This window comes from Mycobacterium asiaticum, from assembly GCF_001668675.1.
GTDB classification, from domain to species: domain Bacteria; phylum Actinomycetota; class Actinomycetes; order Mycobacteriales; family Mycobacteriaceae; genus Mycobacterium; species Mycobacterium asiaticum_D.
On sequence record NZ_LZKQ01000159.1, the window covers coordinates 1 to 55,944 of the forward strand.

Genomic DNA, 55,944 nt, shown 5'->3' on the forward strand with positions numbered 1-55,944 from the left:
GCCGAAGCCGTCGGCGACCCCGACAGTCTGGCCGCCTCCATCACCGGCCGGCTGCGCGGCTGGCGGACCGCGACCAGACGTCAGGGCGACGCGGTCGAGGTGTCCGCGGAAAAGGGCTACCTGCGCGAGTTCGGCAACCTGGTGTTCCACTTCTCGCTGCTGGGCCTGCTGGTCGCGGTCCGCCAGCCGCGCAGCCGGCCGGTGATGGAGGCGGCCAGACTGTCGGGGTCGCCGACGGCTTCGGCCTCGGCGTGCTTGGGCAGCCGGGCCAGATTGCGCGGCGCGGCCACCGGTGTGGCCCGCAGACTGCGTGCGTGCTCGAGGATCCGCGGCGTCAGGCAGCCGACCAGGGACACGAACAGCAGGACGTAGATGGCGGTGAACCAGAAGCTGGAGAACACGTCGAACGCCTGCAGCTCGTCGAGCCACGGTCCGATAATCGGGTGGGTGTGCAGGTATTCGTCGACCTTGCCGGCGTTGAGGCTGCGCTGCGGCAACAGGGCGCCGGGAATCGCGCCGAGCGCGAGCAGGAAGAGCAGAACCAGTGCGGTCCCCATCGAAGTCAGGGACCGCCAAGTGTTGCGCCCTTTCTGGGCGAGCAGACGCAGAATCGCACGGAAACGGTGCGTTTCGTGCGATTCCGCGTCTGCTCGCGGGAGCTCTGGCGCCACCTTGGAAGCCATTAGATGGGCAGCCTGACGTCGGAGACAAATGCATCGCGCAACCAGGACACGAAGTCGTTCCACACCCCGGTGACCAGGGCCGAGCCGACGGCGATCAGCAGCGCGCCGCCGAAGAACTGGATCGCCCGCGTGTGCCGGCGCAACCAGCCCAGCCCGGCCACCGCGTGCGCCGACCCGAACGCCAGCAACACGAACGGAATCCCCAATCCCAGGCAGTAAGCGATCACCAGGGCGATCCCACGCGCCACGTTGGCGCCGTCGGTGGCCGAGGCGACGGTGATCACCCCGGTCAGGGTGGGTCCCAGGCACGGGGTCCAGCCCAGCGCGAACACCGCGCCCAGCAGCGGCGCACCGGCCACGGTGGTCAGCTGGCGTGGCGTGAACCGGGCCTGGCGCTGCAGGGCCGGGATCAGCCCGATGAACACCAAACCCATCACGATGGTCAGCACGCCGCCGATGCGCTGCAGCAACAGCTGGTTGGTGATCAGCGTGGTGGTCATGCCGAGCACCACGACGGTGCCCAGCACGAACACCGTGGTGAAGCCGGCGACGAACAGCAGCGCGGAGCCGGCAACCCGCCAGCGCGCCGCGGGCGGGGCCTTCACGGTGCCCCGACCGTCTTCCTCGTCAACACCGACCACGGCCGCCAGGTAAGACAGGTAGCCCGGCACCAGCGGCACCACGCATGGCGACGCGAACGACACCAGCCCGGCGAGCAGACACACGCCCAGGGCCACCAGCAGCGGCCCGGCGGCGGCGATGTTGGCGAAGCCGGTCATTGCGGTCCCGGCGTCCGCGCCGGAGCCTCCGCGGCGATCCGTTGCACGACCGGCTGCAGGTCCTCGGCCAGCAGCTCGCGCAGGAACACCGCGGCCACCCGGTGTTGCCGGTCCAGCACCAGTGTCGACGGGATGACGGTGGTCGGATACTTGCCACCGAACGCGATCAGGCTGCGCATCGGCGGGTCGTAGATCGACGGAAAGGTCACGTGCCGGTCGGTGACGAAGTCCTGCGCGGCTTCGCGGCTGTTGTCGCGGACGTCGATGCCCAGGAACGAGACGCCGGACTTCCGAGTCGCGTCGTAGACCCGTTGCAGCTGGGTGATCTCGGCGCGGCACGGGCCACACCACTGGCCCCACACGTTGACGACGACAACCTGACCGGGGAAGTCGTCCAAAGACAGGGTGTGGGCGGGGTCGGTGAGGCTGGGCCCGGACAGCGCGCCGGGCCGGCCGCGGCTTTCGGGCGGGTCGTAGAAGATGTCGGTCTTACCGCCCGGAGAGACGAACTCGAAGGTGCCGCCCTGCGCGACGGCGTCGCGTCCGGAGCACCCGGTGAGCACCCCTACCAGGACCGCGACGGCGATGATGAGCCGCATTACCTAGACGCCGCCGGCTCGGAGTACTCCACGTCGACCAAACGATCACCGTCGTAGACAAGCGACGTCACCGACGCCAAGCCGCATTCCCGCTTGCGCGGGTCGTGCCACAGCTTGTTGCCGGTGAGGTGCATGCGCAGCGTCCACACCGGCAGCTGATGGCTGACGCACACCGCCTCGTGGCCGGCGGCGCGCACCCGCGCCTTGTCCGCCGCGGTGGCCATCCGGGTAGCGATCTCGATGTACGGCTCTCCCCAGGACGGTGTGAACGGGTTGCGCAGCTGCCACCAGACCCGCGGATCGCGCCATGCCCCGTCACCCGGGCCGACCCGGCGGCCTTCGAAGAAGTTGGCCGACTCGATCAGGTCGGGGTCGGTGTCCACCGGCAGGTTGTGCCGGGCGGCGATCGGCGCGGCGGTCTCCTGCGCCCGTTGCAGCGGGGAGGCGATCACCGCGACGATGTCCCGCTCGGCCAGGAAGTCGGCGACCGCGGCGGCCTGCGCCGCACCGGCCTCGGACAGCCGGAATCCGGGCAGCCGCCCGTACAGGACCCCGGAGGGGTTATGCACCTCACCGTGGCGCACCACGTGCACCCGGGTTGTTTCGGCCATCAGGGTCTTTCCTCCTGTGCCGCGGCTTGGGCCGCGGCGGGTAAAGCGTTCGCGATCCGGTCGAAGGCGTCGTCGTCCAGCGCCGCGGAGACGAACCAGGCCTCGAAGGCGCTGCACGGCGGGTAGACACCCGCATCGAGCAGGGCGTGGAAGAACGGCGGGAAGCGCCAGGTCTGGGTGGCGCGTGCGGCCGCGAAATCAGTCACCGGCGTCTCGGAGAAGAACACGCTCAGCATGTTGCCGGCCCGTTGAATCTGATGTGCCACACCGGCATTGGTAAGCGCATCGGTCAGCAGCGCGGCCAGCCGGTCGGCGTTGGCGTCCAGCGCGGCGTACACCGCGTCATCGGCGGCCCGCAGCGTCGCCAACCCGGCCGCCATCGCCACCGGGTTTCCCGACAGGGTGCCGGCCTGATACACCGGCCCCAGCGGCGCCAGCTTCTCCATCACCGCGGCCCGGCCGCCGAACGCCGCGGCCGGCAGCCCGCCGCTCATCACCTTGCCGAAGGTGAACAGGTCGGCGTCGACGGGATCGATTCCGTACCAACCACTTCGACTGACCCGGAAGCCCGTCATCACCTCATCGGAGATCAGCAGCGCGCCGTGCTTGGCGGTGATCGTGCGCAGCGCCGCGTTGTAGCCGGGCGCCGGCGGGACCACGCCCATGTTGCCCGGGCTGGCCTCGGTGATCACCGCGGCGATCAGCTCGCCGTGTGCCGCGAAGGCTGCCCGAACCGCGTCGATATCGTTGTAGGGCAACACAATCGTGTCCGCCGCCGCTGCGCCGGTGACTCCGGGGGAAGACGGCAGACCCAGGGTCGCCACGCCCGAGCCCGCGTCGGCCAGCAATGCGTCGGCGTGCCCGTGGTAGCAGCCGGAGAACTTGATGATCTTTGGCCGGCCGGTGAATCCGCGCGCCAACCTGATCGCACTCATGGTGGCCTCGGTGCCGGAGTTCACCAGCCGGAGCCGCTCGACGGGTGCGACCCGTCCGATGATCTCGGTGGCCAGCTCGGTCTCGGCGGGTGTCGGGGCGCCGAACGACAGGCCGTGGGCGGCTGCGGCGGCGACGGCGTCAACCACCGCGGGATGCGCGTGGCCCAGGATCATCGGGCCCCAGGAGCAGACCAGGTCGACGTAGGTGTTGCCGTCGGCGTCGGTGAGCCGGCAGCCGTGTGCCTCGGTGATGAAGCGCGGGGTGCCGCCCACCGCGTTGAAGGCCCGGACCGGGGAGTTCACGCCGCCCGGAATCACCGCGCAGGCATCGGCGAACAGCTGCGCGGACGCGCGCGTCTGCGCCTTCACCTGGTCAGTCCCCATGACGACTAGTGTCCCAGCCGCCGCGGCTCGTTCAACTACAGGGTGTAAGAGATCACTCGGGTTGTCCTTGCCCGGGGCCGGCGAGTTGGATGGCGATCATGCGATTTCCCCAACGCCTCGCCCGGATCAACCGCTACGTGACCAACCCCATCCAGCGCATGTGGGCCGGCTGGCTACCGCCCTTCGCGATTGTCGAGCACGTCGGACGCCGGTCGGGCAAGGCCTACCGGACCCCGGTGAATGCGTTCTACACCAGTGCCGACGGCACGCCTGGCCTGGCGATTCCCCTGGCCTATGGCCCCGACCGGGACTGGCTGAAGAACATCCGGGCGGCCGGCGGCGCCCAGGTGCGGCGCAACGCCAAGACATTCGGGGTCAGCAACCCGCGGGTGGTCAGCAGGGATGAGGCGGCCCAGCAGGTGGACGGGGCCTGGAAGTCCGTGTTCGGCGCGCTGCCCTTCGAGGAAGTGCTGTTGCTCGACCGGACTTCCTGAGCTCGATGCGGATCACCGCGATCCTCGAACGGCCGGTCGGCCTCGAGGGCGCACCCGCCAACGCGGTTGTGAGTTTCGCCGGCCATACGGTGTCGCTGGTCGCGCTGGTGACCGACGTCGTGCGGGCGGGCAAGCCGGTGGTGGGGGTGGCCTTCGACTCGATCGGCCGGTTCGCCCAGAGCGGCATCCTGCGCGATCGCCTGATCCCGCGGGTTCTGGCGGCGCCGCCTGACACGTTGCTGGACAAGGCTGGGCGCCTTGACCCGGGCGCCGTCGCGGCCCGTGCCCTCACCGACGAGAAGCCCGGCGGACACGGTGACCGCGCCGCGGCGGTCGCGGCGCTGGAGTTGGCCTGCTGGGATCTGCTCGCCAAGCTCGATGACGAGCCCGCGTTCGCCACGATCGCGCGCCGCTTCGGGCGGGAGCCCGCCGACGCGGTACCGGTCTACGCCGCCGGCGGCTACTACTACCCCGACCGCGGCGTCAACGGCCTGCGCGACGAGATCCGCAGTTACCTGGAACAGGGCTACGACGCCGTCAAGATCAAGATCGGCGGCGCGGACGTGCGGGACGACACGGCGCGCATTGAGGCGGTCATCGACATCGTGGGCGCCGGCGACCGGGTGGCGGTCGACGCGAACGGCAGGTTCGACCGCGCGGCCGCGTTGCGGTGGGCGACGGCGTTGGCGCCGTACGGGCTGCGCTGGTACGAAGAGCCCGGCGATCCACTGGATTTCGAGCTCAATAGCGCGGTGACGGCCTGCTACGAAGGCGCGGTGGCCACCGGCGAGAACTTGTTCTCGGTGCCGGATGTGACCAATCTCGTTCGCTACGGCGGTATGCGGCCTGGCCGCGATGTTTTCCAGATGGACGCCGGGCTGAGCTACGGGCTGGGCGAGTACGCGCGCATGCTTGGGGTGCTGGAGGCGCACGGCTTCGACCGGCGGCGCGCCTTTCCGCACGGCGGACACCTGATCAACCTGCACATCGCGGCTGGCCTGGGATTGGGCGGGTGTGAATCGTATCCGGGAGTATTCCAGCCTTTTGGCGGTTATTCGGCGGGCTGCACGCTGGCCGATGGTCGGATCGCGCCGACGGACGCGCCGGGATTCGGGCTGGAGCAGAAGTCCGGCCTGGCCCAGGTGATTGCCGAGATGACCACATGAGCCGGGGAGCGCACGGATGAAGATCGCCATAATCGGTTGCGGTGCAATGGGTTCCATCTACGCCGCCAGACTGGCCATGGCGGGTGACGATGTGTTGGTCGTCGACCGCACCGAAGCCGGCGTCGACCACATCACCCGCAACGGGCTGCGGGTCAGCGGTCCCGGTTACGACCAGACCGTGCCACTGCGCGCCGCGACCACCGCGCCCGCCGAAACGATGGACCTGATCGTGCTCGCCGTGAAGGCCGCCGACGTGACGACCGCTGCACAGCAAGCACTTCCGATGCTGGGCCCGGACACACCGGTACTGACGATCCAGAACGGGCTCGGCTCGGCGGACACGGTCGCCGGCATCGTCGGAGAACAGCGGGTGGCGGTCGGCATCGCCAGCGGGTTCGGTGCCGCGCGGCTCGGGCCCGGCCACGTGCACCACAACGCCATGCGCGCGATGCGCTTCGGCGCTTATTCCTCGTTGCCGCACAACATGGTTCAGTCAATTGCCGACACCTGGACTCGAGCCGGGTTCGACGCGGCCGCGGTCACCGACATCGCCGCGATGCAGTGGGAGAAGCTGATCTGCAACGTCGCCTACAGCGGGCCGTGCGCGCTGACCCACCTCACCGTCGGAGAGGTGATGGACGATCCGGAGATGGGCCCGGTCAGCCGGGCGGCGGCCACGGAGGCATGGCACGTCGCACGCGCGTTGGGAATTGGGATCGCGGTCACCGATCCCGTCGCGCACGTCCGGGATTTCGGGGCCGCGATGCCCAACGCCAAACCCTCGGCGCTGCTGGACCACGAGGCGCACCGGATCAGCGAGATCGACGTCATCAACGGCGCGATCCCCCGCCAGGGCGCACGGGTCGGCATCGAGGCACCGGTGAACGCCACCGTGACCGCCTTGGTCAAAACGATCGAACGGCAGTGGAGCTGAACTAGAGAATAGGCCTGCCGCCGGTCACCGCGACCCGCGCGCCGGATACATAACTCGCATCGTCCGAGGCGAGCAGCACGTACACCGGGGCCAGTTCCGCGGGTTGTCCCGCGCGGCCCAGCGGCACGTTGTCCCCGAACGACTTCACCTTCTCGGCCGGCATGGTCGCCGGAATCAGCGGCGTCCACACCGGGCCGGGTGCCACGCTGTTCACCCGAATCCCCTTGGGGCCTAACATCTGAGCGAGACTCGCCGAGAAGTTGGCAATGGCCGCCTTCGTCGCGGCGTAGGGCGCCAGCTTCGGGTTCGGCGCGTCGGAGTTGACCGACGAACTTCCGATGATCGATGCGCCCCGACCCAGGTGGGGCAGGGCCGCCTTGGTCAGGTAGAAGTACGCCCCGACGTTCAACTTGAACGTGTGGTCCCACTCCTCGTCGGAGATCTCGTCGAGCTCCTCGTGCATCATCTGGTAGGCGGCGTTGTTGACCAGCACGTCGATGCGGCCGAATTCCGCGACGGCGCGATCCACGACGGCGCGACAGTGCTGCGGATCCGACAGGTCGCCGGGCACCAGTACGCACTTGCGCCCGGCGTCTTCGACGTAGCGCGCAACGTCGCGGGCATCCTCGTCCTCGTTCAGGTACGAGATCAGCACGTCGGCGCCTTCCCGGGCGAATGCGATGGCCACCGCACGGCCGATCCCGCTATCGCCTCCGGTGATGATCGCGCTCTTGCCGGTCAGTCTTCCCGAGCCCCGGTAACTGTCTTCCCCGCAGTCGGGAACCGGGTCCATTCGGCTCTGTACGCCGGGAACATCCTGCTGCTGCTCGGAAAATCCCATGCCCGTTCCTTTCCGGATGTGTTGAGTCGCTGAGGCATAGCTGGATAGCCCCTGACTCTTCCGGTAAACCACGTTTGACGTTGCGACTCCCGGGTATGTCAGCACTCGCTCGTTCTTCAGCAGTCAGGAACGCTTTCGTCGCTGGGCTCCACCACTGGAATGAACCCAGCACCTCACTCATGCCCTGGGGGTGAACGTCGTTGCTGCGGATCGCTTCGGTGCCGGGTTCCCACGTCTACGTGCGTCACCTTGCCGACCCCACCGCCGACTGCGTTATGCGACTCGATGACCCGGTACCGGCCGACGGCCGTACGGTGCCGGGGGGCTGGTGGCCGCCGCTGATGCTGGAGCCAGGGTGGGTGAGCGATCATCACCAGGATTTCGACGTGTTCCACGTCCACTTCGGTTTCGACGCCACGGGCCCCGAGGTGTTGACCGAAGTGGTCCAGGAACTCAAGATGCACGACAAGCCGTTCGTGTACACGGTGCACGACCTGCGCAATCCGCATCACGGGGAGCCAGCGGCGCATATCGAGCAGCAGAACGTGCTGCTCGCCGCCGCGGACGAGCTGATCACGCTGACGCCCGGTGCGGCACGGGAGATCTGGCGCCGGTGGCAGCGGCAGGCACGGGTGTTGCCGCACCCCCACGTCCTGGACAGGGACCGCATCGAGCGTCCCCGTCCGCACGACCGTCGCTTCGTGGTCGGCGTGCACGCAAAGAGTCTGCGCGCCAACATGGATCCATTGCCCGTGGTGACCGCGCTGACCGAGATCACGTCGTCACTGCCGGGTGCGATCCTGCAGATCAATCTGCACGATGAAATCTTCGACCCGGCCAACTATTGGTTCTCCCCCGAGGCCGGCAAAGCCTTGTTGGACTTCGACCGCCACGCCCACGTCGACGTCCGAGTGCATCCGTATTTCTCCGACGACGAACTTTGGGATTATCTGGCTTCGCTGACGGTATCGGTGTTGCCGTACCGGTTCGGTACCCACTCCGGCTGGCTGGAGGCCTGTTTCGACCTGGGCACCGCGGTGGTGGTGCCGAGTTGCGGGTTCTATGGCGAGCAGCGACCCTGTCACGTGTTCGACCTCGGTGAGGATCACTTCGACGAGTTGTCCCTGGGTCGGGCGATTCGCGCGGCCCACGACCGTTGGGCCGCAGGACAATCCGGTCACCGGGCCCGGTGGCAGGACCGGCACGCCGAGCGTCGGCGACTGGCCGCTGCGCACCGCGAGATCTACCAGAGCGTTTTGGTATGACGAATTCGCTGCGGGTGGCCGTGATTGCCTCGAATCGGTTCCCCATTCGGGAACCCTTCGCCGGTGGACTGGAGGCCCACGTCAGTCACCTGTCCCGCGCGCTGGCGTCCCGCGGGCATCGGGTATCGCTGTTCGCCGCACCCGGTTCCGATCTGGCCCCGGGTTGCGAAGGTCTGGCGGTGCGCTTCCTCGAACTGTCCGAGTCGGCGCGGCATGACATTTCGATGCCCGACGCGGTCTTCATGTCGGACCACCACGCCTACCTGTCGTTGATGCTCTGGCTGGCGGGACCTGGCGCCCGGCAGTTCGACGTAATCCACAATCACAGCCTGCATTACCTGCCGGTGGCGATGGCTCCGGCCCTGTCCATCCCGATGCTGACCACCGTGCACACGCCGCCGACCCCTTGGCTGGAATCCGCGATCGACGCAGCCGCGGGCGAAGGCACCCGATTCAGCGCGGTGTCCCGGCACACCGCGGATGCCTGGCGGAAGGTGATCGACGACATGGCCGTGATCCCCAACGGAGTCGACACGCGCATGTGGCCGCTCGGGCCGGGTGGACGGGCTCTGGTCTGGTTTGGCCGAATCACCGCGGAAAAAGCGCCGCATCTGGCGATTGCCGCGGCCCGGCAGGCGGACCGTCCGCTGGTTCTGGCCGGCCCCATCTCCGATGAAAGTTATTTCGCCGAGCGGATTGCGCCGCAACTGCACGGCAACATCACTTACGTCGGTCACCTCGAACATCAACGGCTGGCCCGCCTCGTAGGCGAGTCCTGCACAGCACTGGCGACACCGGCGTGGGACGAACCGTACGGTCTGGTCGTCGCGGAAGCGATGTCATGTGGCACCCCGGTGGTGGCCTTCGCGCGCGGCGGGATCCCGGAGCTCATCGACGACGACTCGGGCCGATTGGTGCCTCCCGACGACATTGCCGCCATGGCGGCGGCGATCGACTCGACGGTCCGGCTGCCGCGAAACCGGGTGCGCGAGCGAGCCATCCGGCACTGCTCGGCTAGGGCCATGGTCACCGCGTATGCCGACCTGTACCAAAACATGATCAACGACGTTGCACTGCGGAACTGAATGATCGGCTATTACATCCACCACCACGGCTTCGGCCATCTGGCCCGGGCCACCAGCGTCTGCGCCCAGCTGCGCAGGCCGGTCACGGCGCTTACCTCGCTGACCATCGAAGGCGCGCACCCGTTTTCAGCGATCGTCCAGTTACCCCGCGACGACCAGGCCGAAGAGGTGCGCGAACCCACCGCGCACGGTGCGCTGCATTGGGCGCCGCACCACGATTCGGGATACACCGCCCGGATGAGCGCGATCGCCGATTGGGTCGCCGACGCGCAACCCGAAGTCGTGGTGGTCGACGTCTCGGTGGAGGTCGCGATGTTCGTCCGGTTGCTCGGCACACCGGTAGTCGTTGTAGCCCTGCCCGGCAAACGCACCGACGCACCGCATTTGCTGGTGCACCGGATCGCTGACCACATCCTCGCCGCATGGCCGAAGGCGTTGTGCGTGCCCGCCTGGCTCAGGCAGTACGACGACAAGACGAGCTATGTCGGCGGTATCAGCCGATTCGAGGGTCGCCGGGCCGACCCGAAAACCATGGATGACGGGCGCGTGCTGGTGCTGGGCGGCACGGGTGGCGACTTCGGATCCGGTTGCGGCTCATCGGTTCCCGGCTGGACCTGGACGGCGTTGGGCGGCGGCAACGGTTCGTGGAAAGACGACCCGTGGCCGGAGATCCGCGCCGCCGACGTCGTCGTCACGCACGCGGGACAGAGCTGCGTTGCCGATGTCGCCGCGGCGCAACGCCCCGCCATCGTGATCCCCCAAGCCCGCCCGTTCGACGAGCAGCAAGCCACCGCTGTGATGCTACGGCGGCATCAGCTCGCCGTAGTGGCGCAAGACTGGCCGGACGAGCGCGCCTGGCCGGCGCTGCTGACACACGCCCGGGCCCGGAATCCGCAGCGGTGGCAACGCTGGCAGGTAGCCGGTGCCGCGCAGCGCGCCGCCGCAGCGATCGAATCGACGGCACTGCGGTGCAGGGCGCTCGCCCGGTGAAGACGGCCGCCGTCACCATCGCGCACGGCCGGGCCGCCCACTTGCGCCGCCAGCTCGAGGGGCTCGCCGCCGGAAGTGTGCAGCCGGACACCCATATCGTCGTCGCGCTGGGAGACAACACGATTGCCGGCGTCGTCGCTGACGCGGCCGCACCGGTAGAGGTGCTCGAATACCCGGCTGCCCACCCGCTGCCGCTGGCAGCGGGACGCAATGCCGGTGCCGCTGCGGCGTTGCGGAGGGGAGCCGACCTTGTGATCTTCCTTGACGTCGACTGCATCCCCGGCAGCAACCTCATCGAGCGGTACCGTAGCGCCGCCGACGAACACGGCGAGGCGCTACTGTGCGGACCGGTCACCTATCTGCCGCCGCCGGGGCCGATGGGTTACGTCGTCAAAGACCTGCACAACCAGCGTGATCCGCATCCGGCGCGGCCAGCCCCGACGCCCGGTACCGCCGTGGCCACGACGGACTACGCGCTGTTCTGGTCGCTGTCTTTCGCCGTGCACGCTCAGACATGGCGACGGATCGGCGGATTCTGTGAGCAGTATCGCGGATACGGCGGCGAGGACACCGACTTTGCGCAATGCGCTGCGGCGCAGGGCGTCCCGATGTGCTGGGTGGGCGGAGCGGACGCCTTCCACCAATACCACCCGGTGACCGATCCGCCCGTCGACCACCTGGACGACATCGTGCGCAACGCCGCAATCTTCCATCGGCGCTGGGGCTGGTGGCCCATGGGTGGCTGGCTGAGCGCATTCGAGTCCGAAGGACTGATCAGCCGCGATGCCGACGGGCGCCCCCGCCGGGTGGAAGTCACCTAGTCCAGGTCACTTGGTCCGGGTCAGATCCGTGGTCGCGGGTCCCTCGAGCAGCGTGCCGTCCGGCGCGAATCGGGATGCGTGCAACGGGCATTCCCATGCCTTGTCCGCGTCGTTCCAATTCACGATGCCGCCCAGGTGGGTGCACACCGGAGAGACCTTGTGCTCGACCCCGTCGACCACGCAGCGGGCCTGCAGATTCCACGGCGGGCCACTGACCACACCGCCCTCGTCCTTCTTCGGTTCCGGCCGCCCGATCCGGGTTGCCGGCGTGACCCAGCCCTTCGCCAGGTTGAAGCCCACCTCGAGGTTGGCCGACAGCGCGGTGGTGATGCCGGACAGCTCGTGCGGACTCCAACTGGCGAACGCGTCGGCCCAATCCATCCGGCCGCCGAGGATGCGACTGGACAGCGCCAATGCCGCGGCGGGGCCGTTGGTCATTCCCCACTTGTTGAAACCCGTTGCCACGAAGATCTTTTCGTTGTTCGGCAGAATCGGTCCCACGTACGGCAGCTGGTCGATCGGCGTGTAGTCCTGCGCCGACCAGTAATGGGTCTGCACCGCACCCGGATAGTGCTTGCGCGTCCACTTGTCCAGTTCGTCCAGCGCTATCGTGGGACTCTTCTTGCGGCCCACCGTGTGCCCCGCGCCGCCCACTATCAGCAGCTCGCCGTCAGCGGTGGGCGCGTAGCGGACCGAGCGGGTCGGCGAGTCGGTGGAGATCATCATCGGCCGGGTGATCTCGCCCGGCACTTTGTAGGCCATGCAATAGGACCGGCTGGGCTTCAGCCGGGCGAAATAGCCGCCGCGGTCCAGGATTGGGATGCCGGTCGCGAGCACCAATTGCCGGGTGAACACGTCGGCGTCCGCCTCGGTGCCCTCGTCGGTCTGCTCGCCCCCGCCGGTGTTGACGTGCAGCCGCAGACCGTCGCCCTCGCTCGAAACTTTGCGCACCCGAGCACCTTCGACGAGTCGCCCGCCGCGGTCGAGCAGCTCCACGACCAGGCTGTCGAGGAATGGGAGCGGGTCGAACTGCGCCTGGTTGGGCAGGCGCACCCCGCCGTGGTAGGGAAACGGCACGTCGGCGCGGTCATCCCAGGTGACCGGGAGCCCGACGGCACTGCAGGCCAGCCACTCCGCGCGTGCCGAGGGCACGCCGCGGGCCGATTGCGCGTAGGTGTAGGCGTCTTCGCGTTGCACGTCGATGCCGTGCTCATCGCAGTGGCGCAGTACCCAGTCCATGCCCTCGCGATTCCCCTGCACGTAGGCCTGCGCGGTGCCACGGCCGTGGCGGGTGATGATCTTGCTCAAGTGGGTGCTCTGCAACAGGCTGAGCTTGGCGGTGGTGTTACCGCTGGCGCCCGCGGCTACGGTACGGGCCTCCAAAACCAACACATCCTTGCCCGCCCTGGCCAGCAGCACCGCGGTGATCAAACCGGTGATGCCGGCTCCCACGACGACGACATCGGCCGAGCCCCCAAGATTCTGGGAGGTTCGGTCGGCCCACGAGACCGAGCCGCGATTATCAAGCCATAGAGACACCATGGCGGTTCTGGTACCCCGGCCCGCCCTGGCGGAAACAGCCGACGGCCCGATTTACTTCGCATAACGACAAGGTATTTCGCAGCGCGTCGGCTGCGCGGCGAATCGAGTATCCGTTATGTGAAGCACTGGTTTTCACAATGTTTCATGTGCAATCTCGGGGGTATCAATTCGATCGCGACGCCGGAGTTTTCTGCTCCACGTCGACGGATCAGAGAACTCTGGTTCGAATCCGGTTCCGGTCGTTCACGATCGAAAAAGGAGTACTCAATAATGCGTACCGCAATTGCCACCCTTTGCGCCGCCTCGGCACTCACCTTCGGTGGAGCAGGCATCGCCAATGCCACCGTCGACCACGCGCCGGTCCCGTCATCGACGACAACCACCGTGGCCGAGCCCGAGAACACCAACAAGGAAAGCGACAACTCGGGCCTGTGGGGCCTGGCCGGCTTGCTCGGCCTCGCCGGACTCGCCGGACTGAAGCGTCGCCGGGACAACAACGTCGTTGACCCCGCCGCGGGCCGTCGGCCGACTGTCTAATCCTTGACACGGACACGCCTCCGTCAGCGCCCGCGCTGATGGAGGCGTTGTTCTTTGCTGAATCTTTCGGCGCCGCTGCGCTTCTGCGCCTTCTGCGTGCTGCGCTGTTTTCGGTCGATCTGTCGCGGGTACTTCGGGCGCATCCAGGTTAGGGAGGCCATCACATGGACGCATTGACATTTCTGCGCGCAGATCACAAGAGCGTGTTGGGCATGCTGGAAGTGCTGGACGGAGCACCGGAAGGCACCGGCGCGCAACTCAGCGGCCTGGAAACGATGGTGAACAACCTCATCATCGCCGAATCGCAACACGAGGCGATCGAAGAGCAGTTCTTCTGGCCCGCGGTACGGCGTGCCCTTGACGACGGCGATGAACTGGCCGATCACGCCATCGCGCAGGAGGAAGCCGGAAAGAAGCTGCTGCAGCGGCTCGAGGATGGTCGCCCGGGCGAGCCGGGCTACCACGAGGCGCTCAAGCAATTCGTGATAGCCGGTCGCGAGCACATCATGTTCGAACAAGACGTTGTGTGGCCCCGGTTCGCCGCGGCGGTCGATCACGACGAGCTCGAGGTCATCGGCAGGCGGCTGGAAACCGCGAAAAAGGTTGCGCCGACGCGCCCGCACCCGAACACACCGTCGGACTCCATCACTCAGAAGACGATGGGGATGGGTGCTGCGGTGGTTGACCTGGTGCGCGATGTGGCGACCGGGCGGGAGGCTGACAACCCGCCGGACCCGCAGATTCACTGACGCCGACGCGCACGTCAGCACAAACAAAGGCCTGGCGGCCCCTGCACTGGGAACCGCCAGGCCTTCGTCCTGCCGAACGGTCTAGGTGGTCGGCATCCGCTGCTCGTGCGTGAACGGCTTCTCGTCCGGAACCGCAGGCGAGCCTTCGGGATTGGTGTCGGCGCCCTTGTTCTTCCGGATGGCGCTACCCAGCCACTCCTCCGTCGGCTTCTCCACGTACTCCCATTCGATGCCCTCCGGCCACGGACCCTGACCCTGGTTCCACGGGCCGCGCACCGAGTCGCCACCGTTGGACATGTTGAAGGCCACGTTCTGGAACCGCGAGTCACCCGAAAGGGTCCCCGGCGGGAAGTTCACCGGCAGCTCGTTAAGGGCGGCGGTGAACTGCTGGTAGTGCGCGACCTCGCGAGTCATCAGGAATGTCAACGTATCCTGCACACCCGGGTCATCGGTGAACTGCTTGAGGTATTCGTAGACGATCTTCGCCCGCGACTCGGCGGCCAGGTTGTTGCGAAGGTCGACCGTCGGGTCACCGTTGGCGTCGATGAACGCACCCGTCCAGTTGTTGCCGGCGGAGTCTTTCGCGTCCGGCCCGCCGCCGCTGAGCACCAAGAACATCGGGTTCACCGACACCTGGTGGATGGCCTGCTCCCGACCATCCTTGCTGGCCACCGCGGGCATCCAATCGCACCGCTCGTTGGCCAGTTTCAGATCGTCGTTCAATCCATCCAGCAGCATGGTGATCATCGATCCGACCATTTCCAGATGGCTCAATTCCTCCGTGGCGATATCCATGAAGAGGTCGTACATCTTGGGATTCTTCTCCCGCAGAACGAAAGCCTGAATGAAATACTGCAGGGCGGCGGTCAGCTCTCCATTGGCTCCACCGAACTGCTCCATCAACAATGACGCGAACCGCGGATCCGGCTGGCTGACGCGCACCTCGAACTGCAAATCTTTATTGTGCACAAACATTTATTTCTCCCAGGGCTGTTAACACCGTGTCTTCCTCGACCCGATTCGCCCGATTACCCGTACTGCGGCGGTCCAAACGGGATCCGCCGCAAATCCACCGCCCCGCGGTCAGTTCGGCCGCGGATCGCCCTCCGCCCGAGACACCCTATTTATTTCGTTGCCTGCCAGTCTATTTCGTCTCGTGAACGGTGCGGCGAAATACACCGCGACCACCACCGCCCAGGACAGCAGGCTCAGCCACAGCTGACTGCGAGCGGTGTCGTCGAACGCCATCTGCACCAGCACCGCAACGATTCCCGCGGCCGTCAGGACCGAAAGCGCCGGAAACAGCCACATCCTGACGCGCAGCTGCCCCGCGGGTGTGCGTCGTCGCAGCACGATCTGGGAGAGCGCGATCAGCAGGTAGACGAACAGGATCACGGCGCCGGATGAGTTGAGCAGGAACAGGAAAACCGTGTCGGGCGACAGCCAGGCCATCAATACACACAGGAAGCCCACCACCGAGGAGAACAATATGGCGACGGCGGGCACCCCGCGGCGGCTCAGTTTGACCAGCCGGCCGGGCGCCTCCCCACGGCCAGCAAGCACGAACAGCATCCGCGACGAGGTGTACAGGCCGGAGTTCAGGCACGACAACACCGCGGTCAGCACTACCGCGTTCATGATCTGGTCTGCGCCAGGTAGTCCCATGTGCTTGAGTGCGGCCACATATGGCGATGTTCCGGGTTCCATCGCGTTCCACGGCGTGATCACCACCAGCAGCAGGACCGAACCGACAAAGAAGACCACGATGCGCGCCACCACCGACCTGGTCGCCCGCGCGATGGCCCGCTCGGGGTCCCGGCTCTCCGCGGCCGCGATGGTGACGACTTCCGCGCCCACCATGGAGAAGATCACCACGACCACCGCGGCGAACACCGCCCCGACACCCGCGGGAAAGAACCCGCCCCGCGCGGTCAGGTTCGAGAAATCCAGGTGCCGGCCCGGCCACCAACCGAGCACAAAGGCCGTCCCGAGTGCCAGAAAGGCCATGATCGCCGCGACTTTGATTCCGGCGAACCAGAATTCGAATTCGCCGAAGGACGACACCGAGAACAGGTTGGTGGCGGTCATCAACACCATCAGGCCCAGCGAGAGCAGCCACAGCGGCGCTGGAAACCAGTAGTTCAGCACCTTGCCGCCGGCAACCGCCTCAAAGCCGACGACGATCACCCAGAAGTACCAGTACAGCCAGCCCACCGAGAAGCCCGCCCAGCCGCCCAATGCGGTCGCCGCGTAGTCGGCGAACGAGCCCGTCGAGGGGTTCGCGGTTGCCATCTCGCCCAGCATCCGCATCACCAGCACGATCAGCAGGCCGCAGATCGCGTAGGTCAGGAACGAGGCCGGCCCGGTCTTGGCGATCACCACGCCCGACCCGACGAACAACCCGGCGCCGATCACGCCGCCCAGGGCGATCATGCTGAGCTGCCGTTGCGAGAGGTCCTGGCGCAGCTGCGAAGTGCTAGCCATGGCTAACCACAACACATCCGCGCCGTGCGCACCACCGGGTCCACGTTCGCGGGGGAGAAATCACGCCGCCATTACAGGTACCTTGCGATACGGCGTGGCTCGTCCCGAAAAGGCCTGTCGGCGCGGCAAAATTGCCCCCGTGGCCGATTTGACCCGCCGATCGGTGCTACGCATGGGTGTAGGCGCCAGCGCCGGAGCGGCCGGTGTGTGGGCGTTGAGTGGCCTGCTCGATCCGCTCAAGCCGATGGCCGCCCCCCTGGCGCCGGCGCCGTTCGATCCCCCGACCGCGGGCAAGACGCTGCCGACCAAACTCACCGGGTCTTTCATCTCGGCGGCCCGCGGCGGGATCAAGACGAACTGGGTGATCGCCATGCCGCCCGGGCAGACCAAGATGCTGCGGCCGGTGATCGCGTTGCACGGCAAGGATGGCGACGCCAACATGATGCTGGACTGCGGCGTCGAGGACGCGCTGGCGCAGTTGGTCAGTGAGGGCAAGCCCCCCTTCGCCGTCGTGGGCGTCGACGGCGGTCCGAACAGTTACTGGCACCGGCGCTCCAACGGCGAGGACTCCGGCACCATGGTGCTCGAAGAGCTGTTGCCGATGCTGACCTCGATGGGCATGGACACCTCGCGGGTCGGCTTCCTGGGCTGGTCGATGGGCGGCTACGGCGCACTACTGCTGGGCGCCCGGCTGGGCCCGGCCCGCACCGCCGGGATCTGCGCGATCAGCCCGGCGCTGTACATGTCCTATATCGGCACAGCGCCCGGCGCCTTCGACAGCGTCGACGATTGGACCCGCAACACGGTGTTCGGGCTGCCGGTACTGAATTCGATCCCGCTGCGGGTGGACTGTGGGATCGGCGACCGCTTCTTCTTCGCCACCAGCCAATTCGTCAGCCAGCTCAAAAAGCGGCCGGCGGGCAGCTTCTCCCCCGGCGGACACGACGTGGACTATTGGCGAGCGCAACTCCCCGGCGAGCTGGCCTGGATGGCGACTTAAGTGAGATGACAGTGCGATCCGCCGACACCTCCGGCTCTCCGCAAACGGCGGAGGGGAGGTCTGTGAGGGGACGGTTCCGCCCGGACATCGAAGGGTTGCGGGCCGTCGCGGTGATTGCGGTCGTCGCGTATCACGCGGGCATCCCCGGTACCGCCGGCGGCTACATCGGCGTCGACGTGTTCTTCGTGATCTCCGGTTTCCTGATCACCGGGTTGCTCTGGCGCGAGGTGGCGGCGACGAACACCGTTGCGCTGGGTTGGTTCTATGCCGCCCGTGCCCGTCGGCTGTTACCGGCTGCGGCCACCGTCGGCGTGGTCACCGCGGTCGCCGCGGCCGCGGTGCTGCCGCCGTTGCAGGCCCGAAGGGTGTTCGTCGACGGCATCGCCAGCGCCCTGTATGTCGGCAACTACCGGTTCGCCGCCCAGGGCACCGACTACATGGTGTCCGACCTGCCGCCGTCACCGTTCCAGCACTACTGGTCGCTCGGGGTGGAGGAGCAGTTCTATCTGCTCTGGCCGGCGTTGATCATCGGCACAGCATGGTTGGCGAGGCGGATCGGCCGGAGCGCCGCCGGCTCGGCGCCCTACGCGGTGCTGCTGACCCTGGTCGGGGCGGCATCGCTGGCGGCGGCGGTGGTGTGGACGCGGGTGTCACCGCCGTGGGCGTTCTTCTCGCTGCCCACCCGGGCCTGGGAACTGGCGGCCGGTGGCTTGGTGGCCCTCACGATCAACCAGTGGCGTCGGTTGCCGCTGCTGCCCGCCACGGTCGCCGGTTGGGGTGGCCTCGTGCTGATCCTGCTGACCTGCACCCAGCTGGGTCCGCACACGCCCTACCCCGGCACGTCGGCGCTGCTGCCGGTGCTGGGTACGGCACTGGTGATCGGCGGCGGGTGTGTCACCGGCGGCATGGGCGTGGGCCGGGTGCTGTGCCCACCGGCGATGCGGTCGATCGGCCGGGTGTCCTACTCGTGGTACCTCTGGCACTGGCCGGTGTTGTTGCTGCTGCCGCCGCTGCTGGGTGATCCCGGCGGGTTGCCCGGCCGGCTGGCGGCGACGACGGTGTCCGCGGGACTCGCGGTGATCACCATGCATGCCGTGGAGAATCCCGGCCGGTTCGCCGCAGCGCTGCGCAGGTCGGCCAAGACCAGCCTGGCCGTGGCCGGCGCCGCCACCGGCGTCGCCGCGTGCGCCTGCGCGGTGCTGCTGACGGCGATACCGGCCCCGGTCGGCCACGGCGCCGCAGCTCCGCAGGCCAACATCGTTCCGCTGCCGCCCGTGCCCGGCCCGCAGGTCGGTCCGCGCGAAGCCGCCGTCGCGCAGGCCTTCACGCAGGTCCGTGAAGCGCTGGCCACGTCCGCCGCCCGGCGCGAGGTTCCGGCCAACCTGAACCCCTCGCTGGCGGCCGCCGCGGGCGACAAGGCCCCGGTGTTCGTCAACGGCTGCATGCGCTCGTGGCGCGATGTGGGGCAAAGCGAATGCGCCACCGCGGACGTCGCTTCGCCCACCACCGTGACGCTGATCGGCGACTCCCATGCGGCGATGTGGGACCCCGCCCTGCAACAGGTGGCCGCGCAGCGGCACTGGCGGCTGGAGACGCTGGCCAAGGTGACCTGTCCGCTGCTGAACCTGCCGATCGTCAGCCCGTATCTGGGCCGCAAATACAACGAGTGCGAACAGTGGCGGGCCGAGATCGTGAACCGGCTGCAGGCCGAGCGTCCCCAGCTCGTGGTGCTGAGCATGAGCCGGCGCTACCACGCCGACTTCAGCTTCGCCTCGTACGACCCGGCGTGGATCGATGCCGTCGCGCGGGTGGTCGCGCAGCTGCGCGGCATGGGTTCTCGCGTCCTGCTGCTGGGACCGGTGGCCGATCCGCAATCGTCGGCGCCCACCTGTCTGTCCGCGCACCTCGACGACGCCGGGGCCTGCGCGCCCGCCCGGGCAGTGGCGGTGAATCGCGACGGTATCGCCGCCGAGCAGCGGGTGACCGCCGCGGCCGGCGGCTCCTACGCGGACCTCACCGACCTGTTCTGCACCGCCGACCGGTGCCCAATGATCGTCGGCAACACGCTGGTGTTCCGCGACGACAACCACGTGACGACCGAGTATGCGCAACTGCTGGCCCCCGTGATCGGGGCGCTGGCCGATCAGGCCCTGTCAGACGGATGAATCGGGAGAATCCGGTGGGAAAATCTTCGCGAATGAACCTCGCGGGGAATGCGAACGTGGTACGAATAAAAGGGTTTTGGAGGTTCTGAAATGAGTCCGATGCTGTTGGTTCTGCTTAGCGCAGCCGCACCAGTCGCCGGGCTTGGCTTACTGCAATTGCAAGCGCGCCTTGAACGTTGGGACTACGAGAGGCACGCCGAGGACTGAGACGACGGGCACTGCGGCACCAAACCCGTTGCCTGCCAGTTGCTTTGACCCTCGCTGCGCCTGCAAGTCTCTTTATTTGAGCAATTGCCACCGGATCAGCGGCACGATTTTCTCCGCCATATACGCATGCCCGGCGTCGTTGGGGTGCACCCCGTCCGGACCGATCAGCTCGGGGCGGTCGACGAACCAGCGGTCGCCGATCGGGTCGACGAAATCCGCCCGCGCCGCCCAGGACGCGCCCGCAAGCACGTCGCGGATCACCAGCACCGGCACCGGCACATCGGCGGTCGGCCACGGCGGTCCGATCACCAGGAACCTGGCGTGCGGCGCGCGCTGCCGCGCAAGAACGAGCGTGGCGTGGACCCGCTGGGCGAGCAGCACCGGATCGACGTCCATGTCGTTGCGCGAGCCGAAGAACACGACCAGATCGTCGTCCGACTTGACGGCCCGGTCGGTCAGATCCTGAAAGATGTTGCCGTGGTCGCCAACCGCGCCGTATCCGGCCCGGCCTTCGGCCGCGACATCGCTGGTGATGCGCAACCCGGGCGCGGCGAGCGTCCGCCAGGTGCGGGCCGTCCACGACTTCGCGCCCAAACCGCCCAGATCGGTACCGGTGGTGTAGGAGTCGCCAACCACGGCGATGTGCTTGAGGCGTAGATCCAGCGTCAGGGCACGCACGGGTCGTGCCTGCACCGGCTCGGTGATGCACGGCGCAACCAGGGCCACCAGTGCGCACAGGCTGATGGCGAACCGGACCAATCTAGTCATCGCAACCTTCACTGCGGAGGGCCGAATAGCTAACTCAAATCGTACGAGGAACCGACGGTGACGGCGCGCATCTTCGCCGTCGCCACGCCCCGAACGTGAGCGGTCACACATCCCGTGGCGGCGCGACGGCCGACGCAGCCGAGGGGGCACCCCGGCGCCGCGACGTCGAGCCGGATGTGCACTGGTCGCCGCGGTTTATCGGCTCCCGGCGACGACGACCGGGCGGCACGGTACCGCAAGTACGAAAACCACGCTGGCGGCGCATCGCGGCGGGAGCCACACGGGCGAATCGCAATCCCGGTTCGGACCGGCACTCAGGGGAGCCGTGGCAAACATCGCTGAGTGGGTATCACTAGGTGATGGCCAGCAGCACCGACCGTGAGTCGTTCATTGTGGAATGCCTCGTGGGGGCATTCGACGACCTGATGGAGGCGGACCCGGACGCGTTTCGCACCAAGTTCCGCAAGATGGCGGGCGACCCGTTCGCGTTCTACCGGGGCAGTGCATGCCTGTTCTACGCGGACATGGCCGAACGCGACGACCGCTGGGCCGACGAACGCACCGGCCGGGTGTGGATCCAGGGCGACCTGCACGCGGAGAACTTCGGCACCTACATGGACGGGTCCGGAGTGCTGATCTTCGACGTCAACGACTTCGATGAGGCCTACATCGGCCATTTCACTTGGGATCTGCAGCGTTTCGCCGCCAGTGTCGCGTTGATGTGCTGGCAGAAGGCGCTATCCGACGCCGAGATATCGCGGCTGATCGAGACGTTCGTGCGTTCTTACGTCAAGCAGGTGCACTGGTTCGTCGACGAGCAGGACGACGCATCCTTCTCACTGAACCTGCAGACCGCCCGGGGCGCGGTGCTGGCCGCACTGCAGTCGGCGCGGCTGTCGACGCGCGCGGCGATGCTGGACCGGATGACGCGAGTCGACCAGTGGGACCGGCAATTCCGCGACGCGCCCGGAGTCCGCAGGCTCGACGACGCCGAACGGGACAAGGTCGTCGGCGCTTTCGAGACATACCTGGACACCATCCCCGAAACCAAACGCCGGCGCGAGGTGACCTACGACGTAAAGGACGTGGTGGGTAAGACGGGATTCGGTATCGGCAGCGCGGGCCTGCCCAACTACACGATCCTGATCGAGGGGTTCAATCAAGCCCTCGACAACGACATTGTGCTGTCGATGAAGCAGGGCAACATCGCCGCGCCGAGCCGGGTGATCACCGATCAGAAGGTGCGGGACTACTTCCAGCACCACGGGCACCGCACCGCGATCTCGCAGCGGGCGCTGCAAGCCCACGCCGATCAGCTACTGGGTTACACCGAGATCGACGGGACCGGTTTCGTGGTCAACGAGTTATCGCCATATGAATCCGATTTGGAATGGGACGAGCTGAGCGAACCCGACGAGCTCACCGAGGTTGTCGAACAGCTCGGCCAGGCGGTCGCGAAAGTGCACTGCGTCGGCGACGCGGACAGCGACCAGTCACTGGTCGACTTTCAGACCGAGGACGCGATCGTCGAGGTGATCGGTGACCGCCTCGACGAGTTCGTCTCCGACATGGTGTCCTTCGGGCTGGACTACGCCGCGGTGGTGCGCGACGACCACCGCCATTTCGTCGAGGCGTTCCGCGAGGGCCGCATCCCCGGGGTAAGCGCCACCTCAAGCCGAACGGGCCGGTCAGACCGCGCGGGACGAGACCCCAGATAGCGCACCGTCGATCGGATGCACCTTCGCGGTTGGCGAGTCAGTCGCCAGTGTCCCCGCGGGGGCGGGCCGCGCGCCGATCATCCGCCGCATCCACCGCCGCGCCGGCTCCTCGACATAGTGATACATCAGGCTGGACAGCAGCATGGCGATCAGAATCAAGCCGATCACGTTCCACTTCCACGGGTTGTCCTGCGGCGTGAGCTCGAATTGCAGGACCGCCCAGCCCCACACGGTGTGCACCAGCTCGTGCACCATGTACAGGCAAAAGGAGATCTCCCCGCCGTACACCATCACCCGGGTGGACAGCACCCAGGGCAGACTGCCCAGACCGACGGCCAAGGTGATCACCAGCGGGACGAACAGCACGTCGACCACCCCGCCGCTGTCCACCACACCGCTGATCGGATGCGCATCGAACCAGTACAGGATCCCCACTATCGCGACCACCAGCAGCAGCGAGAGGTACCCGGCCACTCGCCGGGCGCGATCGCTCAACCGCAGCCGGCGCACCGCGGCACAGGCCAAGGCGCCCGCGATGAACTGGGTGACGATTCGGGGCAGCCAGCTCCACGGTGTGTAGAACTGGCCGCTGGCCAGCAGCAGTAACACCGGGGGCAGACACGCCGCGAACGCCAGCAGCATCAGGGTGCGCGCCCGCGTCGTCTGCTCCATGCGCAGGATCACCAGCACCACGAACCCGAACAGCAGGTAGGCCAGCCATTCCGCGCTGATCGACCAGGCCGGACCGTCCCAGCTGGTCCCGTCGAAGAACGGCTGAAACCACAGCTGGATCAACAAGACCTGCCGCACGTAACTCACCGCGGTCAGGTCCCGGATCTCGGGCAGCGGAATATGCCCCACATGCAGGCTCAGGATCACGATCAGCGCGGCCAGGTGCATGGTGACCAGGTACACCGGCCAGACCCGGGCCAGCCGCAGCCACAGGAAGTGCAGCGTGGCCCGCGTCGACCACGAGCCACCCATCCGGTCCAGGTAATTCCAGGTCAGCACGAACCCGCTGAGGATAAAGAACAGGTCGACGCCCTGGGCGCCGCAGTTGAGTACCGGCGCGAGGTTCTCCCGGAACTCGGGCGACACATCGGTCAGCATCGGCCGGAAATGGAAAAGCACCACCCACAGTGAGGCGACAATCCGCAGGCCCGTCAGAGCCTTGATCTCGCCCCTGATCTTGCCCCTGATCTCATCGGTGGGCGCTGTGCTGGGCACGAGGTTTCTTCCGCCTGAGTCTGCTGGGTGTTTCTTCGACTAACGCGGCTGTCCGGGGCGACATCGCCATGTCACCCGTCACCACGGGTAACCGGCAGCCAGAGCAGCCTAACAGCGCGGGCGTGGGAGCAGGTGCGGGTGAGCCCGGCCGGGCTCGTCGAACTTGGGGCCTGCGCACGCGCTGACGGCTGTTCTCCTGCCCAAAGACCACGCTCGGCGCCGGTTGGGGGCGGCACCGTCCACGCCGAACGCTTCTTAGCAATAAGTTAGGCGTGACTGTCGGTCCCCTTAAGTTCGGCGGGCACTTTATAGGTCAGGGCTCGGCCGGTGTGCGAGGGGAATGGGGCAGCTCGATGACCATGGCGATGACGACAAGAGTTTCGGGGCCGGGTGCCGGCGTCCTGCACTGCGCCGGTGCCCAGGTGCGGGCGCACTACCGCTCGCTGGCCACCGTGGTGACCATCCGTGGCGAGATCGACGCCGTCAACGTCGACCAAATCGGCGAGCACGTGCGACGCTTCGTCCTCGGTGACAACCCGGTGGTGCTCGACCTCAGCGCCGTGACGCACTTCTCGTCGGCCGGAATCGGCTTGCTGTGCGCACTGGACGAAGAGTGCCGCGCCGCGGGCGTCGAGTGGATGCTCGTCGGCAACCCGGTCATCAGCGCCTTGCTGGGTGAGCCGGACGAAGCCGAGTTTCCGCTCACCACCTCGCTGCACGAGGCCCTGCGCAACCTGGCCGACGCCATCGCCTGGCGCCGCCAGTTGGTGCTACCGCTTGTCAAGAAGTCGGCTTAGCGCTCCTGGACCGGCGCAGCCTGGCCACCGCCACCACCACGAAAATCCCGGCCACCGTCGCCAGCAACAACGTCAACACCAGCTGCTGTGGGTCGTAGATCACCGAACTGGTGGGTGGCTGACCATCGGCTACCGGCGCCACCTCGATCGCCGACCGGGTGGCCGTCCAGCTGAGCGCTGCCGCCACCGCCGCCACGAGCGCAACGACCAGCTCCAGGCCGGCCCGAATACGGGTGTTCACAGGAACGACCTGTGGTCGTCGTCGCCGGCCTCGTCGGCGACCTCCGGCTCGTAGGGACCCATCCGTTCCTCGACCAACGGGGTCAGCGCATCACGCAGGTGGCGATGACGACGGGCCCACGCCTGCGCGGTACGCCCCCCGGTGAGCTTGAGACCGATGCCGTACCTCCCGCGCGGCACACCGACCAGCTCGCCCAGCGCCCGCGCCGACTGCCACCTGGCCAACGGCTTGCCGGACTTCACCGAATTCTCGGCCTCGGGAAACACTTTCACGATCTCGGAGACCAGGATCGTCTCGGTGCCCTGTCGCAACGCATCCTCGGTCAACTCCACCGAGGTGTGAATACGCGCCGCCTTGACCTGCAGCGCCACGAACGCCGAGACCAGGACCAGAAAGATCGTCGGCACCAGCAGCGAGATTGCCACGTGGTTGGTCCACTGGATGTAGATCAGCGACGCCGCCGACGCCGGACCCGCCAGCACCCAGTACCAGCTGGCACCCGCCTCCCGGAACAACGGCTTGCTTTCGGATTCCCCCGCTGCTGTCATGTCAGCCTCCCTCGCCCAGCCAACTCGCCGCGGCGACGGCCCAGTAGGTGAGCACGATGTCAGCTCCCGCTCGCCGGATGCTGGTCAACGACTCCAGCGCCGCCGCGCGTTCGTCGATCCAATTGTTGGCCGCCGCCGCACAGATCATCGCGTACTCCCCCGACACCTGATACGCCGCCACCGGCACCGGCGAGACGGCGGCCGCCGCGGCGACCACGTCCAGGTAGCCCATCGCGGGTTTGACCATCACGATGTCGGCGCCCTCGTCGAGGTCGAGGGCCACCTCGCGCAGCGCCTCGCGGGCGTTGCCAGGTTCCTGCTGGTAGGTGCGCCGGTCACCGGACAGGCTGGAGGCCACCGCTTCCCGGAACGGGCCGTAGAACGCCGAGGCGAACTTGGCGGCGTAGGCCAGGATCGCCACGTCGGTGTGTCCCGCCGCATCCAGGCCGTCGCGGATCGCGGCCACCTGGCCATCCATCATGCCGCTCGGGCCCACCACGTGTGCTCCCGATTCCGCTTGCGCCACGGCAAGTTTCACGTATTGAGTCAACGTGGCGTCGTTGTCGACGCGGCCACGCTCGTCGAGTACGCCGCAGTGGCCGTGGTCGGTGAACTCGTCCAGGCAGGTGTCGGCCATCAATACCGTGGCGTCACCGAGGTCCTTGGCCAGATCCCGCAGCGCCACGTTGAGGATGCCGTCGGGATCGGTACCGGCCGATCCGAGCGCGTCCTTGTCCTGCTCGCGCGGCACCCCGAACAACATCAGACCGCCCACTCCGGCGGCGACCGCCTCGGCGGCGGCGCTGCGCAGCGAGTCGCGGGTGTGCTGCACCACGCCGGGCATGGAGGCGATGGGCCGCGGTTCGTCGATGCCGTCGGCCTCAGCGCTGATGAACATCGGCAGCACCAAATGCCTTGGCTCCAAGGACGTTTGCGCAACGAGCCGGCGCAACGCGGGCGTTGCCCGCAGCCGCCGCGGTCGCTGTCGCATGGCTACACCCTCACCCGTGCGTTGACTCTGCGTTGCGGTCGGAAGTTACCCGTACTTTCGCGCCCTGGGCGCAGAGTCAGCGCACGCCACGTCATCGCCTACGGCTCTTCTTGCGCGGCGGCGGCAGCGCACCCTCGGCGCGCAGCCGGGCGGCGTGTTCGGCCAGCGCGTCCACCAGGGGGCCGACGGCCGCGGTCTCCGGCTGGACATCGACCCGCAGGCCGAATTCGGCGGCGGTCTCGGCCGTCTTGGGGCCGATGCAGGCGATGATGGTGCGCGCGTGCGGCTTTCCGGCGATGCCGACCAGGTTGCGCACCGTCGAGCTGGAGGTGAAGCACACCGCGTCAAACCCACCGGTCTTGATCATCTCGCGGGTGGTGGCCGGCGGCGGGGCAGCCCGGACCGTCCGGTAGGCGGTCACGTCCTCGATCTCCCAGCCGCGCTCGCGCAGACCCTCGGCCAGTGTCTCGGTGGCGATGTCGGCGCGCGGCAGCAGCACCCGGTTGACCGGGTCGAAAATGCTGTCGTAGGGCGGGAATTCGTCCAGTAGCCCCATCGAGGACTGCTCACCGGAGGGCACCAGTTCGGGGCTGATCCCGAACGCGCGCACCCGGTCCGCCGTCGACTCGCCGACGCAGGCGATCTTCACGCCGGAGAACGCGCGGGCGTCCAGACCGAACTCGCCGAACTTCTCCCACACCGCACGCACCGCGTTGGTGGAGGTGAACACCACCCACTGGAAGCGGCCGTCCACCAGACCCTTGACGGCACGCTCCATCTGGGCGGGACTGCGTGGGGGCTCGACGGCGATGGTCGGCACCTCGATGGGCAGCGCGCCGTACGACGTCAGCCGCTCGCTCATCTCACCGGCCTGGTCCTTGGTGCGCGGCACGAGGACGGTCCAGCCGTACAGCGCGCGGCTCTCCCACCAGTTCAGCTTGGCGCGGCTGGTCACCGTCTTGCCGATGGTCACCACCAACGGCCCGGTCAGCGGACCGGCCGGGTCGGCGCCGCCGCCCAGGACGGCCGGGTCGGTCAGGCCCTGCAGCGTGGTCTCCACCGACCGCTGCTGGCAGGTGGTGCCCTGCGCGGTCACCACGCACGGCGTGTTGTCGGCCAGCTCGTGGTCGATCAGCGTGCGGGCGGCGTCGGCCAGGTGCGACGCGGTGGCCTGCAGGATCAACGGCCCGGGCGCGGCGGCCAGGGCGTCCCAATCCACGTGCGGGTCACGCACATCAGCCACGGTGTGCGACGAACCCAGCGGCAACCCGGCGTAGGTGGGCACCGCGCTGGTGGACGCCAGGCCGGGGACGATCTCGATGTGCAGGTGCGAGCGGGCCACGGCGTTCACCTCGGTGATGACCGCGTCGACCGACAGCGGGTCACCGGCCACCAGCCGCACCACGTCGACACCCAGCCGGGCTTCGTGCGTCAGCGTCTTGGCGACCTCGACGGGATCGCCCAGGGCCGGACGGATGTCGGGACCGCTGGCCACCACCGCCGGCGCGGTCTCGCCGCCTCCAGTGGCGCCGTGCGTCGAGTCCGGGCCTGCGGGCGCCGGCTCGGCGGGCGCCGGGCCGGACACCGGCGGTAGGTCCTTGCCGATCAGCGCCAGCACCGGCTCCGGCACGTCCGGGTCGGTGAACACCAAGGCGGCGTTCGCCAGCACGGTGGCGGCGCGGGTGGTCAGCAGACCAGGGTCGCCCGGACCCGAGCCCACGAAAGTGATGCGGCCCGGTGTCGGCTTGCGCCCTCGCGTCATCGTTGTCGCTCCAAGTCTGTAGTCAATGTCATCGCGCGGGGTCTTCCCGCGCTCCCCTCATCAATTCACGGGCGCCCAGCTCGAACAGCTCGCCGGCAACCGAGAGCCCCAGCTCCCGTGCCTGATCGGCGGCGCCGATGCCGGACGCTCGGATCACGTCGGACCCGTCGAGTGCCGCCACACAACCGCGCAGCGACAGCTCCTCGAAGACCCGCCCCTCCTCATCGATCGACTCGACCACTTCCGCGATCGCGCCCACCGGTGCGGAACAACCCGCCTCCAATTCGGCGAGCAGGGTTCGCTCCGCGGTGACCGCCGCTCGGGTGTCGGCATCGTCCAACTCCGCCAACACCGCGGCCAACCGACTGTTGTCGGCTCGGCACTCGACGGCGAGAGCGCCCTGGGCAGGCGCTGGCAACATTTGCACCGGCTCCAGCGTCTCGGTGACGTCGCCGAGCCGGCCCAGTCGGGCCAGACCGGCCCGGGCCACCACGATGGCGTCAAGATCACCACTACTTACCCTGTTCAACCTGGTATCTAGGTTGCCTCGTAGGGGGCGGATTTCCAAACCGAGACCCAATGCTCTAAGCTGTGCGGCCCGCCGCGGCGAAGATGTGCCTACCAGCGAACCCGGCGGCAACTCGCCCAGCACCAGTCCATCACGGGCCACCACCGCGTCGCGGGCGTCCTCGCGTGGCGGTATGGCCGCAATGACGAACCGCGGATCCGCGGCGGTCGGCAAATCCTTGTGCGAGTGGACGGCGGCGTCGACACGGCCGTCCTCGATCGCCTCCCGCAGTGCGGTGGTGAAGACTCCCACGCCCAGCGTCTCGATCGGCGCGGCCGAGCGGTCACCCACGGTGCTGATGGTCACCAATTCGGCGGGATGGCCGTTGGCGATCAATGCGTCTCTGACGGTTGCGGCCTGGGTGGTGGCCAGCAGGCTGCCCCGAGTGCCAATCCGGATCACGTGCGCCAATCAGCTACTCGGCGGATCTCTGCGGACCGCCCGGGGCCCCGTCGAAATCGGTTGCGATTACCGGTAATTCGCCGGCTGCGACGGCGGCGACGGAGTCGATGGCGGTCTGGTCCAGTTCGAAGAGCTCACGCAGCGCCTCGGCGTAGCTGTCGCCACCGGGAGCGCTGGCGAGCTGCTTGATCCGCACCGTGGGCGCGTGCAGCAGCTTGTCGACCACCCGCCGGACGGTGCGCGCCACTTCCTCGCGCTCGGCGGTGTCCAGGCCGGGCAGCCGGTTGTCCAGCCGGAGTAACTCCGCCTCCACCACGTCGGCGGCCCGCTGACGCAGCGCGGTGACGGTCGGGGTGACCTCGGCCATCCGCTGGCCGGCCAGGTAGGCGGCGAGTTCGGCGGCCACGATGTGCCGGGCGGCGTCGATGTCGGCGGCCGCGGCGTGCGCCGACGGCTCGTGCTGGACCCGGTCGACATCAACGATCAGGACGCCGGGCAGCCCGGCGATCGCCGGGTCGACGTCTCGCGGCATGCCGAGATCGCAGATGACCAGCGGCTTGGCGGCTTCGTCGCGGCGCGCGTTGACCAGCGCGTGGTGGACGTCGGCGAGGGTCACCACATGGCTCACGGCGCCGGTGCAGCTGACCATCACATCGGCTTCGGCCAGCGCGGCGGGCAGGCGGTCCAATGTCAGCGCCTCGGCCGCCGTGCCCGCGGCGCTGATCTTGTCCGCGAGCCGTTGCGCCCGGGCCAGCGAGCGGTTCAGTACGTGTACGCGGCCGATCCCGGCGCGAGTCAGGTGCGCCGCCGACAGGGCACCCATCGCGCCGGCGCCGACCACCGCGGCGGTCTTGCCTTCGAGGGTGCCCAGCTTGCGTCCGGCGATGTCCAGGGCCACCGACACCACCGAGGCGCCGGCCGCGTCGATCGCGGTCTCGGAGTGCACCCGCTTGCCCACCGACAGTGCGCGTTGGGCCAGCTCGTGCAGGACCCGGCCGACCGCGTTGTTGCCCTCTGCAGAGGCGTAGGCCCGGCGTACCTGGCCGAGCACCTGCTGCTCGCCCACCACGGCCGAATCCAGGCCGCTGGCCACGGCGAACAAGTGCTCGACGGCGGCCTCGCTGTAGCGGACGTAGGCGTGCTTGGTCAGGTCGCTCATCGACAAGCCGGAGTATTCGGCCAGCACCTGGCCGATCACCGACAGCCCGGCGTGGAATGCCTCCACGACGGCATAGACCTCGACGCGGTTGCACGTCGAGAGCACCATGGCTTCGGTCACCAGGGATGACTGCAGCACCCGGTCGACGATCTTGATTTGATCGGACTCGTCGATGCTCAGTTGTTCCAGGACGGAGACCGGCGCGCTGCGGTGCGAAACCCCGAAGAGCAAGATGCTCACGGCAGCATCACCTGGCCCGCTCCCTTGCAGCTTTGGAAAGTGAACTGCTGTCTACGGTAGACGGTTGTCAGATGACCTACCAAATGGCGGGTTTGGCCAGCCACCGGCTGGTCACTGTCAGCGGGCTGCGAGGTCGGCCCGCAACCGCGGTTCGTCGATCTCCCAGTAGCTGTGCTCGCGCCCGTCCAGTAGGACCACCGGGAGCCGGTCGCCGTATTCGGCCCGCAGCGCGGAGTTTCCGGTCGCCGCGGCTTCATCGACATCGGTGGTGGCCAGCGCGAAGTCCAGCTCGCCGGCCAACTCGACCAGGCGGTCGTACACCCGCTGGCAGATCAGGCAACCGGCGCGGGTCAACAGTTCGACCTGTGCCCGATTCTCGGGTCGAGTCATGGCCCCCAGTCTGGCATTCCGGTGTGGACTGCAATGCCGGATAGGGTTGATGTCGGCCCGGGACCGGGAACCGGGCCACGCGGCGACTTGGGAGGTTCGGCTGATGGCTTCCATGGCTTCCTCTGAACCGGTGGGCCCCACCGGTCGGGCCGACTTGGAGGCGCTGGCCGCCAATGCCAGTGCCGAGCGCGCGCTCGACGGCCTGTATGACGCGCCACCCGACGAGCGCCCACAGCCGCCCGTCGACCTGACCGCCGCCGCATTCTTCGACGTCGACAACACGCTGGTGCAGGGCTCCTCGGCGGTTCATTTCGGGCGTGGACTGGCTGCGCGCAACTACTTCACCTACCGCGACGTGCTGGGGTTCGTCTACGCGCAGGCCAAGTTCCAGATCCTGGGCACCGAGAACAGCGCCGACGTCGCCGCCGGTCGCCGCAAAGCGCTGGCCTTCATCGAGGGACGCTCGGTCGACGAGCTGGTGCGCCTGGGTGAGGAGATCTACGACGAGATCATCGCCGACAAGATCTGGACGGGCACCCGCGAACTCACCCAGATGCACCTCGACGCCGGCCAGCAGGTGTGGTTGATCACGGCCACTCCTTACGAGCTGGCGGCGACCATCGCCCGGCGGCTGGGTCTGACCGGTGCCCTGGGTTCGGTGGCCGAATCGGTCGACGGCGTCTTCACCGGCCGGCTGGTGGGCGAGATCCTGCACGGCACCGGCAAGGCGCACGCGGTGCGTTCTCTGGCGATCCGCGAGGGCCTGAACCTCAAGCGCTGTACGGCGTATTCCGACAGCTACAACGACGTCCCGATGCTGTCGCTGGTCGGCACCGCGGTGGCGATCAACCCCGATGCGCGGTTGCGCAGTCTGGCCCGCGAGCGAGGCTGGGAAATCCGCGATTTCCGGACCGCTCGCAAGGCCGCTCGGATCGGCGTGCCGTCGGCGCTGGCCCTGGGCGCGGCCGGCGGGCTGCTGGCGGCGCTGGCGTCCCGACGGCAATCACGCTGATAAGCTGCGCCGCTGAGCATCTATTCGAGCGGAAAGCGGCGCCATGACAGTTCCCCAGGGAGCCGAAGGAATCATCGGTAAGCACTACCGGCAGGAAGATTACTTCCTGGTCGGTCGCGAAAAGATTCGCGAATTCGCCGCGTCGATCCAGAACGATCACCCGATCCACCACGACGAAGAGGCCGCCGCGGAAGCGGGTTATCCGTCGCTGGTGGCGCCGTTGACGTTCCTGGCCATCGCGGGGCGGCGAGTGCAGCTGGAGATCTTCACCAAATTCAGCATCCCGATCAACATCGCGCGGGTCATGCACCGGGATCAGAAATTCCTGTTCCACCGCCCGATCCTGGTCGGCGACAAGTTACACTTCGACACGTACTTGGATTCGGTGATCCAGTCCCACGGGACGGTCCTAGCCGAAATCCGAAGTGAAGTGACCGACGCCGAAGGCAAGCCTGTCATCACCAGCGTCGTCACGATGCTGGGGGAAGCCGCGCGTCACGAATCCGACGCCGAGGCGACCGTCGCGGCAATTGCATCCATCTAAACAGAGCAGGTAGCGTCGATTTAATGACATCAGAAGGCACCCAACTCCAGCCTCCGGTAGAGGACGTGCAGTCGCACTACGACCGGTCAAATGAGTTCTTCAAGCTGTGGCTCGACCCGTCGATGACCTACAGCTGCGCTTACTTCGATGAGAACCCCAACATCGATGAGCCGCAGTCCAAGACCCTCGAAGAGGCGCAGTTCGCCAAGCGCAAGCTGGCGCTGGACAAGCTGAACCTCGAGCCGGGCATGACGCTGCTGGACATCGGCTCCGGCTGGGGCTCGACGATGCGGCACGCCGTCGAGCACTACGACGTCAACGTCATCGGCCTGACGCTCAGCGAGAACCAGCTGGCGCACTGCGAGCAGAAGTTCGCCGAGATGGACAGCCCCCGCCGCAAAGAGGTGCGGCTACAGGGCTGGGAGCTGTTCGACGAGCCCATCGACCGCATCGTCTCGCTCGGCGCATTCGAGCACTTCGCCGACGGGGCCGGCGACGCCGGCTACGAGCGCTACGCCACCTTCTTCAAGAAGTACTACAGCTTGCTGCCCGACGACGGCCGCTTCCTGCTGCACTCCATCGTGGTGCCCACCGCCGAAGAGGGTAGGGCGATGGGCCTCAAGACGACGATGACGCTGCTGCGCTTCATCAGCTTCATCCTGCGGGAGATCTACCCCGGCGGGAAGTTGCCCCAGGTTGAGCAGGTCGACCGGTACTCGACCGAGGCGGGCTTCAAGATCGAGCGCCACCACTTCATCGGCAAGAACTACGTGCCCACCTTGAACGCCTGGGCCGACGCCCTGGAAGCCAACAAGGAAAAGGCCATCGAGCTCAAGGGCGAGCAGGAGTACGAGACCTTTATGAAGTATCTACGCGGCTGCTCGGACCTGTTCCGCGACGGCTACACCAACGTCTGTCAGTTCACCCTGGTCAAGTAACTCGCGTTTGCCTGCGCGAGCAGACGCTAAAGCCCCCGATTTCCTGCGGAATCGGGGGCTTTAGCGTCTGCTCGCGGGGGCAGCGGTCTTGCGGTCCTAGCCGAAAAAAATATTGCGGCGGCCGGCCAGCAGCCGGTACAGCGTCTGCTGAATGGTCTCGCGCACCTGATCGGTCAGCTCGAAGGTGACCATCGGGTCCTCTGCGTCACTGGGCGAATAGTCGGCCGTCGGGATCGGCTCACCGAACGCGATCCGCCACTTCGACGGCAACGGCACCAGCCCGGCGGGGCCGGCCAGCGGGAACAGCGGGGTCACCGGGAAGTACGGCAGCCCGAACAGCCGCGCCAGCAGCTTCACGTCGGCCAGCATCGGATAGATCTCTTCGGAACCGATGATCGAACACGGCACGATCGGCGCCTTGGTGCGCAGCGCCGCCGAAACGAACCCGCCGCGGCCAAACCGCTGCAGCCGGTAGCGATCTTCGAACTTCTTGCCCAGACCCTTGTAGCCCTCCGGGAAGACCGCGGTGAGCTCCCCTGAGGCCAGCAAACGGTGCGCGTCGGCCGTGCAGGCCATCGTGTGACCGGCCTTGCGGGCCGTCGAACCCACCACCGGCAGGTCGAACACCATGTCGGCGGCCAGCAGCCGCAAGTCACGTTGGGCCGGGTGCTCGTCGTGCACTGCCACCGACAGCATCAGGCCGTCGAACGGCAGCACTCCGGCGTGGTTGGCCACCACCAAGGCGGCCCCGTCGGAAGGAATGTTCTCGACGCCGCTGACCTCGACGCGGAACCAGGAATTGAAGAAGAACCTCAGCAAAGGCCGAACGACCGCGTCGTTGAAATGCGGATCGAAGCCGAATTCGTCGACGGAGTAATCGCCCGTCAACCGCTGCCGGAGAAATCCGGCCACCGCGGCGACGCGCTGAGCGAGGTCGTTGAGCGGCGCCTCAGCCGTCGACGACGCGCCCGCTGCTCGGCGGTGTTCATCGATCTCGCGGACGACGGCGGCGATCTCTTCGGCCGTTGCGCGACCACTCGGATCGGAAAGCAGCGACGGGTGCTGACGAGATGCATCCGAGCGCTGACCGGCACGGCGCCGGGCCGCTACACGTCCCCGATTAGTGTGCAGGGGAATGACATTCGCTCTGGACTCACCTGCCACGTTTCTATCCAAATCTATCTCAGCCCGACCACGGAATTGGATTTCGGCTACCCCAGCGCTGCGCCACCGCTATGGCACGACCCTCCCAGGAGCGTACCCGATCTGGATCGATAATGGGAGTCAGCCCGCGACCGCGAACATAATCGTCAAAAGCCTCTGCAGTAGACCACTTTGGTTGAAAACCAAGTTCGGAAACCATTCTGGTGGTGTCCATCACGCGGCCATAACTCAAGTATGCAAATTGGTCTCGATTGATCTCATTGTAACGATTAGCCCGTCTCAGCGAATCCAGTGCCCATACCCCAAAACTGGGCACCGGCAACGGAATTCGGCCGGCGCGACGAATTGCCTGAGATAGCATGATGATTCCGTTTGCGCCGACGTTAAATGTTCCGGCCTTTCCGGCCATCGCGGCGCGCTCCAGCGCACCCAGCGCGTCTTGTTCGTGCAGCAGTTGCAGGCGGGCGTCACGGCCCAACATCGTTGGCACCAATGGCCCCGCCAGATACCGGGACAGCGAGGTATCCATCGCTGGGCCGATCATGTTCGCCAGCCGTAAGATCGTCACCGCGATATCGGGCCGGCGCCGGCCCAGACCGCGCACATAACCCTCGATGTCGAGGCTGTCTTTGGCAAACCCCTCCCGGAACGGCCGACGGCTGCTGCTGTCCTCGGTGAACATCACCGGATCGTGCGCACTCGACCCGTAGACCTCCGAGGTCGACTTCAGCACCACGCGGCGCACCGAGGGCGCCTTCTGACAGGCGGCGAACAACTGCATCGCACCCATCACGTTGAGTTCCTTGAGCGCCGCGGTACCGCCGGATCGCGGTGCGTAGGACGCCGCCGCAGCGTGCACCACGGTGTCGACCTCGCCGTTGCGAATCACCTTGGCGATAAAGGGATTCCGGATGTCAGCGCGGACGAACTCGGCCCGTCCCATGCGCCGCAGCATGTCCTTGCTGGGCGCGATGGCGTCCACCGCGATGACGCGGTTGATCAGTGAGTTCTGTACCAGGCGGGCGACCAGGTAGCCGCCGAGGAACCGACAGGCACCGGTAACCAGCACTACCTTCGGGTAGTGCACGGTGTCGCCGCCGCTGGCCCCCCCGTTCGACGAATCCACTTTTACAGCCTAGCTACGAGCAGAAACAGCGGCGTTACGGACGAGTGACGGAGGGCGCCGGCAGAACTTACTTGCCAAGTTTTCTGCGCTGCACCCGGGTGCGACGTAGCAGCTTGCGGTGCTTCTTCTTAGACATACGCTTGCGCCGCTTCTTGATTACTGAACCCATGAACTCCGCATTCTTCACCCGTGTCCGGCTTATGACTTAACCCGGACACTTTACCCAACTGCGGGCCGGCAACACCAAACGACCGCCGAGCAGACGCAAAAGCACCCGATAACCACCCTTTTCAGGAGCCTTTGCGTCTGCTCGCGCAGGAACGCAACGAGTCGCGCTGCGGGGTCGGGGCTAGCCCGCGTCGAAGTACGAGGTCTCCAGCATGTCGTGGACCGCCTTGGCGTGCACGCGGAAGGACCGCCCCACCCGGACCGCGGGCAGCTCGCCGTTGTGCACCAGCCGGTACACGGTCATCTTGGACACCCGCATCAGCGCCGCGACTTCGGCGACGGTGAGGAACTGCGTCCGGCCCTGCCCGGCCTCGGCCGAACCGCCGGCGGGCGCCGCCTTACCTGCAGAATCCCGTGCTGATGGCCCGTTCGTAGACGTCATCGCTACCCAATCGTGTCAGGCCCGCGCAATGCCAGCGGCTTCCCCTCCGCTGGCACCCACACGTGCATACAAAGAGGAGAATAGCGGGACTAGTGGGGTTACTGGTACTGGTGAGAGACAATCAGTTCAAAATTCTTGAATTATTCCGATGTAATTCTTAGCTGCTCAGAGCGCTTTTTGGCGGCCTGGACGGCCGCGTCGACGGCGATCCGGAATCCGCCCCGTTCCAGTTCCCGCAGCGCAGCCACGGTAGTGCCGCCCGGCGAGCACACCGAGGCCCGCAACTGGGCGGGCGAGGTGTCCACCTGCAGCCCGCTCGGGCCGCCGTCAGCCGCTCGCTGGTCGGAGTCCATCCGCTCGAGCAGCATCGCCGCCGCACCGGCCATCGTCTGGGCGGCCAGGTCGGTGGCCACTTGACGGGTCAACCCCACCGCGACTCCGGCGTCCACCAGCGCTTCCACCAGCAGGAAGAAATACGCCGGGCCGGAGCCCGAGACCGCGGTCACCGCGTCCAGTTGCTTCTCCTCTACGGTGAGAACGCCGCCGACCGCGTCGAACAGCGCTGACACCTCCGCCAGTTGTTCGTCCGTGACGAACCGGCCCCTGGCCAGCGCCGTCACTCCCGCACCGACGAGTGCCGCCGCGTTTGGCATCGCCCGGACGACCGGCGTCCCGGCCGGCAGTTTGGATTCGAACGAGGAGATGGTGACGCCGGCCGCGACGGTGACGAACACCTGCTCGCCGCTGTCGTGCTCGGCCGAGGTGGCGACCCCGGCGAGCTCGTCGATGACCGCCTCCACGTCGGCCGGTTTGACGGCGACCACGACGAACGTGGCGGTCTCGGCAGCATCCTTCGCCGAGTTCACCACCAGCACCCCGTAGTTACTGGACAGATATTTCGTCCGGTCCGGCATCCGTTCGGCGACCACCAAGTCCTTGACCTGCCGCCCCGCCCGCAGTAGCCCGGACAACAGTGCCTCGCCGATGCTGCCGCCGCCGATGATCGCGATTCTTGCCATGCCCGAAGCATGGCAGACCCGGCGGGTGAGTTACCCGGCAGGCACCATGGCCAGTTGGCGAGCCTGCACGACCAACCGCCCGAGTTCGTCGACCACGATGTGATCCTCGTCGAACCAGTCGTGCCCGATCTCGACACAGGTGGCGATGATCCGCAGCCAGCCGTCCACGGGCAGTGACCGCAGCAGCGCGGTCAGCTGGACCGTCGGCGCCCAGCCGGTGCGGTCCACCGCGAAGGTCACCGGCGCCGACAGATCCCCGCACATCAATGCGAACAGCGCGTCGGGAGCCAGGTCGCGTGGGCGCGCCCACATCTGGATCACCGGGGGCCGCCCATCCGCCGGAGATTCCATCGTCGACAGCACGGGGCGGATGTCGCAACCGGCGCCCAGATGCACCAGGCCCGACAACGGGTGGCCAGGCCCGATCGGGGCCAGGTCGTCGGGCGGCCGCGGGGCCATCAGATCCACCACGGGGTTGGCCGACAACAGCGGCGCCGTCTCACCGGGCAGGTGGTGTTCCGGCTCGCCCAGCGTCACGACGGCGTGCACGGCGGTGCGCTCCCCCTGCATCAGCTCCACGTCGACCACGCTGATCCGGCGGCCGCGTTTGCGCAGCGTGGTCACCAGTCGCATCGCTCCCGGGTCGGGAGCGGACAGGAAGTTCGCCGACACTGCGACCGGTTGCAGCGCGTCACCGCCGTGCGCGGTGCGGGCGGCGTTGGCGCACAGCGCCACCATCACCCCGCCGTGCACCTTGGGACCGATGGTCCAGTGCTCGTTCAACTCGCCGTCGAAGACGTGGCACGCGTCGTCGGCGTCAATCGGCCGCAGCGCCATCGCGCTGCTGAACAGGGATTCGGTCATCAGCGCAGCAGATGGGTCCGGGCGAACTGGAGGGACTCGGTCAGCATCGCCTCACGTTCGGCGGCCGAGCGCGCCGACGAGGTGGACACTTCCAGCACGACGTGTCCGGTGAAGTCGCCCGCGGCCAGCATCTGGCAGACCTCGGCGGTCGGTTGGGTGCCGCGACCGGGCACCAAATGTTCATCAGCCGGCGAACCACTGCCGTCGCACAAGTGCAGGTGGACCAGCCCCGAACCCATCCGCCGGGCCATCTCCAGGGAGTCGGTGCCGGCGGTGGAGGTGTGCGAGAGATCCAGGGTGTAGTGGGCGTGATCGCCGTCGAGCGGGTCGTAGGACGGGGCAAAAGCCGAGATCGCCGGCCCGGGACCACCACCGCGCCGGCGCATCCGCTCCCGAGTCTGGTCCGAGCCGAAGAATCGGTCGGCCCGGAACGGGAACATGTTCTCCACGGCCACCATGACGCTGCTCGACGCTTCCAGCGCCATCACTTGGTCGCGGAATCCCTCGGCGTAACGCCGCTGCCACCGGAACGGCGGGTGCACGACGACGGTCTGGGCGCCCAGCTGCTCGGCGGCCCGCACGCTGCGGTCCAGCTTGACGATCGGGTTGGCGCCCCACACGCGCTGCGAGATCAGCAGGCAGGGAGCGTGCACCGACAGCACCGGCACCCGGTAGCGCCGCGACAGCTTGCCGACGGCGGCGATGTCCTGGCTCACCGACTCGCCCCACACCATCAGCTCGACCCCGTCGTAGCCCAGGCGGGCCGCATACTCGAACGCGGCCTCGGCCCGCAAGGGATACACCGAGGCCGTCGACAAGCCGACTTTGATTGCTGGGCGCACTGTCTGTCTGTTGCGCCTAACCCGTTTGCAGCAGGGCCATGGGCCCGAGGGTGATCAGCGCACCCACCGCGACCGCGATCAAAGTGCTGGCGATGTCCTCTGTCTTGCGGACCACGCGCACCCCCACCACCAATCCCAGGATGACCAGCACCGACAGCACCAACGCCACGATGGAGTTCCAGCGCCAGAGCTGGTCGAAGGCGATGAACAACCCGGCACCGAAAGCCACCGCGAGGATCGACTGCAGCACCGTCAGTAAGCCGGCGCCGATCGCCGCCATCCGGTCGGACGAGCGCCGTGGCCGGACTGCGCGGTCGGAATCCTCGGGTTCGCCCTCGTCGAACAGGTCGGGCACGCTGCGCCGCCGCGCCACCTCGTCGGCCAGGGACTGCCCGCCGAAGAGGGTGTGCTCCTCGTCGTCGTCGGATCCCTGTAGATAGGAACGCACATACGCGGAGTCCTCGACCGCCGTTTCGGCTTCGCGGACCTCGCTGTCCATGACATCCACGGACGCGTCGGTGTAATGGCCCACCGGGTCGGGACTCATGCCCTCGGCGCCGGACCGCTGGCCCTGCTCGTCAGCGACGTCCAAGTCGACGTCGAGGTGGCGCAGCGGTCGTGGGTACTCGCTACGTTCGGGTCCGGTCTTGCGCTGCGCAATCGGTTCGGACTTGGGCCAGCGGGGCTCCGGTTCGGACCAGTACACCGATTTCGTCTCGGGTTCGACGTCCGCTTCGGGCTCGGCGAGGGCGGCCTCGACCGGCTCGGCCTCAACCGGCTTGGCCTCAACCGGCTTGGCCTCGACCGCGTCCGGTTCGGCGACCTGGATGCCGCTGGTGGCGGGCGCCGGGCGGGACGGCTCTTGGTGGCGCTCCTCGTGGCGCTCGTCGCGGATAACGGGAATCTCGCCGGTCAGCTCGGCGACGCTGATCGAGTCGTCACCACGGCGACGACGGCGCCGGCGGGTGACCGCTGGGGCGCCGATGGTGCCGTTCCTGGCCAGCAGCTCGGCCACCGAGATTTGCTTGGTCTCCTCGGATTCAGGTCCGGTCATCATTTGCTGCCTCTCGATCGGGTGGGCGCGGTCCGATCAACTAACACGCCTCCAGCATCGCGCACCGGAGTCTGCATGAGCGCGGTTCCGTCGGCTTCGCTGTCGAGTTTGCGCAGGATGAGACCTTCCCGTAGCGCCCACGGGCAGATCTCCACCGCTTCAATCGACAGCGCTCGCATACTCGCCTCCGCTACCAGAGCTCCCGCCACGATCTGCGGCGCACGCTCGGCGCTCACTCCTTCCAGTTCGGCCCGGTCAGCGGTCGTCATCCTAGAGATGAAAGATATGAGTTGTCTGAGGCCGTTTGCTGTGAGCGTCCGCTTCACCCGCGGCCCGGCGGCCGACGGGGCGGCGCCGGTGAGCCGCGCCAGCGACCGGAACGTCTTCGACGTGGCGACCGCGAGGTCGGGTTCACCGGCCTCCAGGACCGTTGCGGCGGCGTCGGCGAGCTCAGCGTCCAGCCAGTCGCGCAGCATCGCCACCCGGCGCCGGCCGGGCGGGTCGTCGGGTAGCCATTCCCGGGTCAGCCGCCCGGCGCCCAACGGTAGCGACATCGCGACCTCGGGCTCCTCATCCACTCCGCTGGACACCTCCAGCGACCCGCCGCCGATGTCGAGGTTGACGATGCGTCCCGCGCTCCATCCGAACCAGCGCCGCACGGCCAGGAAGGTCAGGCGGGACTCGTCGACGCCGCGCAGCACCTGCAACTCGAGACCGGTCTCCTTGCGCACCCGGGCCAGCACGTCGTCGGAGTTCTCGGCGTCGCGGACCGCGGACGTGGCGAACGCCATCAGCTCGGCGCAGCCCGAGCTGACCGCGATCTTGGCGAATTCGTCGATGGTGGAGATCAGCTTGTCGGCGCCGCGCTTGGTGATTTTGCCGGAGCTGTCGGTCGCCTCGGCCAGGCGCAGGGTGGCCTTGGTGGAGCTCATCGGGGTCGGATGCCCGCCCCGATGCGCGTCAACCACCAATAAATGGACGGTATTGCTACCCACGTCCAGCACGCCCAATCGCACGAACTAAAAGTAGCGTGCGTGGCGATCGTGACCTGCCGGGCGGTGCGCGACTCGCGCTCGGCGGCGAACACGGTAGCCACCGCGATACTGGACTAACGTTGCAAGCGTGGAGAACTCGCGGCCCGGGCAGGAGGTCGAACTGGACTTCGCCCGCGAATGGGTGGAGTTCTACGACCCCGACAACCCTGAGCACTTGATCGCGGCCGACATGACCTGGCTGCTGTCGCGCTGGACCTGCGTGTTCGGCACGCCCGCCTGCCAGGGCACGGTGGCAGGCCGTCCGGACGACGGGTGCTGCTCACACGGCGCGTTCCTGTCCGACGACGACGACCGCGCCCGACTGGACGACGCGGTGCAGAAGCTGACCAGCAAGGACTGGCAGTTCCGGGACAAGGGCCTGGGCCGCAAGGGGTATCTCGAGCTCGACGAATACGACGGCGAGCCGCAATATCGCACCCGCAAGCACAAGAATGCGTGCATCTTCCTGAATCGGCCGGGCTTCCCCGGCGGCGTCGGGTGCGCGCTCCACAGCAAAGCCCTGAAGCTGGGCGTGCCGCCGCTGACCATGAAGCCCGACGTCTGCTGGCAGCTGCCGATCCGCCGCAGCCAGGACTGGGTGACGCGGCCCGACGGCACCGAGATCCTCAAGACCACCCTCACCGAATACGACCGCCGTGGTTGGGGTTCCGGGGGTGCCGACCTGCACTGGTACTGCACCGGGGATCCGGCGGCGCACGTCGGCGCGCAGCCGGTGTGGCAGAGCCTGGCCGACGAGCTCACCGAACTCCTCGGCGAGAAGGCCTACGCGGAGTTGGCCGCAATGTGCAAGCGCCGCAGCCAATTAGGGCTTATCGCAGTCCACCCGGCGACGCGCGCTGCCGAGTAACGCCTCAGCTGGCGCCATTGCCCTTGGTATACGCAAGGACCATGCGCAGCGCGCTCGCGTTTGCGTAGGCCTCCACCGCGGTGGCAGCGGCCGCGGCATCGTGTGCGCGCACCGCGTCGGCGATTGCCTGCAGGTCCGCCAGCACCGCGCCGGCGTCGTCATATGCTCCGGTGAGTTCGTGTTCACGGCCGCCGAAGGCGTGTTCCACCCAGCGATACAGCAAACCCAGCGCCCGGTTGCGGGTGCTGTGGATCAGGACATGAAAGAAAGCCAGATCGGCCGTCTGGCGCGCGGCGGCGGTGGCGGTGTCCCGCACCGCGTTCAGCGCGGTAGTCAACGCCTCGCCGTCCTCCGCGGTGCCGCGCTCGGCCGCCAGCCGGCCGATCAGCGGGCCCAGTGCCCCCCGAATCTCGAGTAACTCGACCAGGAAATCCGGGCCCAGCCTGCGCACCAGAGCCTCGACCACCGCCGGATGAGTGAGGCCTTCGGGGTCGCACACCACGCTGCCGCTGCCGTGCCGAACTTCGATCAGCCCCATCTGTTGCAGGCGGGCCAGGCCTTGGCGCAACGAGGTGCGGTTGACCCCGAGTTGATCTGCGAGTTCGCGCTCCGGCGGCAGCGTCGAGCCCGGCGGGAAGACGCCATCGAGGATCGCGTCGGCAATCGACGCGGCGATCTGTTCGTCGACGCGCTGGCGGTCGGGCGGAGGTATCGGAGTTGACTGGTTCATTGGCTCAACCAATATAGTAGGCTCGAGATGACGAAGGGAACAGCCGTGGATGGCGAAATGCACTCAGCGGTGGCTCCGCGCTGGCGGGGGAAGCCCGGACGCCTGGAAGTCTGGTACTCCACGCTCACCGACCCGGCCACCCGCGCCGCCCTGTGGGTGCACTGCGAGACGGTCGCCCCCGCCGCCGGTGAGCCCTACGCGCTCGGCTGGGCGACCTGGTTCCCGCCCGACGGACCGCCGCGCACCGAGCGCTTCGGCCCCGAGCCCGTCCAGCCCTCCTCGGGCCCGGACTGGTTCCGGGCAGCGGGCGCGGTGGTGGGTCCGGAGAAGCTGAGCGGGCACGCGCGATCCATCGCCTGGGACCTGTCCTGGAAGGACACCGCGGCACCGCTGTGGACATTCCCGCGCCTGGCGTGGGAACGCGAGTTGCTGCCCGGCGCCCAGGTCGTGCTCGCACCCACCGCTGACTTCACCGGCGCACTGACCATCGACGGCAGCGCCGTTGCCGTCGACAACTGGCGCGGCAACGTCGCCCACATCTACGGGCACGGCAACGCCAAGCGCTGGGCCTGGGTGCACGCCGACCTCGGGGACGGCGATGTCTTGGAGGCCGTTGCCGCGGTATCACACAAGCCCGGGCTCAACCGCCTGGCGCCGCTGGCGTTCATCCGCTTCCGCATTGACGGAAAGGACTGGCCCACAAGCGGATTACCGTCACTGCGGATGCGAACAACGCTCGGCGTGCAGCACTGGCAGCTGGAGGGCCGCATCGGTCGCCGCGACGTGCTGATCCGGGTCGATCAGCCCCCGGAGCGGTGCGTGAGCCTGGAATACACCGATCCCGACGGCGGCAAGTGCGTATGCACCAACACCGAGCAGGCCGACGTCTACGTGGAACTCGGTGACCGGCGGTGGGCGGTGCAGGGGACCGGTCACGCCGAAGTCGGCCTGCGCGGCGCCGACGCTCCCGCTGTCAATGAGAGGACACCACAATGAGTTTCGCTCTGGATCCACCGCTGCTGTTCGCCTCGGGGGTGCTCATTGAGCGCCATGTCCCGGTGCAGCGCCGCGAGGTTGTCGAGGCGGCCGTGATGGGCGTGTTCTTCGCCGGATCGTTCGGCCTCTACAACAACGTGCCCGGGCTGGGCTTCCTGTGGCGTCCGTTCCGCGCCCAGAACGGCCGCGACTTCATGTGGAACAGTGGGGTTTTCGGCGTCGACACCGCGAAGGCGGAGTGGCCCCTGCACGCGGCGGCCGGCGGGATCTTCGCGACCTACCCGTTCTTCCTCAAGCTCGGACGCGGCGTCGGGCGACTGCTGTCCGCCCGCTCATGAGCCGCCTGACGGAACGAGCGACCGCTTCCTTCGGCACCGCGCTGCTTCCCGAGGAGCACGGCGGGCCCTCGCCCGAACAGTTCGTCGCACGCGTCGACCGCTATCTCAACCGGATGCCGGCCACTTCCAGGCTGGCGGTGCGGACGGGGTTGATGTCGCTGGCGGCGGCGAGTTATCTCACCACCGGGCGCTCGATGGCCCGCCTGGATCCCGCCCGGCGCGCCCAGGTGCTGCACCGTATCGCCGGGCTGAGCCCCGACGCCGGGGCCGCCGTCGAGGGCATGAAGGTGATCGGACTGTTGGCCAACGGCGCCGACAGCTACGCGACCGAACTGCTCTCCCGCGCCCAGCGCGACGCCGTGGCCCGCCCGGACGCCGCGCTGGACGTCACCCCGTCGACCGAGTGCGCCTCGGTCATCACGACCGATGTGGTGATCGTCGGCTCCGGCGCCGGAGGCGCGATGGCGGCCCGCACCCTGGCCCGGGCCGGACTCGATGCCGTCGTCCTGGAAGAAGGCCGGCGCTGGACCGTCGAGGAGTTCCGCACCACCCACCCCATGGACCGTTACGCCGGTTTGTACCGCGGCGCCGGCGCCACCGTCGCGCTGGGCCGTCCGACGGTCGTGCTGCCCATGGGCCGGGCCGTCGGCGGCACCACCGTGGTCAATTCCGGGACCTGTTTTCGCCCACCGCGCGACGTGCAGCAACGGTGGCGCGACCAATTCGGGCTGGCCCTGGCCGACCCGGACCGGTTCGGTGCCTACCTCGACGAGGTCGAGCACACGCTGCAGGTCGCGCCGGCCCGCCGCGACGTGATGGGCCGCAACGGCAACCTGCTGCTCGAGGCCGCGGATTCGCTGGGCTGGCAGGCCGCACCCATTCCGCGTAACGCGCCGGGGTGTGCGGGCTGCTGTCAGTGCGCGATCGGCTGCCCGCACAACGCCAAATACGGGGTCCATCTCAACGCGTTGCCGCAGGCGTGCGCCGCCGGCGCGCGCATCATCTCCCAAGCCCGTGTCGAGCGGGTGCTGGTTCAGGACGGGCGTGCTCGCGGGGTGCGTGCCCGTCGGCCGGACGGCACCGCGATCGACATCCTGGCCGCCACCGTGGTGATCGCCGCGGGCGCCACCGAGACACCGATGCTGTTGCGGCGCAGTGGTCTTGGTCGGCACCCGCGGCTGGGCCACAACCTGGCGCTGCACCCGGCGACGATGCTCGCCGGCCGCTTCGACGATGACGTCTACGCCTGGCGCGGCATCCTGCAGAGCGCGGCCGTGCACGAGTTCCACGAGTCCGACGGCGTGCTGATCGAGGCCACCTCCACACCGCCGGGCATGGGTTCGATGGTGTTTCCCGGCTACGGCGCCGAACTGCTGCGCTGGCTGGACCGCGCCCCGCAGGTGGCGACCTTCGGCGCGATGGTGGCCGATGAGGGAGTCGGCTCGGTGTTGTCGGTGCGCGGCGAGACGCTGGTGCGCTACGACATCGCGCAGGGCGACATCGCCAAGCTGCGGGTAGCGCTGGAGACCATCGGGAAGTTGCTGTTCGCCGCGGGTGCCGTGGAGGTGCTCACCGGCCTGCCCGGCGCGATGACGGTGCGGTCGATGCCCGAGCTGCGCGAGGTGCTGGCTCGCAGCAACCCGCGCAGCCTGCATCTGGCGGCCTTCCACCCGACCGGCACCGCGGCCGCCGGTTCCGACGCGCAGGTGTGTCCGGTCGACGCGACGGGACGGTTACGGGGTGTCGACGGGGTGTGGGTGGCGGATGCGTCGGTGCTGCCCAGCTGCCCCGAGGTGAATCCGCAGCTGTCCATCATGGCGGTGGCACTGGCGGTGGCCGACGAGGTGGCGGGCAGCCTGAATCAGCCCTCCAGCTTGTAGCCCAGTCCCCGCACCGTCACCAAGTGCACCGGGTTGGCCGGGTCCGCCTCGATCTTGGAGCGCAGCCGCTTGACGTGTACGTCGAGGGTCTTGGTGTCGCCGACGTAGTCTGCCCCCCAGACCCGGTCGATCAACTGACCGCGGGTCAGTACCCGTCCGCTGTTGCGCATCAGGTACTCAAGTAGGTCGAATTCCTTGAGCGGCAACGTGATTGTGTCGCCGTTCACCGAAACGACGTGCCGCTCGACATCCATCCGGACCGGTCCGGACTCGAGCACTCCGTCGCTGATCTCCGAGTCGTCGTCACCGCCGCGGCGCAGCACGGCCCGGATCCGGGCGATCAACTCGCGCGCGGAGTAGGGCTTGGTGACGTAGTCGTCGGCGCCCAACTCCAGGCCGACCACCTTGTCGATCTCGCTGTCGCGGGCGGTGACCATGATCACCGGCACACCCGAGCGGGCGCGCAATTGCTTGCAAACCTCGGTGCCGGACATGCCCGGCAGCATCAAATCCAGCAGCACGATGTCGGCGCCGGCGCGGTCGAACTCGGCGAGCGCCGCGGGTCCGTCGGTCACCACCGTGGCCTCGAAACCCTCTTTACGCAGCAGAAACGCCAGCGGGTCCGCCAGCGACTCCTCGTCCTCCACGATCAATACGCTGGTCATTATCGGCTCAGCTCTTCCTCTCGTTGTGGCCGGCCTGGCCTTTTCTCGCGGCTCAGGAGTTGCTCGGCCTGGTCGTTGTCCTCCTGCGGCGGCGTCGATGCCTGCCCGTCGGCCGGAATGGACAGCGTGAAGGTCGACCCGGTCCCGGGCTTGCTCCAGACCCCGATGCTGCCGCCGTGGTTGGCCGCGACATGCTTGACGATCGCCAACCCCAGCCCACTTCCGCCGGTGGCGCGCGAGCGCGCCTTGTCGCCGCGGAAGAAGCGCTCGAAGACGCGCTCCTGGTCCTCCAGGGCGATTCCGATGCCCCGGTCGGTGACGGCGATCTCGATGTTGTCGCCGCGCCGGCGGCGGCTGATCGAGACCAGCGAGCCGCGCGGCGAATAGGCGATCGCGTTGGACACCAGGTTGGCCAGGGCGGTCACCAGCAGGGTTTGGTCGCCCACCACTTGCAGCCCGCTCGGGGCGTCGGTCCGGACCTCGATCTCGGCGTTCTCGGCGGCCACCTTGTGCCGCGCAATCGCTTCGGACACGACGGTGTCGATTTCGACGTCGGTCACGTTGGACAGCCGCTCGGCGCCCTGCAGCCGGGACAGCTCGATCAGCTCGGCGACCATGTCACCCAGGCGGTTGGCCTCGATCAGCACCTTCTCAGCGAACCTGCGCACGGTCTCGGAGTCGTCGGTGGAGGCCAACAGGGCCTCGGCGAGCAAGGCCATCGCACCGACCGGCGTCTTGAGCTCGTGACTGACATTGGCGACGAAGTCGCGCCGCGTCGCCTCCATCCGGGCGTAGTCGGACTGGTCATGGACGAACACCACCGCGAACCGGCGGTCCTCCTCGCTGAGCAACCGGGCATGGCCGTGCACCAACAACCCGGACCGGCCACCGGAACGCTTGGCCGGCGCCAGGTCGAACTCGACGTCTTCCCCGCCCAGAGCTTGCTGGGCGGCCCGCCAGGCCTCGTCGTCGAGCTGCCGGTCGCGGACCAGACCGAGCTCCTTGGCCCGGTTGTTGAGGTAGACGACGTCGCGGTGGGTGTCCACCACCGCCGCCCCCATCGGCATCAACGCGACGATCTGCTGCAGCATCTGGGCGATGGTGATCCCGGTCCATTCGGTGGCCACTCGCTGGCGGCGTTGCCCCACCCGGCCTGACAGCCGGACACCCGCTGCCACACCCACGGCCAATGCCAGCGTGGACAAAACCCCGGCCAGCAACAGTGCCGAGAACACAGTCACACCAGAAATCCTACAAATCAGGTGAACGGTGCCCTAGCGGAGCGCGGCCAAAATCGTACAAGTCACATGCTCCGCCACAGGTGTTCGGCTGCAGTTCACGCGGCGTTTAGCAACCGGCCGCGCGCGCGCCCCAAATCACCCTTTCGCGGTGCCCTGGCTGGCCACCGCTGCGGCTCCGGCCTCGGCCGCGTCCGGGTCCAGATAGGTCCCACCAGGCACGACCGGCCGCAGATCGGCGTCCAGGTCATAGCGCAGCGGGATCCCGGTCGGGATGTTCAGTCCGACGACGTCGTCATCGGACATCCCGTCCAGGTACTTGACCAGGGCACGCAGCGAATTTCCGTGGGCCGCGATCAGCACCGTCTTGCCGATGCGCAGATCCGGCACGATCACGTCGGTGTAATAGGGCAAAAAGCGGTCCACCACGTCGGCCAGGCACTCGGTCAGCGGGCCGCCGTTGATGTTGGCGTAGCGCGGGTCGGTGTCCTGGCTGAACTCGCTGCCCCGCTCGATCTCCGGCGGCGGGGTGTCGTAGCTGCGTCGCCACGCCATGAACTGTTCTTCGCCGTACTTCTCCTTGGTCTTGGCCTTGTCCAGGCCCTGCAACGCCCCGTAATGGCGTTCGTTGAGCCGCCAGCTGCGGTGCACCGGGATCCACAGCCGGTCCGCGGCGTCCAGAGCCAGGTGCGCGGTGCTGATCGCACGCCGCAGCAACGAGGTGTAGAGCACGTCGGGCAGCAGGTTTTGCTCGGCCAGCAGTTCCCCGCCTCGCACCGCCTCGGCGCGGCCCTTCTCGGTCAGGCCGACGTCGACCCATCCGGTGAACAGATTGCGGGCATTCCAGTCGCTTTCGCCGTGGCGCAGCAGCACCAATGTGCCAATGTCTCCCATGCGGGAAAGTCTCTCACGCTCATCGAGCGTGGGGCGTACGGAGGAGTTCGAGCGGGTTCGCGTACCGCAGGCCCACGCTCGACGAGTCAGTCCTCTTCGTCCTCGATGAGATGTGCGAATGCCTCGAGGTTCTTCAGCGACTCACCGCGCGACACCCGCCAGTCCCACTCTTTCTGGATCGACGAGCGAAAACCCAACTCCAGCAACGTATTGAAGTCCGAGTCGACCGCTTCGAGCACCTGGCCCAGCACCCGGTCGATCTCGTCGGCGTCAACGGAAGCCAGCGACATCCGCCCGACCAGGTAGATGTCGCCGACGTTGTCCAAGGTGTAGGCGACCCCGTAGAGCCGGCGGTTGCGCTTGAGCAGGAACCGGTACACACCCTCGTGGTTCTCGTCGGGCTTGCGGCACACGAACGCCTCGACCCGCACCGAATGCTCCCCGATGCTCAAGATGGTGTTGGTCTTCAGCCGACGCTCGCCGGGTAACTCGACAATGATGCCCGGCAACCCGCCCCGCGCCCCGGCGTGCTTCGAGTACTGCAGATCGCTGCCGCGCAGCGCGTCCTCGATAACCTGCTCGACGCTCACGCACCCACCCCGCGACGCGCTGTCCAGCGGCGGGGCTTGCGCTTGGCGGTGAGATCACGGAGATCACGCACGCGGCGCTGCCGGTCAGCGGTGAAGTCACCGATCGCACGCCGGTAGCTGGCCAGCAATGCGTCGGTGGTGTTCTCCCAGGAGAAAGTGGCCGCATGCTTGGCCGCGGCGCGGCTCATCGCCCAGCCCTGCGGGCCGGCGCCGATGCGCAGCAGGTGGTCGATGGCGTCGGCCCACTGTCCGACATCGTGTCCGGACACCAGCGTGCCGGTGACCCCGTCGCGCACCGCCACCGGCAGCCCGCCGACCGCGGCCGCCACCACGGGCGTGCCGCAGGCCTGCGCCTCGACCGCGACCAGGCCGAACGACTCCGAATAACTCGGCACCGCGACCAGGTCCGCCGCATGGAACAAGGTCGCCAGCTCGGAGCGGGACTGCGGGGGCAGGAACGTCACCCGTTCGGCGATGCCCAGCTCGTCGGCCAAGCGTGCCAGCCCGTCCGGCGAGGCCAGCCCGCTGCCCGACGGCCCCCCGGCGACGATGATCCGCACACCCGGCAGTCTGGCCGCCGCGCGCAGCACGATGTCGGGCGCTTTGAGCGGCTGGATCCGTCCGACGAACGCCACCACCGGCTCGTCCGCGGCGAGTCCCAGTGCGTGCCGGGCCGCCGCTCGGTCACCGGGTGAGAACACGTCCAGGTCGACACCGGGGTGCACCACATCGATGCGCGACGGATCCGCGTGATGCAACGAAATCAATTGACGTGCTTCGTCTTCGGTGTTGACGATTAACCGGTCAGCCTCATCGACGACCTGCTGTTCGCCGATCGTGCGCATCGGCGGCTCGGCCGTGTCGCCCTCGGCCAGGGTGGCGTTCTTGACCGCGGCCAGCGTGTGCGCGGTATGCACCAGCGGCACCGCCCACCGGTCCCGCGCCAGCCAGCCGACCTGTCCGGACAGCCAGTAGTGGGAGTGCACGATGTCGTAGTAACCCGGCTCGTGCGCGGCCTCCGCGCGCAGCACACTGGCGGCGAAGGCACACAGCTGAGTCGGCAGGTCGTATTTGTCCAAGCCCTCGAACGGCCCCGCCACCACGTTGCGCACCAGCACGCCGGGCTCGACGTGCACGATCGCCGGATCGGCCGATGCGGTGGCCCGGGTGAAGATCTCCACCTCGATGCCGCGCCGGGCCAGATGCAGCGCGCTCTGCAACACGTAGACGTTCATTCCGCCGGCATCACCGGTGCCGGGCTGCGCCAGTGGCGACGTGTGTACCGCTAACAGGGCAACCCGACGGGGATCGTCACCGGCATAACGCACACTGTCATCTTTACAGGACGCGCGGATCCGAACCGTCGCGAGCAGGTCAGAGCGCTACTTGGCGATCGCCTCGGGCTCGGCGCCGGCGCCGCGGCTGCCGATCACCCCGGACCTGCGCATCGCGCTCAACGGGTCGGCATACAAGCTGTCCAGCGAGGTGATGCCGGCGCCGGCCTCCTGCACCCGGTTGCCGAAGGCGGTGACGCGGATATCCCGGGGTGGCAGCACCGAGCGGGCCGCGAAGGCCGCCTCGACGTCCTGCATTGCCTCCGGATATTCGGTGAACGCCTGCCCGCCGACCACCAACTCGTCCGGGTTGAGCAGGTCGCGCAGCAAGGCGACGGCCTCGCCCAGCACCCGGGCACGTTCGGTCAGCAGTTCCCTGGCCTGTTGGTTGCCGGACCGGGCCAGCCGCAGCAGGTCGGTGGTCGCGCCGGCCGAGGCACCAGCGCGGTTGCTGGGGGCGACACCCGGCAGGATCCGCAGCCGTCGGGCGGCCGCCAGCACCGCCTCGTCGCTGACGGTGGACTCCAATTGACCGGTGCCGCCCAGCAATTCGGATTGCACCGGCAGCGCGGCAATGGTGCCCGGACCGCTGGCCGGGCAATGCACCCGTCCGCCGATCACCAGCGCGTAGCCCACCGTCTCGCGCGCATACACATACAGGCTGGTCGAGGAGCCGGGGGCGAACCGCCGCATGCCGAGCAACAGTTCGGCACCGGCCATGGCGTCGACGTGGGCCGCGACCGACACCGGCAGCCCGAGCGCGTCGGCCAGCACCGGGCCGACCGGAGCCTGTCGCCAGCCCAGCCGCGGGTGGTCGACCAAGCCGTTGGCACTGTCGACGGTGCCACCGATCGACACCCCGACCCACAGCGCCCGCCGCCGGTGCCAACGCTGCAGGTAGCGGCTGGCGCTGTGCGCGAGCGAGGCCAGCGCCGGGCCCGCGGCGTTGAGCGGCGTCGGAGTCTCGACCGTGTCCAGCGTGCGCCCGAACAGGTCGGTGGCCACGATGCTGGTGGTTCGCGCGCCGATGTGGATGCCGAGCGTGACGAACGGCTCGTGGTTGACCTCGACCGGGACGCGGGGACGTCCAATCGCCCCGGACAGCGCGAGGTCGGCGCGCTCCCGCAGCAGTCCGGCCTCCAGCAAAGCGATGACCTGCCGGTTCACCGTCGCAATGCTCAGCGAGGTGACGTTGGCGATGACGTCGCGTCCGACCGGTCCGCGCAACCGTACGGCGCGGAAGACCGAGGCCGCCGCCGAGTCGGAGAGGTGCAGCGCCGGCGGCACGATCTGGCGATACGACCGCAGCGGTCCCTTAGCGCCGTGGCGCCTGTGTGATTGGTGGGTGAGGGTAGTTGAGTGCACTGGCAGTCCTTGTCCGAGTTCCGATGGCCGGGTCCCTGGCCACACCCGAGACTTGCGTCAGTTCAGGCGCGGCAAAGTGCGCGACAACAACACGCGCCCGCGCAGAGACACGCGGTCGTCGTGTGGAACGTGACGGTGCGGTACACATCGGAAAATTTAGCACGTTTACTAGAGTTGTCTCGGTGAGACCTTCCGAGAGCCGAAATCGAGTAGCGGTGGTAACCGGGGCCAGCTCGGGCATCGGTGAAGCAACCGCGAAAACGCTTGCTACACAGGGCTTTCACGTCGTCACGGTGGCCCGTCGGACGGACCGGATCAATGCGCTGGCAGCAGAGATCGGCGGCACCCCGATTGTGGCCGATGTCACAAAAGACGAGGACGTGGCCGCGCTGGCCCGGGGATTGGACCGGGTAGATGTGCTGGTCAACAACGCCGGCGGGGCCCGTGGGCTGGCGCCGGTGGCCGATGCCGACATGGCGCACTGGCGGTGGATGTGGGAGACCAACGTGCTGGGCACGTTGCGGGTGACCCGCGCGCTGCTACCCAAGCTGATCGATTCCGGCGACGGCCTGATCGTCACCGTGACTTCCATTGCCGCACTTGAGATTTACGATGGCGGAGCCGGCTACACGGCGGCTAAACACGCGCAGGGCGCGCTGCACCGCACGCTGCGCGGCGAGCTGCTGGGCAAGCCGGTACGCCTCACCGAGGTTGCTCCGGGGGCGGTCGAGACCGAGTTTTCGCTGGTTCGCTTCGACGGCGATCAGCAGCGCGCGGAGGCCGTTTACACCGGCATGACGCCGCTGGTGGCAAACGATGTGGCTGAGGTGATCGGCTTCGTGGCATCACGGCCGCCGCACGTCAACCTCGACCAAATCATCATCCGCCCGCGCGATCAGGCCTCAGCGACCCGTCGGTTCAACCACCTGGACGAGAAGAGCTAGGAGAGCTCGACGTCGTGGTGGGCGTGCCGGACAGGCTCGGCGCGGTAGAGGGGGTGGCCGGTGCCGTCACCGGAATCTGGGTGCCAGGCGGGCGCGCGGCCGGGGGCGGCAGGGCCGACATCGACACCCAGGTGTCCCAGTCCACGGCCCAGTCCCAGATGTCGCCGTCAGAGTAGGACAGCTGGATGGTGCTGCCGGTCACCTCGACCGGGTCGCCGTAGATCGCCGTCTGGAAGTACTCCGCGGCGTCGGACGTCGACAGGTTGATGCAGCCGTTGGTGACGTTGCTGTTGCCCTGTGCGCCGGCGCTCATCGGGTTGGCGTGGATGAACTCGCCGTTGTTGGAGATCCGCACCGCCCAGCGCTCGTGCACGTTGCTGTAGCCCGCGGCCGGGTTGGACATGTAGAAGTCGGCGTACTTCTCGGTGACGACGTGGATGCCGTTGCGGGTGACGTTGCGGGCCTTGTCGGCCTCGCCGTAGCTGCACGGGAAGTCCATGATGACGCCGGCGTCGGTGACCACCTGGATGCGGTGCGACGACACCTCGGCCTTGACCACCTGACGGCGGCCGATCTGGATGTTCAACGAGAAGTCCTGCGCGCCGTAGGCACCGTCTCCGAACGGCAGGCCGTAGAGCTTGGCGTCGACGTTGACCGTGGTGCCGGCCGGGTAGTACTCGCGCGGGCGGTAGTGGATGCGGGCGCCCTTGGCCTCGTCGGGCAGCCAGGCCCAGCTCCCCTCGACCGGCGGGTTGGTGGTGACGGTGAGCGCCCGCTCGACGGCGGCCTTGTCGGCGATCGGCGCGTCGAACTGGATGATGATCGGCGCCGCGATGCCCACCGTCTGGCCGTCGGCGAGCTGGAATCCGCCGTCGATCTTCTTCTTCGGCGTCACGGTGATGAACTTGCCCGCCACCGGAATGGCCTTGCCGTCGTGGCCGACGGCGGAGCCGCTCCAGGTGTATGTGGTGTCGTATCCCAGCGGCTCGGTGGTCATGAACACCGTGCGGTCCTGGTTGAACGTGCCGGCGACGGGCTTGCCGGCGGAATTGGTCAGCGCGACCCGCTGAAACCAGCCGTCACTGACCTGGACGCTGATCGGCGCGATCGGCACCACGTCCTCGGTCGCATCGGCCGGCTGGTAGGTCAGTTTGGGCGCCGGGGGCGGCTTCTTCTCGGCGTGCGGGAGGCTGGTCTTTCCGGCGCAGGCGGCCAGGACGCTGGGTGCGAACACGCCGACACCCAGGGCTGCCAGAGCCCGGCGTCGGTTGATCGCCCCGCCATTTCGGGGGGCGCTGGGAGTGCTCACAACAGTTAAAGATACCGGGCGAAACACCCTCTCCCCCACCACAAAGAGCCGCGGCGGGGCGTCAACGACGTGCCTGAAGTGGCAAACCAGCAGCTACAAGTCGCACCCGACCAGGACTGGTTCGGGTATCAATGTGATACCAAACACATCACGAACCCCATCCTTCACAGCGCGGGCTAAAACCATCACGTCCGCCGCGGTGGCGCCGCCCCGGTTCGTCACCGCCAGCGCGTGCTTGGTTGAAAGCCGGCACGGGGCCGTCTCGTCGTGCGGGTAGCCCTTGCCGAAACCGGCCCGTTCCACCAACCAGCCCGCCGCCAGCTTGACCCCGTCCGGCGCGGGGTAATGCGGCACCTCGCCCTGCGTCTGCTCGACCAGCCGCGCATAGACCTCCGGGGTGACGACCGGGTTGGTGAAGAACGACCCCACACTCCAGGTGTCGTGGTCGGTGGGATCGAGCACCATGCCCTTGCGGGCCCGCAGCGCCAGCACCGCCGCCCGGACCGCCTGCGGGTCACCCCGCTCGCCGCTGGCGACGCCCAGGGCCGCCGTCAGCTCCCCGTAGCGCAACGGGGCGCTGCGTCCCGACGCATCCAAGCCGAACTCCACTTCCAGCACCACGGCCGGCACTCCCAGTCCGTCCGCACGCTTGAGCACGCTGGTGCGGTAGCCGAATCCGAGTTCGTCGGGATCGGCCCAGCGCACCTCGCCGCTGCCCCGATCCAACAACCGCACCCGGGTGATGGTGTCGGAGACCTCGACGCCGTAGGCGCCGACGTTTTGCACCGGCGTCGCCCCGGCCGAACCGGGAATGCCCGACAGGCACTCCAACCCGCCCAGGCCCTCCTGGATCGACCGGACCACCACGTCGTCCCACACCGCGCCGGCTTCCGCGCGCACCAGGTTGCCCTCGACGGTGACGCCGGCATTGGCCAACCGCACCACGGTCAGGTCGGCCAGGCCGTTCCCGAGCACCAGGTTGGATCCACCAGCAAACACCAGGACGGGCCGGTCCGCGCCGTCACGGGATTCGGCGTCGAGCTGCCGCAAAACGGCGATCACCTGATCGCTGCTCTCACAAGTTATTACGCGACGCGCCACCGGACCCACCCGCAATGTCGTCAACGGCGCAAGGGAAACCGACTCTGCGACGTGCGCACCGGCAAAGACTGAACCGGGCTCGCTCGGTTTCATGGCCGCTAACGGTAGCGTGGCCAGCTATGCCGCGTTCATTCGACATGTCGGTCGACTACGAGGGCAGCGTTGCAGAGGTCCATCAGGCGTTCCACGACATCGGTTATTGGGAGGGCAGGCTGGCGGAGACGCCGGTTGACATCGCCACCTTGGAGTCGATGCGGATCGACGACGGAACCATCGAGGTCGTCACGCTGCAGACGGTGTGCAGCAACAACCTGCCGGCACTGGTAACCCAGTTGCACCGGGGCGATCTGTGCGTGCGCCGTGAGGAGACCTGGGGCCCGTTGCGGGACGGCATCGCCACCGC

At 67.8% G+C, this 55,944-nt stretch carries 56 protein-coding genes and 3 pseudogenes (1 of these 59 only partly in view); 23 read left to right on the plus strand and 36 right to left on the minus strand.

Annotated elements, in window-relative coordinates; all coding sequences use genetic code 11:
- Positions 1-51: 51 nt before the first annotated feature.
- A pseudogene (locus tag A9X01_RS32235) lies at positions 52-120 on the plus strand (hypothetical protein); the annotation flags it as partial.
- A gap of 50 nt (positions 121-170) precedes the next feature.
- Here A9X01_RS32235 and A9X01_RS13995 read toward each other — a convergent pair.
- From A9X01_RS13995 to hemL, 5 genes and pseudogenes are all read right to left on the minus strand, one after another.
- Positions 171-557: pseudogene (locus tag A9X01_RS13995) on the minus strand (cytochrome c biogenesis ResB family protein); the annotation flags it as partial.
- Between the two features lie 125 nt (positions 558-682).
- Entirely contained in the window at positions 683-1,462 is a 780-nt protein-coding gene (locus A9X01_RS14000; RefSeq protein WP_065121357.1) for a cytochrome c biogenesis CcdA family protein, read from the minus strand.
- Complete coding sequence (locus tag A9X01_RS14005) at positions 1,459-2,061, minus strand: TlpA disulfide reductase family protein (RefSeq protein ID WP_065121358.1); 603 nt, start codon at positions 2,059-2,061, stop codon at positions 1,459-1,461. Before A9X01_RS14005 ends, A9X01_RS14000 begins: the two co-directional genes overlap by 4 nt.
- Positions 2,061-2,672 (minus strand): histidine phosphatase family protein, encoded by a 612-nt coding sequence (locus A9X01_RS14010; RefSeq protein WP_065121359.1) that lies wholly within the window; start codon positions 2,670-2,672, stop codon positions 2,061-2,063. Before A9X01_RS14010 ends, A9X01_RS14005 begins: the two co-directional genes overlap by 1 nt.
- Positions 2,672-3,991 (minus strand): glutamate-1-semialdehyde 2,1-aminomutase, encoded by a 1,320-nt coding sequence (gene hemL, locus A9X01_RS14015; protein WP_065121360.1) that lies wholly within the window; start codon positions 3,989-3,991, stop codon positions 2,672-2,674. Before hemL ends, A9X01_RS14010 begins: the two co-directional genes overlap by 1 nt.
- A 98-nt stretch (positions 3,992-4,089) precedes the next feature.
- On the opposite strand from hemL, the gene A9X01_RS14020 reads away from it, so the two are divergent.
- Genes A9X01_RS14020 through A9X01_RS14030 form a run of 3 tightly spaced genes read left to right on the plus strand, consistent with a single transcriptional unit; the run spans position 4,090 to position 6,585 of the window.
- Positions 4,090-4,485 carry a nitroreductase family deazaflavin-dependent oxidoreductase gene (locus tag A9X01_RS14020; protein ID WP_065121434.1) on the plus strand — a complete coding sequence of 132 codons (396 nt, stop codon included), beginning with the start codon at positions 4,090-4,092 and terminating at the stop codon, positions 4,483-4,485.
- Positions 4,486-4,490: 5 nt separating this feature from the next.
- Complete coding sequence (locus A9X01_RS14025; RefSeq protein WP_065121361.1) at positions 4,491-5,651, plus strand: enolase C-terminal domain-like protein; 1,161 nt, start codon at positions 4,491-4,493, stop codon at positions 5,649-5,651.
- 16 nt (positions 5,652-5,667) lie between these two features.
- Entirely contained in the window at positions 5,668-6,585 is a 918-nt protein-coding gene (locus A9X01_RS14030; protein WP_065121362.1) for a ketopantoate reductase family protein, read from the plus strand.
- Position 6,586: 1 nt separating this feature from the next.
- On the opposite strand, the gene A9X01_RS14035 is transcribed toward A9X01_RS14030, so the two are convergent.
- Positions 6,587-7,426: an SDR family oxidoreductase gene (locus A9X01_RS14035; RefSeq protein WP_065121363.1), complete on the minus strand. Its 840-nt coding sequence runs from the start codon at positions 7,424-7,426 to the stop codon at positions 6,587-6,589.
- 218 nt (positions 7,427-7,644) lie between these two features.
- Between A9X01_RS14035 and A9X01_RS14040 the strand changes: the two genes are divergently transcribed.
- The 4 genes and pseudogenes from A9X01_RS14040 to A9X01_RS14055 all read left to right on the plus strand — a co-directional run bounded on the left by A9X01_RS14040 (position 7,645) and on the right by A9X01_RS14055 (position 11,587).
- On the plus strand, positions 7,645-8,691 hold the full coding sequence (locus A9X01_RS14040; RefSeq protein WP_065121435.1) for a glycosyltransferase family protein: 1,047 nt from the start codon (positions 7,645-7,647) through the stop codon (positions 8,689-8,691).
- Positions 8,688-9,851 (plus strand): annotated as a pseudogene (locus tag A9X01_RS14045) (glycosyltransferase); the annotation flags it as partial. The gene A9X01_RS14040 and the pseudogene A9X01_RS14045, both read left to right, overlap by 4 nt.
- Positions 9,777-10,766: a glycosyltransferase gene (locus A9X01_RS14050; RefSeq protein WP_081282379.1), complete on the plus strand. Its 990-nt coding sequence runs from the start codon at positions 9,777-9,779 to the stop codon at positions 10,764-10,766. The pseudogene A9X01_RS14045 and the gene A9X01_RS14050, both read left to right, overlap by 75 nt.
- Positions 10,763-11,587, plus strand: a complete 825-nt coding sequence (locus A9X01_RS14055) for a glycosyltransferase family 2 protein (RefSeq protein ID WP_065121437.1) — start codon at positions 10,763-10,765, stop codon at positions 11,585-11,587. The genes A9X01_RS14050 and A9X01_RS14055 overlap by 4 nt, the downstream gene beginning before the upstream one ends.
- A gap of 6 nt (positions 11,588-11,593) precedes the next feature.
- Here A9X01_RS14055 and A9X01_RS14060 read toward each other — a convergent pair whose 3' ends face one another.
- A complete protein-coding gene (locus A9X01_RS14060; protein ID WP_065121365.1) occupies positions 11,594-13,129 on the minus strand; it encodes an FAD-dependent oxidoreductase in 1,536 nt (511 codons plus the stop codon).
- 270 nt (positions 13,130-13,399) lie between these two features.
- On the opposite strand from A9X01_RS14060, the gene A9X01_RS14065 reads away from it, so the two are divergent.
- The gene (locus tag A9X01_RS14065; protein WP_065034449.1) at positions 13,400-13,666 is read left to right on the plus strand and encodes a WGxxGxxG family protein; all 267 of its coding nucleotides are present in this window, start codon (positions 13,400-13,402) and stop codon (positions 13,664-13,666) included.
- 164 nt (positions 13,667-13,830) lie between these two features.
- A complete protein-coding gene (locus A9X01_RS14070) occupies positions 13,831-14,415 on the plus strand; it encodes a hemerythrin domain-containing protein (RefSeq protein WP_065121366.1) in 585 nt (194 codons plus the stop codon).
- An 81-nt stretch (positions 14,416-14,496) separates the two neighbouring features.
- Here A9X01_RS14070 and A9X01_RS14075 read toward each other — a convergent pair whose 3' ends face one another.
- Together A9X01_RS14075 and A9X01_RS14080 are read right to left on the minus strand one after the other, a co-directional pair.
- Positions 14,497-15,390 (minus strand): manganese catalase family protein, encoded by an 894-nt coding sequence (locus tag A9X01_RS14075; protein ID WP_065121367.1) that lies wholly within the window; start codon positions 15,388-15,390, stop codon positions 14,497-14,499.
- A 108-nt stretch (positions 15,391-15,498) separates the two neighbouring features.
- Complete coding sequence (locus A9X01_RS14080) at positions 15,499-16,899, minus strand: amino acid permease (protein ID WP_065121368.1); 1,401 nt, start codon at positions 16,897-16,899, stop codon at positions 15,499-15,501.
- 172 nt (positions 16,900-17,071) lie between these two features.
- Between A9X01_RS14080 and A9X01_RS14085 the strand changes: the two genes are divergently transcribed.
- Together A9X01_RS14085 and A9X01_RS14090 are read left to right on the plus strand one after the other, a co-directional pair.
- A complete protein-coding gene (locus A9X01_RS14085) occupies positions 17,072-17,899 on the plus strand; it encodes an alpha/beta hydrolase (RefSeq protein WP_253849130.1) in 828 nt (275 codons plus the stop codon).
- 5 nt (positions 17,900-17,904) lie between these two features.
- Positions 17,905-20,064, plus strand: coding sequence for an acyltransferase family protein (locus A9X01_RS14090; RefSeq protein WP_065121369.1), 2,160 nt, complete (start codon positions 17,905-17,907; stop codon positions 20,062-20,064).
- A 279-nt stretch (positions 20,065-20,343) separates the two neighbouring features.
- Here the strand turns inward: A9X01_RS14090 and A9X01_RS14095 are convergent, their stop codons facing one another.
- Complete coding sequence (locus A9X01_RS14095; RefSeq protein ID WP_065121439.1) at positions 20,344-21,039, minus strand: Rv0518 family GDSL lipase; 696 nt, start codon at positions 21,037-21,039, stop codon at positions 20,344-20,346.
- Positions 21,040-21,398: 359 nt separating this feature from the next.
- Here A9X01_RS14095 and A9X01_RS14100 point away from each other — a divergent pair, with 359 nt between their 5' ends.
- Positions 21,399-22,757, plus strand: coding sequence for a DUF2252 domain-containing protein (locus A9X01_RS14100; protein WP_065121370.1), 1,359 nt, complete (start codon positions 21,399-21,401; stop codon positions 22,755-22,757).
- On the opposite strand, the gene A9X01_RS14105 is transcribed toward A9X01_RS14100, so the two are convergent.
- Positions 22,728-23,957, minus strand: a complete 1,230-nt coding sequence (locus tag A9X01_RS14105; RefSeq protein ID WP_065121440.1) for an acyltransferase family protein — start codon at positions 23,955-23,957, stop codon at positions 22,728-22,730. The two genes, A9X01_RS14100 and A9X01_RS14105, sit on opposite strands and share 30 nt — an antisense overlap.
- A gap of 386 nt (positions 23,958-24,343) precedes the next feature.
- Between A9X01_RS14105 and A9X01_RS14110 the strand changes: the two genes are divergently transcribed.
- Positions 24,344-24,781: an STAS domain-containing protein gene (locus tag A9X01_RS14110; RefSeq protein WP_436405267.1), complete on the plus strand. Its 438-nt coding sequence runs from the start codon at positions 24,344-24,346 to the stop codon at positions 24,779-24,781.
- On the opposite strand, the gene A9X01_RS14115 is transcribed toward A9X01_RS14110, so the two are convergent.
- The 7 genes from A9X01_RS14115 to A9X01_RS14145 all read right to left on the minus strand — a co-directional run bounded on the left by A9X01_RS14115 (position 24,765) and on the right by A9X01_RS14145 (position 31,082).
- Complete coding sequence (locus A9X01_RS14115; protein ID WP_065121372.1) at positions 24,765-25,022, minus strand: hypothetical protein; 258 nt, start codon at positions 25,020-25,022, stop codon at positions 24,765-24,767. The genes A9X01_RS14110 and A9X01_RS14115 overlap by 17 nt on opposite strands.
- Positions 25,019-25,570 (minus strand): transport-regulating membrane protein Mce1N, encoded by a 552-nt coding sequence (gene mce1N, locus A9X01_RS14120; protein ID WP_065121373.1) that lies wholly within the window; start codon positions 25,568-25,570, stop codon positions 25,019-25,021. Before mce1N ends, A9X01_RS14115 begins: the two co-directional genes overlap by 4 nt.
- A gap of 1 nt (position 25,571) precedes the next feature.
- Positions 25,572-26,561, minus strand: coding sequence for a porphobilinogen synthase (hemB, locus tag A9X01_RS14125; protein ID WP_081282381.1), 990 nt, complete (start codon positions 26,559-26,561; stop codon positions 25,572-25,574).
- Between the two features lie 91 nt (positions 26,562-26,652).
- A complete protein-coding gene (locus tag A9X01_RS14130) occupies positions 26,653-28,323 on the minus strand; it encodes a bifunctional uroporphyrinogen-III C-methyltransferase/uroporphyrinogen-III synthase (RefSeq protein WP_065121375.1) in 1,671 nt (556 codons plus the stop codon).
- A 28-nt stretch (positions 28,324-28,351) separates the two neighbouring features.
- On the minus strand, positions 28,352-29,293 hold the full coding sequence (gene hemC, locus A9X01_RS14135; protein WP_065121376.1) for a hydroxymethylbilane synthase: 942 nt from the start codon (positions 29,291-29,293) through the stop codon (positions 28,352-28,354).
- 13 nt (positions 29,294-29,306) lie between these two features.
- Positions 29,307-30,692, minus strand: coding sequence for a glutamyl-tRNA reductase (locus A9X01_RS14140; protein ID WP_065121377.1), 1,386 nt, complete (start codon positions 30,690-30,692; stop codon positions 29,307-29,309).
- Between the two features lie 117 nt (positions 30,693-30,809).
- Entirely contained in the window at positions 30,810-31,082 is a 273-nt protein-coding gene (locus A9X01_RS14145) for a glutaredoxin family protein (protein WP_065121378.1), read from the minus strand.
- Between the two features lie 112 nt (positions 31,083-31,194).
- Between A9X01_RS14145 and A9X01_RS14150 the strand changes: the two genes are divergently transcribed.
- Genes A9X01_RS14150 through A9X01_RS14160 form a run of 3 tightly spaced genes read left to right on the plus strand, consistent with a single transcriptional unit; the run spans position 31,195 to position 33,576 of the window.
- Positions 31,195-32,094, plus strand: coding sequence for an HAD family hydrolase (locus A9X01_RS14150; protein ID WP_065121441.1), 900 nt, complete (start codon positions 31,195-31,197; stop codon positions 32,092-32,094).
- A gap of 43 nt (positions 32,095-32,137) precedes the next feature.
- Positions 32,138-32,638 (plus strand): FAS1-like dehydratase domain-containing protein, encoded by a 501-nt coding sequence (locus tag A9X01_RS14155; RefSeq protein WP_065121379.1) that lies wholly within the window; start codon positions 32,138-32,140, stop codon positions 32,636-32,638.
- A 23-nt stretch (positions 32,639-32,661) separates the two neighbouring features.
- Complete coding sequence (locus tag A9X01_RS14160) at positions 32,662-33,576, plus strand: cyclopropane mycolic acid synthase family methyltransferase (RefSeq protein WP_065121380.1); 915 nt, start codon at positions 32,662-32,664, stop codon at positions 33,574-33,576.
- A 96-nt stretch (positions 33,577-33,672) separates the two neighbouring features.
- Here A9X01_RS14160 and A9X01_RS14165 read toward each other — a convergent pair whose 3' ends face one another.
- From A9X01_RS14165 to A9X01_RS14200, 9 genes are all read right to left on the minus strand, one after another.
- Entirely contained in the window at positions 33,673-34,752 is a 1,080-nt protein-coding gene (locus tag A9X01_RS14165; RefSeq protein WP_172832514.1) for a lysophospholipid acyltransferase family protein, read from the minus strand.
- A gap of 7 nt (positions 34,753-34,759) precedes the next feature.
- On the minus strand, positions 34,760-35,866 hold the full coding sequence (locus A9X01_RS14170) for an SDR family oxidoreductase (RefSeq protein ID WP_065121382.1): 1,107 nt from the start codon (positions 35,864-35,866) through the stop codon (positions 34,760-34,762).
- 67 nt (positions 35,867-35,933) lie between these two features.
- The gene (locus tag A9X01_RS29130) at positions 35,934-36,035 is read right to left on the minus strand and encodes a 30S ribosomal protein bS22 (protein ID WP_003402602.1); all 102 of its coding nucleotides are present in this window, start codon (positions 36,033-36,035) and stop codon (positions 35,934-35,936) included.
- Between the two features lie 180 nt (positions 36,036-36,215).
- On the minus strand, positions 36,216-36,476 hold the full coding sequence (locus A9X01_RS14175) for a cell division/environmental response transcriptional regulator (protein ID WP_036352215.1): 261 nt from the start codon (positions 36,474-36,476) through the stop codon (positions 36,216-36,218).
- A 140-nt stretch (positions 36,477-36,616) separates the two neighbouring features.
- Positions 36,617-37,495 carry a pyrroline-5-carboxylate reductase gene (gene proC, locus A9X01_RS14180; protein WP_065121383.1) on the minus strand — a complete coding sequence of 293 codons (879 nt, stop codon included), beginning with the start codon at positions 37,493-37,495 and terminating at the stop codon, positions 36,617-36,619.
- 30 nt (positions 37,496-37,525) lie between these two features.
- Positions 37,526-38,359 (minus strand): thioesterase family protein, encoded by an 834-nt coding sequence (locus A9X01_RS14185; RefSeq protein WP_065121384.1) that lies wholly within the window; start codon positions 38,357-38,359, stop codon positions 37,526-37,528.
- The gene (locus A9X01_RS14190; protein WP_065121385.1) at positions 38,359-39,201 is read right to left on the minus strand and encodes a sugar phosphate isomerase/epimerase family protein; all 843 of its coding nucleotides are present in this window, start codon (positions 39,199-39,201) and stop codon (positions 38,359-38,361) included. The genes A9X01_RS14185 and A9X01_RS14190 overlap by 1 nt, the downstream gene beginning before the upstream one ends.
- 16 nt (positions 39,202-39,217) lie before the next feature.
- The gene (locus A9X01_RS14195) at positions 39,218-40,255 is read right to left on the minus strand and encodes an Rv0497 family membrane protein (RefSeq protein WP_065121442.1); all 1,038 of its coding nucleotides are present in this window, start codon (positions 40,253-40,255) and stop codon (positions 39,218-39,220) included.
- Positions 40,255-41,271: a Ppx/GppA family phosphatase gene (locus A9X01_RS14200; protein WP_065121386.1), complete on the minus strand. Its 1,017-nt coding sequence runs from the start codon at positions 41,269-41,271 to the stop codon at positions 40,255-40,257. Before A9X01_RS14200 ends, A9X01_RS14195 begins: the two co-directional genes overlap by 1 nt.
- A 106-nt stretch (positions 41,272-41,377) precedes the next feature.
- Here A9X01_RS14200 and A9X01_RS14205 point away from each other — a divergent pair, with 106 nt between their 5' ends.
- On the plus strand, positions 41,378-42,157 hold the full coding sequence (locus tag A9X01_RS14205; protein WP_065121387.1) for a DUF3109 family protein: 780 nt from the start codon (positions 41,378-41,380) through the stop codon (positions 42,155-42,157).
- A 4-nt stretch (positions 42,158-42,161) separates the two neighbouring features.
- On the opposite strand, the gene A9X01_RS14210 is transcribed toward A9X01_RS14205, so the two are convergent.
- Entirely contained in the window at positions 42,162-42,887 is a 726-nt protein-coding gene (locus A9X01_RS14210) for a FadR/GntR family transcriptional regulator (RefSeq protein WP_065121388.1), read from the minus strand.
- A gap of 45 nt (positions 42,888-42,932) precedes the next feature.
- Here A9X01_RS14210 and A9X01_RS14215 point away from each other — a divergent pair, with 45 nt between their 5' ends.
- Genes A9X01_RS14215 through A9X01_RS14225 form a run of 3 tightly spaced genes read left to right on the plus strand, consistent with a single transcriptional unit; the run spans position 42,933 to position 46,101 of the window.
- Entirely contained in the window at positions 42,933-43,883 is a 951-nt protein-coding gene (locus tag A9X01_RS14215) for a tocopherol cyclase family protein (RefSeq protein WP_065121443.1), read from the plus strand.
- Positions 43,880-44,221: a hypothetical protein gene (locus A9X01_RS14220; protein WP_065121389.1), complete on the plus strand. Its 342-nt coding sequence runs from the start codon at positions 43,880-43,882 to the stop codon at positions 44,219-44,221. Before A9X01_RS14215 ends, A9X01_RS14220 begins: the two co-directional genes overlap by 4 nt.
- On the plus strand, positions 44,218-46,101 hold the full coding sequence (locus A9X01_RS14225) for a GMC family oxidoreductase (RefSeq protein WP_065121390.1): 1,884 nt from the start codon (positions 44,218-44,220) through the stop codon (positions 46,099-46,101). Before A9X01_RS14220 ends, A9X01_RS14225 begins: the two co-directional genes overlap by 4 nt.
- Here A9X01_RS14225 and regX read toward each other — a convergent pair.
- The 6 genes from regX to A9X01_RS14255 all read right to left on the minus strand — a co-directional run bounded on the left by regX (position 46,083) and on the right by A9X01_RS14255 (position 52,187).
- Positions 46,083-46,766 (minus strand): two-component sensory transduction protein RegX, encoded by a 684-nt coding sequence (regX, locus tag A9X01_RS14230; RefSeq protein ID WP_065121391.1) that lies wholly within the window; start codon positions 46,764-46,766, stop codon positions 46,083-46,085. The two genes, A9X01_RS14225 and regX, sit on opposite strands and share 19 nt — an antisense overlap.
- A complete protein-coding gene (locus A9X01_RS14235; protein WP_155772089.1) occupies positions 46,766-48,007 on the minus strand; it encodes a sensor histidine kinase in 1,242 nt (413 codons plus the stop codon). The genes regX and A9X01_RS14235 overlap by 1 nt, the downstream gene beginning before the upstream one ends.
- Before the next feature lie 135 nt (positions 48,008-48,142).
- On the minus strand, positions 48,143-48,898 hold the full coding sequence (locus tag A9X01_RS14240; RefSeq protein WP_065121393.1) for a phosphoglyceromutase: 756 nt from the start codon (positions 48,896-48,898) through the stop codon (positions 48,143-48,145).
- A gap of 86 nt (positions 48,899-48,984) precedes the next feature.
- Positions 48,985-49,488 (minus strand): type III secretion system chaperone family protein, encoded by a 504-nt coding sequence (locus A9X01_RS14245; protein WP_065121394.1) that lies wholly within the window; start codon positions 49,486-49,488, stop codon positions 48,985-48,987.
- Entirely contained in the window at positions 49,485-50,816 is a 1,332-nt protein-coding gene (gene mshA / locus A9X01_RS14250) for a D-inositol-3-phosphate glycosyltransferase (protein ID WP_253849128.1), read from the minus strand. The genes A9X01_RS14245 and mshA overlap by 4 nt, the downstream gene beginning before the upstream one ends.
- A 54-nt stretch (positions 50,817-50,870) precedes the next feature.
- The gene (locus A9X01_RS14255) at positions 50,871-52,187 is read right to left on the minus strand and encodes an ROK family transcriptional regulator (protein ID WP_155772090.1); all 1,317 of its coding nucleotides are present in this window, start codon (positions 52,185-52,187) and stop codon (positions 50,871-50,873) included.
- Between the two features lie 182 nt (positions 52,188-52,369).
- On the opposite strand from A9X01_RS14255, the gene A9X01_RS14260 reads away from it, so the two are divergent.
- The gene (locus A9X01_RS14260) at positions 52,370-53,131 is read left to right on the plus strand and encodes an SDR family oxidoreductase (protein WP_065121395.1); all 762 of its coding nucleotides are present in this window, start codon (positions 52,370-52,372) and stop codon (positions 53,129-53,131) included.
- Here the strand turns inward: A9X01_RS14260 and A9X01_RS14265 are convergent.
- On the minus strand, positions 53,106-54,482 hold the full coding sequence (locus A9X01_RS14265) for a L,D-transpeptidase (protein ID WP_155772091.1): 1,377 nt from the start codon (positions 54,480-54,482) through the stop codon (positions 53,106-53,108). The genes A9X01_RS14260 and A9X01_RS14265 overlap by 26 nt on opposite strands.
- Before the next feature lie 51 nt (positions 54,483-54,533).
- Complete coding sequence (locus tag A9X01_RS14270) at positions 54,534-55,634, minus strand: UDP-N-acetylmuramate dehydrogenase (RefSeq protein WP_065121397.1); 1,101 nt, start codon at positions 55,632-55,634, stop codon at positions 54,534-54,536.
- 26 nt (positions 55,635-55,660) lie between these two features.
- Between A9X01_RS14270 and A9X01_RS14275 the strand changes: the two genes are divergently transcribed.
- A protein-coding gene (locus A9X01_RS14275) for a DUF2505 domain-containing protein (RefSeq protein WP_065121398.1) crosses the window boundary here: on the plus strand, positions 55,661-55,944 show its 5' portion. It continues 223 nt past the right edge of the window; only the first 284 of its 507 coding nucleotides appear in the window; it begins with the start codon at positions 55,661-55,663; its stop codon lies beyond the right edge, outside the window.

Excerpts from the sequence above, each read along its gene's own strand:
- A9X01_RS14160 (WP_065121380.1), top strand. The coding sequence starts at position 32,662 with ATGACATCAGAAGGCACCCAACTCCAGCCTCCGGTAGAGGACGTGCAG.
- hemB (WP_081282381.1), bottom strand. The coding sequence starts at position 26,561 with ATGCGACAGCGACCGCGGCGGCTGCGGGCAACGCCCGCGTTGCGCCGG.
- A9X01_RS14130 (WP_065121375.1), bottom strand. The coding sequence starts at position 28,323 with ATGACGCGAGGGCGCAAGCCGACACCGGGCCGCATCACTTTCGTGGGC.
- A9X01_RS14145 (WP_065121378.1), bottom strand. The coding sequence starts at position 31,082 with ATGACTCGACCCGAGAATCGGGCACAGGTCGAACTGTTGACCCGCGCC.
- A9X01_RS14110 (WP_436405267.1), top strand. The coding sequence starts at position 24,344 with ATGGCGATGACGACAAGAGTTTCGGGGCCGGGTGCCGGCGTCCTGCAC.
- A9X01_RS14050 (WP_081282379.1), top strand. The coding sequence starts at position 9,777 with ATGATCGGCTATTACATCCACCACCACGGCTTCGGCCATCTGGCCCGG.
- A9X01_RS14070 (WP_065121366.1), top strand. The coding sequence starts at position 13,831 with ATGGACGCATTGACATTTCTGCGCGCAGATCACAAGAGCGTGTTGGGC.
- A9X01_RS14065 (WP_065034449.1), top strand. The coding sequence starts at position 13,400 with ATGCGTACCGCAATTGCCACCCTTTGCGCCGCCTCGGCACTCACCTTC.
- A9X01_RS14185 (WP_065121384.1), bottom strand. The coding sequence starts at position 38,359 with ATGACCGAATCCCTGTTCAGCAGCGCGATGGCGCTGCGGCCGATTGAC.
- hemL (WP_065121360.1), bottom strand. The coding sequence starts at position 3,991 with ATGGGGACTGACCAGGTGAAGGCGCAGACGCGCGCGTCCGCGCAGCTG.
- A9X01_RS14175 (WP_036352215.1), bottom strand. The coding sequence starts at position 36,476 with ATGACGTCTACGAACGGGCCATCAGCACGGGATTCTGCAGGTAAGGCG.
- A9X01_RS14075 (WP_065121367.1), bottom strand. The coding sequence starts at position 15,390 with ATGTTTGTGCACAATAAAGATTTGCAGTTCGAGGTGCGCGTCAGCCAG.
- A9X01_RS14005 (WP_065121358.1), bottom strand. The coding sequence starts at position 2,061 with ATGCGGCTCATCATCGCCGTCGCGGTCCTGGTAGGGGTGCTCACCGGG.
- A9X01_RS14155 (WP_065121379.1), top strand. The coding sequence starts at position 32,138 with ATGACAGTTCCCCAGGGAGCCGAAGGAATCATCGGTAAGCACTACCGG.
- A9X01_RS14210 (WP_065121388.1), bottom strand. The coding sequence starts at position 42,887 with ATGAACCAGTCAACTCCGATACCTCCGCCCGACCGCCAGCGCGTCGAC.
- regX (WP_065121391.1), bottom strand. The coding sequence starts at position 46,766 with ATGACCAGCGTATTGATCGTGGAGGACGAGGAGTCGCTGGCGGACCCG.
- A9X01_RS14060 (WP_065121365.1), bottom strand. The coding sequence starts at position 13,129 with ATGGTGTCTCTATGGCTTGATAATCGCGGCTCGGTCTCGTGGGCCGAC.
- A9X01_RS14035 (WP_065121363.1), bottom strand. The coding sequence starts at position 7,426 with ATGGGATTTTCCGAGCAGCAGCAGGATGTTCCCGGCGTACAGAGCCGA.
- A9X01_RS14195 (WP_065121442.1), bottom strand. The coding sequence starts at position 40,255 with ATGACCGGACCTGAATCCGAGGAGACCAAGCAAATCTCGGTGGCCGAG.
- proC (WP_065121383.1), bottom strand. The coding sequence starts at position 37,495 with ATGGCAAGAATCGCGATCATCGGCGGCGGCAGCATCGGCGAGGCACTG.
- A9X01_RS14030 (WP_065121362.1), top strand. The coding sequence starts at position 5,668 with ATGAAGATCGCCATAATCGGTTGCGGTGCAATGGGTTCCATCTACGCC.
- A9X01_RS14090 (WP_065121369.1), top strand. The coding sequence starts at position 17,905 with ATGACAGTGCGATCCGCCGACACCTCCGGCTCTCCGCAAACGGCGGAG.
- A9X01_RS14225 (WP_065121390.1), top strand. The coding sequence starts at position 44,218 with ATGAGCCGCCTGACGGAACGAGCGACCGCTTCCTTCGGCACCGCGCTG.
- A9X01_RS29130 (WP_003402602.1), bottom strand. The coding sequence starts at position 36,035 with ATGGGTTCAGTAATCAAGAAGCGGCGCAAGCGTATGTCTAAGAAGAAG.
- A9X01_RS14080 (WP_065121368.1), bottom strand. The coding sequence starts at position 16,899 with ATGGCTAGCACTTCGCAGCTGCGCCAGGACCTCTCGCAACGGCAGCTC.
- A9X01_RS14100 (WP_065121370.1), top strand. The coding sequence starts at position 21,399 with ATGGCCAGCAGCACCGACCGTGAGTCGTTCATTGTGGAATGCCTCGTG.
- A9X01_RS14150 (WP_065121441.1), top strand. The coding sequence starts at position 31,195 with ATGGCTTCCTCTGAACCGGTGGGCCCCACCGGTCGGGCCGACTTGGAG.
- A9X01_RS14000 (WP_065121357.1), bottom strand. The coding sequence starts at position 1,462 with ATGACCGGCTTCGCCAACATCGCCGCCGCCGGGCCGCTGCTGGTGGCC.
- A9X01_RS14240 (WP_065121393.1), bottom strand. The coding sequence starts at position 48,898 with ATGGGAGACATTGGCACATTGGTGCTGCTGCGCCACGGCGAAAGCGAC.
- mce1N (WP_065121373.1), bottom strand. The coding sequence starts at position 25,570 with ATGACAGCAGCGGGGGAATCCGAAAGCAAGCCGTTGTTCCGGGAGGCG.
- A9X01_RS14220 (WP_065121389.1), top strand. The coding sequence starts at position 43,880 with ATGAGTTTCGCTCTGGATCCACCGCTGCTGTTCGCCTCGGGGGTGCTC.
- A9X01_RS14020 (WP_065121434.1), top strand. The coding sequence starts at position 4,090 with ATGCGATTTCCCCAACGCCTCGCCCGGATCAACCGCTACGTGACCAAC.
- A9X01_RS14270 (WP_065121397.1), bottom strand. The coding sequence starts at position 55,634 with ATGAAACCGAGCGAGCCCGGTTCAGTCTTTGCCGGTGCGCACGTCGCA.
- A9X01_RS14010 (WP_065121359.1), bottom strand. The coding sequence starts at position 2,672 with ATGGCCGAAACAACCCGGGTGCACGTGGTGCGCCACGGTGAGGTGCAT.
- A9X01_RS14025 (WP_065121361.1), top strand. The coding sequence starts at position 4,491 with ATGCGGATCACCGCGATCCTCGAACGGCCGGTCGGCCTCGAGGGCGCA.
- A9X01_RS14085 (WP_253849130.1), top strand. The coding sequence starts at position 17,072 with ATGGGTGTAGGCGCCAGCGCCGGAGCGGCCGGTGTGTGGGCGTTGAGT.
- A9X01_RS14095 (WP_065121439.1), bottom strand. The coding sequence starts at position 21,039 with ATGACTAGATTGGTCCGGTTCGCCATCAGCCTGTGCGCACTGGTGGCC.